The 57,671-nt window shown below is 71.1% G+C and carries 33 protein-coding genes and 2 pseudogenes (1 of these 35 running past the window's edge); 25 read left to right on the forward strand and 10 right to left on the reverse strand.

The window, feature by feature from the left end; genetic code table 11:
- Positions 1-382 precede the first annotated feature (382 nt).
- From C5N14_RS29325 to C5N14_RS29340, 4 genes are all read left to right on the forward strand, one after another.
- Positions 383-634 carry a transposase gene (locus C5N14_RS29325; RefSeq protein WP_165878281.1) on the forward strand — a complete coding sequence of 84 codons (252 nt, stop codon included), beginning with the start codon at positions 383-385 and terminating at the stop codon, positions 632-634.
- Complete coding sequence (locus C5N14_RS34355) at positions 601-1,008, forward strand: transposase (RefSeq protein ID WP_371685932.1); 408 nt, start codon at positions 601-603, stop codon at positions 1,006-1,008. Before C5N14_RS29325 ends, C5N14_RS34355 begins: the two co-directional genes overlap by 34 nt.
- Before the next feature lie 127 nt (positions 1,009-1,135).
- Positions 1,136-1,528, forward strand: a complete 393-nt coding sequence (locus C5N14_RS29335; protein ID WP_117672846.1) for a hypothetical protein — start codon at positions 1,136-1,138, stop codon at positions 1,526-1,528.
- A 221-nt stretch (positions 1,529-1,749) separates the two neighbouring features.
- A complete protein-coding gene (locus C5N14_RS29340; RefSeq protein WP_128763694.1) occupies positions 1,750-2,139 on the forward strand; it encodes a hypothetical protein in 390 nt (129 codons plus the stop codon).
- A gap of 167 nt (positions 2,140-2,306) precedes the next feature.
- On the opposite strand, the gene C5N14_RS29345 is transcribed toward C5N14_RS29340, so the two are convergent.
- Together C5N14_RS29345 and C5N14_RS29350 are read right to left on the reverse strand one after the other, a co-directional pair.
- Complete coding sequence (locus tag C5N14_RS29345; RefSeq protein ID WP_207892921.1) at positions 2,307-2,480, reverse strand: hypothetical protein; 174 nt, start codon at positions 2,478-2,480, stop codon at positions 2,307-2,309.
- A 168-nt stretch (positions 2,481-2,648) separates the two neighbouring features.
- The gene (locus tag C5N14_RS29350) at positions 2,649-4,418 is read right to left on the reverse strand and encodes a glycoside hydrolase family 15 protein (RefSeq protein WP_117672850.1); all 1,770 of its coding nucleotides are present in this window, start codon (positions 4,416-4,418) and stop codon (positions 2,649-2,651) included.
- Positions 4,419-4,640: 222 nt separating this feature from the next.
- On the opposite strand from C5N14_RS29350, the gene C5N14_RS29355 reads away from it, so the two are divergent.
- A complete protein-coding gene (locus C5N14_RS29355; RefSeq protein ID WP_117672852.1) occupies positions 4,641-5,684 on the forward strand; it encodes an SDR family oxidoreductase in 1,044 nt (347 codons plus the stop codon).
- Positions 5,685-6,664: 980 nt separating this feature from the next.
- Positions 6,665-7,876 (forward strand): low temperature requirement protein A, encoded by a 1,212-nt coding sequence (locus C5N14_RS29360; protein WP_165878283.1) that lies wholly within the window; start codon positions 6,665-6,667, stop codon positions 7,874-7,876.
- A 129-nt stretch (positions 7,877-8,005) separates the two neighbouring features.
- On the opposite strand, the gene C5N14_RS32490 is transcribed toward C5N14_RS29360, so the two are convergent.
- The 4 genes and pseudogenes from C5N14_RS32490 to C5N14_RS29375 all read right to left on the reverse strand — a co-directional run bounded on the left by C5N14_RS32490 (position 8,006) and on the right by C5N14_RS29375 (position 10,477).
- Positions 8,006-8,167, reverse strand: coding sequence for a hypothetical protein (locus C5N14_RS32490; protein ID WP_165878280.1), 162 nt, complete (start codon positions 8,165-8,167; stop codon positions 8,006-8,008).
- A gap of 152 nt (positions 8,168-8,319) precedes the next feature.
- On the reverse strand, positions 8,320-9,264 hold the full coding sequence (locus C5N14_RS29365; protein WP_117672856.1) for an acyltransferase domain-containing protein: 945 nt from the start codon (positions 9,262-9,264) through the stop codon (positions 8,320-8,322).
- Between the two features lie 13 nt (positions 9,265-9,277).
- A pseudogene (locus tag C5N14_RS33610) lies at positions 9,278-9,420 on the reverse strand (transposase); the annotation flags it as partial.
- Positions 9,421-9,571: 151 nt separating this feature from the next.
- The gene (locus C5N14_RS29375) at positions 9,572-10,477 is read right to left on the reverse strand and encodes a hypothetical protein (protein WP_207892922.1); all 906 of its coding nucleotides are present in this window, start codon (positions 10,475-10,477) and stop codon (positions 9,572-9,574) included.
- 359 nt (positions 10,478-10,836) lie between these two features.
- Between C5N14_RS29375 and C5N14_RS31875 the strand changes: the two genes are divergently transcribed.
- A complete protein-coding gene (locus C5N14_RS31875; protein WP_128763695.1) occupies positions 10,837-11,250 on the forward strand; it encodes a hypothetical protein in 414 nt (137 codons plus the stop codon).
- A 70-nt stretch (positions 11,251-11,320) separates the two neighbouring features.
- Here C5N14_RS31875 and C5N14_RS29385 read toward each other — a convergent pair whose 3' ends face one another.
- Both C5N14_RS29385 and C5N14_RS29390 read right to left on the reverse strand, forming a co-directional pair.
- Complete coding sequence (locus tag C5N14_RS29385; RefSeq protein WP_117672898.1) at positions 11,321-12,139, reverse strand: SAM-dependent methyltransferase; 819 nt, start codon at positions 12,137-12,139, stop codon at positions 11,321-11,323.
- Positions 12,140-12,258: 119 nt separating this feature from the next.
- Positions 12,259-14,484, reverse strand: coding sequence for an Hsp70 family protein (locus C5N14_RS29390; RefSeq protein ID WP_165878284.1), 2,226 nt, complete (start codon positions 14,482-14,484; stop codon positions 12,259-12,261).
- 140 nt (positions 14,485-14,624) lie between these two features.
- Between C5N14_RS29390 and C5N14_RS29395 the strand changes: the two genes are divergently transcribed.
- Together C5N14_RS29395 and C5N14_RS29400 are read left to right on the forward strand one after the other, a co-directional pair.
- The gene (locus C5N14_RS29395; protein WP_117672866.1) at positions 14,625-15,290 is read left to right on the forward strand and encodes a response regulator transcription factor; all 666 of its coding nucleotides are present in this window, start codon (positions 14,625-14,627) and stop codon (positions 15,288-15,290) included.
- 4 nt (positions 15,291-15,294) lie between these two features.
- The gene (locus C5N14_RS29400; RefSeq protein ID WP_117672867.1) at positions 15,295-17,655 is read left to right on the forward strand and encodes a hypothetical protein; all 2,361 of its coding nucleotides are present in this window, start codon (positions 15,295-15,297) and stop codon (positions 17,653-17,655) included.
- Between the two features lie 38 nt (positions 17,656-17,693).
- Here C5N14_RS29400 and C5N14_RS34030 read toward each other — a convergent pair whose 3' ends face one another.
- Positions 17,694-18,719 (reverse strand): sensor histidine kinase, encoded by a 1,026-nt coding sequence (locus tag C5N14_RS34030; protein ID WP_165878285.1) that lies wholly within the window; start codon positions 18,717-18,719, stop codon positions 17,694-17,696.
- Between the two features lie 155 nt (positions 18,720-18,874).
- On the reverse strand, positions 18,875-19,423 hold the full coding sequence (locus C5N14_RS29410) for a sigma-70 family RNA polymerase sigma factor (protein ID WP_243640202.1): 549 nt from the start codon (positions 19,421-19,423) through the stop codon (positions 18,875-18,877).
- Positions 19,424-19,739: 316 nt separating this feature from the next.
- Between C5N14_RS29410 and C5N14_RS29415 the strand changes: the two genes are divergently transcribed.
- The 16 genes and pseudogenes from C5N14_RS29415 to C5N14_RS29490 all read left to right on the forward strand — a co-directional run.
- Positions 19,740-21,155, forward strand: coding sequence for a glycosyltransferase family 2 protein (locus C5N14_RS29415; protein ID WP_128763696.1), 1,416 nt, complete (start codon positions 19,740-19,742; stop codon positions 21,153-21,155).
- Positions 21,156-21,239: 84 nt separating this feature from the next.
- Positions 21,240-22,499, forward strand: coding sequence for a hypothetical protein (locus tag C5N14_RS29420; RefSeq protein ID WP_117672873.1), 1,260 nt, complete (start codon positions 21,240-21,242; stop codon positions 22,497-22,499).
- Complete coding sequence (locus C5N14_RS29425; RefSeq protein WP_117672875.1) at positions 22,496-24,337, forward strand: hypothetical protein; 1,842 nt, start codon at positions 22,496-22,498, stop codon at positions 24,335-24,337. Before C5N14_RS29420 ends, C5N14_RS29425 begins: the two co-directional genes overlap by 4 nt.
- Before the next feature lie 110 nt (positions 24,338-24,447).
- On the forward strand, positions 24,448-27,912 hold the full coding sequence (locus C5N14_RS29430; RefSeq protein WP_117672877.1) for a right-handed parallel beta-helix repeat-containing protein: 3,465 nt from the start codon (positions 24,448-24,450) through the stop codon (positions 27,910-27,912).
- A 30-nt stretch (positions 27,913-27,942) separates the two neighbouring features.
- Positions 27,943-28,452: a hypothetical protein gene (locus C5N14_RS29435; protein ID WP_128763697.1), complete on the forward strand. Its 510-nt coding sequence runs from the start codon at positions 27,943-27,945 to the stop codon at positions 28,450-28,452.
- Between the two features lie 117 nt (positions 28,453-28,569).
- Complete coding sequence (eccCa, locus tag C5N14_RS29440) at positions 28,570-32,541, forward strand: type VII secretion protein EccCa (protein WP_117672881.1); 3,972 nt, start codon at positions 28,570-28,572, stop codon at positions 32,539-32,541.
- Positions 32,538-34,655 (forward strand): hypothetical protein, encoded by a 2,118-nt coding sequence (locus C5N14_RS29445; RefSeq protein ID WP_117672882.1) that lies wholly within the window; start codon positions 32,538-32,540, stop codon positions 34,653-34,655. Before eccCa ends, C5N14_RS29445 begins: the two co-directional genes overlap by 4 nt.
- Positions 34,652-36,031, forward strand: coding sequence for a type VII secretion integral membrane protein EccD (gene eccD / locus C5N14_RS29450; protein WP_117672884.1), 1,380 nt, complete (start codon positions 34,652-34,654; stop codon positions 36,029-36,031). The genes C5N14_RS29445 and eccD overlap by 4 nt, the downstream gene beginning before the upstream one ends.
- A 1-nt stretch (position 36,032) precedes the next feature.
- Positions 36,033-37,364, forward strand: a complete 1,332-nt coding sequence (eccB, locus tag C5N14_RS29455; RefSeq protein ID WP_117672886.1) for a type VII secretion protein EccB — start codon at positions 36,033-36,035, stop codon at positions 37,362-37,364.
- A gap of 117 nt (positions 37,365-37,481) precedes the next feature.
- The gene (locus C5N14_RS29460) at positions 37,482-37,799 is read left to right on the forward strand and encodes a WXG100 family type VII secretion target (RefSeq protein ID WP_117672888.1); all 318 of its coding nucleotides are present in this window, start codon (positions 37,482-37,484) and stop codon (positions 37,797-37,799) included.
- Between the two features lie 68 nt (positions 37,800-37,867).
- Positions 37,868-38,155, forward strand: coding sequence for a WXG100 family type VII secretion target (locus C5N14_RS29465; RefSeq protein ID WP_091644242.1), 288 nt, complete (start codon positions 37,868-37,870; stop codon positions 38,153-38,155).
- Positions 38,156-38,358: 203 nt separating this feature from the next.
- Positions 38,359-38,730 (forward strand): hypothetical protein, encoded by a 372-nt coding sequence (locus tag C5N14_RS29470; RefSeq protein ID WP_117672890.1) that lies wholly within the window; start codon positions 38,359-38,361, stop codon positions 38,728-38,730.
- A gap of 2 nt (positions 38,731-38,732) precedes the next feature.
- The gene (locus C5N14_RS29475) at positions 38,733-41,852 is read left to right on the forward strand and encodes a hypothetical protein (RefSeq protein WP_117672892.1); all 3,120 of its coding nucleotides are present in this window, start codon (positions 38,733-38,735) and stop codon (positions 41,850-41,852) included.
- Between the two features lie 67 nt (positions 41,853-41,919).
- Positions 41,920-42,342, forward strand: coding sequence for a YbaB/EbfC family nucleoid-associated protein (locus tag C5N14_RS29480; protein ID WP_117672894.1), 423 nt, complete (start codon positions 41,920-41,922; stop codon positions 42,340-42,342).
- Positions 42,339-42,680, forward strand: a complete 342-nt coding sequence (locus C5N14_RS29485) for a hypothetical protein (protein WP_117672896.1) — start codon at positions 42,339-42,341, stop codon at positions 42,678-42,680. The genes C5N14_RS29480 and C5N14_RS29485 overlap by 4 nt, the downstream gene beginning before the upstream one ends.
- A 100-nt stretch (positions 42,681-42,780) precedes the next feature.
- A pseudogene (locus tag C5N14_RS29490) lies at positions 42,781-57,671 on the forward strand (hypothetical protein); its annotated part runs 13,021 nt beyond the window's last position; the annotation flags it as partial.

The raw sequence follows: 57,671 nt of genomic DNA on the forward strand, positions 1-57,671 counted from the left end.
AAGTAAGATCGCGCTTCCCTGGTGCCCAACGCGTCGGATCACTCTCTGCACTTGTGGGCCTCCTTACTGTGGCATCAGTTCGGCCCGATGCTTCCAATGGGGAACCGGCAGACGGACCCAAAAGTCGCATCCATGACTGTGGATATATGAAGAGTTTCCAAATCTTTGCCCAACTCGCCTGGGGCGAACGGAATCACGCACCCATGGCGGGAGGGCGTGACGTCGCCGTCAACCCGCAAGATGAACATCGTTTGTGACTGGTGGTGCCGTGGTTACTTAGAGGGTGTCTCAGGTGGCGGTCTGCTGACCTTCGCGGTAGATCACTTCTACTGTGGACGAGCGTTTGATTCACCCCCGAACTCGCCGCACGACGGGGCAGTGGGTGCCTAACGAGTTGTGGGACCTGGCGGGTCCGTTGGTCCCGCCACCGCCTCGTCGTTGGCAGGGTGGGGGAACCCCACCGATCGATGCGCGGGCGGTGTTCGCGGCGATCGTGTACGTGTTGACCACCGGTTGCGCGTGGCGGCATCTGCCGCCCGGGTTCGGGGTGTCCAGGGCCACCGCGCACCGGCGGTTCCAGGTGTGGACGGCCGCCGGCCTGTGGCGGCGGTTGCACATCGCCGCGTTGGACTGACTCGGCTCCCAGGGGCTGATCGACTGGTCCCGCGCTACCGCCGACGCCGCCTACGTGCGGGCAAAAAGGGGGGCCCACTGACCGGTCCTAGCCCGGTCGACCGAGGTAAACCCGGAAGCGAGATCCACGCCCTGTCCGAACGCGGCGGCCTCCCACTGTCCGTGGGCGTGTCAGCGGCGAACACCCACGACAGCCGCTGCCTGGAATCCCTCGTCCAGGCCATCCCCGCCGTCAGCTCCCGACGCGGACCCCGCCGCCGCCGGCCCGACAAACTGCACGCGGACAAGGGCTACGACTACCCCCATCTTCGGCGGCACGCAGTCGGGCGGATCAAGTTCCGTGAGAACGGATCAGGTACGGATCAGATCCAGTGAGAACGGATCAACTCCGCTGAGAACCCACACCGGCTTCCCGTGCAGGGTTCCCACGCCCGGCATTCTTTGCCAGTATTCACATCTGGTGTGGAAGATTTCTACACGCTTCGACTGGGGAGGACGAATCATGCGTATCCGCAGCATGGTGAGTGCAGCCGTACTCGCTGGGGGCCTGGTCGCCGCAGCGACGCCCGCCGCCGCCGCGCCCGCCGCCGCGCCCCTACAGGGATCGGCGTGCTCGCTGACGGTCACCGACCTCTACTACTCCATCGGCATGCAGACCGCCTTCGCCAGGCTCTCGGGCGGGTGCAGCGGCCCGATCGACATCGCCCTGGAACGCGCGGACGCGCCCGCCGGCCCGTACCAGGAGGATCCGGAGGCGCTCTACTACCTGCAGCAGGCGCCTGACGGTACGGCCGCCACCGCCTACTTCACGGACCCCGCCGAACGGGGATACTGCCGCGCGAGGGCCAGCTTCGACACGCTCGTCGCGTACTCCCAGAACCCGGTCGGCTGCTAGGCCAGCGGACGGACGAAGACCAGCACGAAGGTGTCCGCGAGCGGGGCCGCCCGAGACGACGGCGGCCCCGACGGCCATGTCGACCATGACGGGCCAGGACCGGGCCCACCGCCGCGGCGGCCAGGGACGGGGCCGCCGGGTGGGGCGCGACCCGGCGCCGGGTCGCACGCGCTACCAGCGCTGTTGCGCTGACCACTTGACCCTGCCCGGATAATGCCAGGGTGACTGGCGACCGTGTGATGTCGGACGGCTCGCGGCCTTTCCAGGAACGCGTCCGGCACCTCCGCGATGCCTGGGCCCTTAACGGACGCGGTCGTGCTTTCCTGGTCAGCGGCACGTCGTTCTTCGCGGTGTACTGCTGGAGCCTGAACTACAGGATCGGCGACCCGACGGCTCCGGCGTACGATGCCGAGCTGGCCGAGTTCGTCGCCGCCTCGTACGAACTCAATGGCGGGTCCGCCGGCTGGAACGCCATGCTCAACGGCCGCGAGACCTGTTCCACCTGCCATGACTGGTACCGACTGGAGAACCTCGGGATCTGCACCGGTTGCCTGCGACACACCTGCTACGGCTGCGGCGATCATGAACGCTGCGCCGGCGAGCTGCTCTGATCGCGAGGCCGTCGGTCAAGCGACGCACTCTCACCGGCTACCTGGCAACCAGGGTGTCGGCCTTACGGTCGGGCAACACGGCGTCCGGGCAGCCGGCGACCATGTTTCGAAGTCCTTCCCCGTACGCCGGCTGAACGTGCTGTCCGCTCTGGAGCCGGTGATTCCTGTCAGCTCTCCGACGGCTTCCGGATCGCGTCGCGTACCCGGTCGATCACCGCCAGGACCGGGCCGGTGGCCAGGTTGCCCTCGGCGGTCTGGGCGTTGGGGTGTGGCCGGGTCGGCGCGGTGGCCTCCGCGGCGCGTACGGTGGCGGCGAGGCCGCGCAGCCGGCCGGCCGGCACGCGGGGTGCGCTTCTGCTCTACCCGAACCCTGGACGACGGACCACCTAAATGCGATCCTCTTGCCCAAGAACTACCAAACCGGCTGGAACCCACCGGAAGGTCGCCTAGATCCGTGCCGGCGACGGTGACTGGTGCCGCCGGCCGGGGCCGGCCACCGACGCGTGTGGTCATCCGCACGCGGTGGCATGACCCAGGGTCACCGCCGTCTCCAGCATGAGGGCGTGCACGAACGCCTGCGGGAGATTGCCGCGCAGTTGCCGCTGCGCAACGTCGTACTCCTCGGTGTAGAGACCCGGGCACCCACACGCCGCCCGGCTGCGTTCGAACCATTGGGTGGCCCCGACCAGGTCCCCGGCCTGCCAGCTGGACAGCGCAGCGGCGAAGCCGCAGAGCAGGAAGGCCCCCTCGGCGTCACCGAGAGGTCGCCGGTCGGCCCGGAACCGGTACAGGTAGCCGTCCGCCGCCAGGTCCGCGAGCACAGCCCGGCGGGTGCGCTCGGTACGCGGGTCCTGCGGGGGCAGCGCGCCGCGGATCGCGGGCAGCAGCAGCGCCGCATCGACCCGCCGGTCGTCGTACGCCCGCTGCCAGCGTCCCGCCCGATCGAGGCCGTGGGTGGCGGCGTCGGCGAGGATCCGGTCGGCCAGGGCCGACCACCTGCCGGCCACACCCGCCGGGACGATCCGCGCCGCGGCCCGAAGCCCGGCAACGCAGGTGAGCTTCGAGTGTGTCCACTGCCGTGGCGACAGCTCCCAGATGCCGGAATCCGGCTCGGACCACCGGTCCGCGATCGCCGACGCGGCAACCTCCATGGCGTGGTGGGCGTCGCTGTCCAGCCGGTCGAGCCGGCCGGCTGCGGCGAGCGCCAAGAGCACCTCACCGAACGCGTCCAGCTGGAACTGGCCGCCGACCCGGTTACCGGTGCCCGGGAGGGCCCCGGGATACCCGGGCAAGTGCGCCAACTGCCGAACCGGCGGTACCGGCTCGCCACCGATGGTGTACGCCGGCGCCAGACGGTCGCCGTCGGCCAGCACCCGACCGCTGAGGAAACTGACCGCGTCGTCCAGCAGACCGTAGTGGCCGGCCATGGCGGCGGCCTGCCCGGCGAACGCCTGGTCACGAATCCAGGCGTACCGGTAGTCGTAGTCGCGGCCCTGCATCGCCCGTTCGGGCAGCGCGGTGGTGGCGGCGGCGACCATACCCCCACCGGGCGGCGTCATCCCCCGCAGCACCGCGTAGGCCAGCCGCGCGTCCCGCTCGGCGGCGCCGGACATCTCAGGGAGCACCGCGTCCCAGTGGAACTCGGTGATCCGCCACAACTCGGCGGGCTCCTCACAGGGCTGCACCAGCGGGGTTGCGGACAGTTCCAGCACGAGGTCGTGCTGTCCGCCGGGCGGCACGGCAAGCTCACCGACGAGGAACCCGTCCGACGCCGGACGCAGTCCGGCTCCGCCGTGGAACCGCAGGTGCAACCCGCCGGTACGCGCCCGCCACAGCCCACGGTCGCAGGTCACCTCGCGCACCGGTGAGCGACCGAAGTCGGCGCGCGGGTCCAGCACCACCCGCACCCGCGCGGGCCGGTCCAGGGCGCGGACCTGGCGCAGCAGCACCAAGCGGTCCGCGTCGCCGGGAAACACCAGTGCCTCCCGTGACTCGATGATGCCGTCTCCGGTGACCCACCGACTGCGCCAGATCAACGAGGCCGCCTCGTAGTGGCCACCCCAGACGAAGCGGGTCGCCGCCGGGGTCACCAGATAGCGTCCCGGCCCACCGAGCAGGCTGCTGAACACGGCCGGGTCGGACCAGCGCGGCGCGCAGAGCCAGGCGATGTCGCCGTCCGGGCCGACCAAGGCGCCCCGGTGCCCGTCGGCGAGCAGCGCGTAGTCGCGCAGCACGGCCGGAAGCGCGTCCACGTGCCGGTCACTCGGAGCCGGTGGCATGCCGGGCGATCCGGATCAGTGTGGCCGCGCCGGAACGGTCCGCTGCCGGGCCGGATCGGCCCCGTGCTGCGGCTGGTCGGCGTGCATTCTGGCCGACTACCCGGCACCGGCCGCTTGACACACCGGGAACACCACGTACCGGTCCGCCGGTGCGGACCGGCGTAGTCGTCGCGTACGCGGGTAGACCGGCGGGCCTGAGGCGAGGTGATCCGGAGGTGCCAGATGGGTCGAGATCGGCGGGACGCGCAGGTGGCGGTGGTCACCGGTGCCAGCGCGGGAGTGGGACGGGCGACCGTGCGCCTGCTGGCCGAGCGGGGGATCGCCGTCGCGCTGCTGGCCAGAGGGCGGGTCGGGCTCGACGCCGCCGCGGCAGAGGTGCGGGCCTGCGGCGGCCGACCACTGCCGATCGAGGTCGACGTGGCCGACTACGCGCAGGTAGCCGCCGCCGGAGAACAGATCGAGGCGGAACTCGGCCCGATCGACCTGTGGATCAACGACGCCTTCAGCTCCGTCTTCGCCCCCTTCCAGCAGACCCGACCGGAGGAGTTTCGCCGCGCCACGGAGGTCACCTACCTGGGCTACGTCCACGGCACCCGGGTCGCCCTGTCCTACATGACGCCCCGCAACCGGGGCACGATCGTGCAGGTCTCCTCAGCTCTGGCCTACCGCGGTATTCCGCTGCAAGCAACCTACTGCGGCGCCAAGCACGCCATCGTCGGCTTCACCGAAGCGCTCCGCTGCGAGCTGATGCACGACCGCAGCGACGTCAAAGTAACCATGGTGCACCTACCGGCACTCAACACACCCCAGTTCGACTGGCTGCTGTCCCGGCTACCCCGCCACGCCGAACCGGTACCACCGATCTACGATCCCGTCGTCGCGGCCCGGGCCATCGCCGCCGCCGCCGAACGACCGCATCGCCGCGCGTACTGGGTCGGCATGCCCACAGCGTTGACCATCCTCGGCAACCGCATCGCGCCGGGGCTGCTCGACCACTACCTGGCCCGAACCGGCTACGGGTCACAGCAGACCGACCAGCCGGCCGACCCGAACCGCCCAGACAACCTCTGGCAGCCCCTCGACGGGCCCGGCGGGCGAGACTACGGCGCCCGGGGCAGCTTCACCGATCGTTCCCACGGACACAGCCCGCAGGCATGGCTGTCGCGTCACCGCGTACTCACCACAGCCGGAACGATCGCCGCAGCGCTGGGCCTCCTCGCCTGGCGGCGTCACCGGCCCGTGCCGGCACCCAACACCCGTTCGTGACCTGGTGCCCACCTCAGTTCCTTGGCCGCCCGGACCAGATCGGCGGGCCATACCCGGCGAACGCCGTGCCCGAGCGCGTCCTGGAGCCCGCGCTCGGGCACGGCGATGACCGAACACCTCGGCTAAGCCAAGCACGATTCGGCTCGTGTGGGGGTCGGGCGACATCCGTAACGGCAGTTGGCCACCGGGCGGCTGTCGTTACGGGGCCGGTCAACTATGCCCGATACCATCCTCGCCAGGTTCCCCCGTCACGCCAAGACCACCACCTGCCACTGTTGTTCACCCACACCTCGATGACCCGGTTTCCGTTCGAGGTGTAGCAGTCGTGTGTGTCATCGGCCCTGCCGTTGTTCGGCATCTCGTGCCAGCGGCCAGCCCAGGCCACGTGTGCCAGATCGTACGGTCGTCCGCAATGACCCATGCCTCGTCGAACGTGCCGTCGGCGCCGAAGTCGCAGGTGAGCTTTTCCGTGTTGCATTTTGCCCAGCCCGGATAGCCGAACGCTGTTACGCGGCAAGCGGCCAGGGCGCCTACCTCGTCACCGGGGGCGGGGGTGATCAGCGTCCTCTCCGCACCGCCCGGCGTCGCACGGATGCGAACGGAGCCGGGGTCACCGCTGCCGGTCCTGGGCAAGGCGTACCACGCCGCAGATGGTGTGACCTGCTCATCCGAGTCTGCTACGACCGCATCCGTAGTCGGGGTGCCGGTGGCACCCGCGAGCGCGGGAGCCGCCGGGACGCCGACGGCGGCCAGCAGCCTGGTAGCCCCTACCGCAGCCTGAATTGCAGCGTGTTGCCTCAGCGCGACGCCGACCAGCCAGCGAATCCAACCTCTGCTCGGTAACGCCTGGACGAACGCCGCCGCGTCTCCGGCGGCTCGGTGTGTCCGGGAGCGTCGCGCATGGGGTGTGCTGATGGAGATAGGGCTGGGTGGGGCGGAAGCTGTCAAGACGGGGCGCAGTGTGGGGTTGAATGGTGGGCATGGGCAGCGCCGGTCGCGCGGTGCGGCTGCTGCGTGGTGAGCGCAGTCAGCAGCAGGCTAGCTTCGTTGAGCTGTTCTTCGACTTGGTGGTGGTCTTCGCCCTCAACCAGGTCGTCGCCTCCACCGCCCCTGGTCTGGGAAGCGCGTCCGTGGTCGAGCAGTGGACGACCTTGCTGCAGGCCACGCTGCTGGTCCTGCCGCTGATCTGGGTGTGGACCCTCACGGCTTACGGGACGGCCCGTTTCGACCCCCGCGGCAACGCGGCTCAGGTTGTGGTGCTGGTGACGGCGTTCGGTGTGCTGCTGCTGGGTGTCATCGTGGCGGATGCGTTCGAGACGACCGTCCTGGCCTTCGCCGTGATCTACGTCGCTTTGCAGGTCGGCCGGGTGACGGTGCTCGCGCTGACGCTGCGCACGCATCCGCTTCGGCGGCTCTACCTGGCGGCGTCGTTCTGGTTCTGCGTATCCGCCGTGCCCTGGTTCCTTGGAGCCGTCATGGGCGGTACGGCCGGGATGCTGTGGTGGTTGCTCGCCATCACCATCGAATACGGGGCCGCCCGGGTCGGCTGGCCGACGCCCCGGCTGGGACGAGAACGGATTATGGCCTGGGCGTACGCACCCGAGCATCTCGCCGACCGTTACCGCCAGTTGCTGATGATTGCGCTCGGGGAGGCGATCCTATCAGTCGGCATCGCCTACACCGACCGGTCCGGGTTTCGTAGTCTCACCCAGACGCTCGGGTTGGTGATCGCGTTCCTCACCGCCGTGCTGCTCTGGCGGATCTACGCCTACAAGGCAGGAGACCTCTTCGGAGTGGCGGTCGAGCAGGCGGAAGACCCCGGCAGCCTGGGCCGCGTCGCCGCCGCCGCTCACCTCCTGATGATCATTGGCGTTGTATGCACCGCTGTCGGGCACGAACTCGTGCAGGCGCACCCTACCGGCCACACGTTCCTCTCCTGGCTAGCGGTCATCATCGGCGGACCCGCCCTGTACCTCGCCGGTCGTACGCTGCTGGAGTGGGTCGTGTTCAACCGTGTCTCCCCGCCCCGCCTCATCGGCATCGTCGCCCTGCTGTTGCTCACCCTGCCGTTGGCCTTCGCCCCACCGCTGGCGGCGGTCGCCACCGCGCCCGTTGTGCTACTCGCCATCGCCATCGCCGACGTGCGCCGCGCCGCTGGGCGGCCCTCTGAAGCACCCGCACCGCCCGGATAACCACGGGCCAGGCCATTCCTGCGAGGCCTCGGGCCAGCATCTTCCAACGGCCGGCAAAGCACGCTCCAGCCGCCGCTATTTGACAAGGGTTGACGGCTACGGGCGGTGCTACGGCGGTCGCCGGGGAACTCAGATGCGGTAGGTGCCGCCGCGGTCGGGGCTGTTGACGGTCTCGATGTAGCGCATGGCTCCGGCGGTGGACAGGCCGAACAGTTCGCAGAGGATGCGGAGGTCGCCGCTGGTGGCGTGGGCTTCGTCTACCCTCAGCCTGGGAACCGCCGGGGAGGCCACACGCGAACCCCATGGGCCCCCAGCAGCGAAAACAATCCCGCGACCGTACCGGACGAGGTGAACACGGGCGAACTGATTTCGGGCCGACCCTGCCCGGGCAGCCGGGCAGGGCCGTTGGCCATGCAGAAGGGAGGCTGACCTTGGGACACGATCTAGAACGCGAATCGGCCGCGGCGGACGTGCCAGTGGCGGCCGGCCTTCAGGTGGTCGACGATCGCGCGCTGGAGCACGGTGCGGCGCGGCAGCTGGTCGAGCGGCGTGGACAGGGTGCGGAACACGAACCGCAGCACCTCGACGTCGGCGTCCAACCCTTCCGGCTCCTCATAGGGCTCCAGCTCGAACCTCCGCTGGAACCGGACGATGTTGGAGTCCCCGGGCAGGTACTCCAGCAGCTGAGGGTCGAGCAGCCACGAGCCGCAGGAGAACGCCGTGTAGCGCTCGTCGGGAAAGTGGCGCGGGAAGAACGCGCGGGCCTCGTCGAGCGACGCCGCGACCGCCTCCGGGGTCATCGGCCCCGACTCGGGGATGTGCAGGTCGATGGCGGTGCCGCCGCGGTGGTGCTGCAGCCGGCCCAGCTCGTAGATGCCGCCGCGCGCGTGCAGCGTCAGCCAGCTCTGCATGACCGGCCAGCCCTCGCGGTGCATCCGCCGGTCGATCGCGAGGTTGCGGCCCAGGTCCGCGAGGGTCACCCACGACACGGCATCGGCGATGCCGTGGTCGCGGTGGTACCCCGTGACGACGTCGACCAGGGCCAGGTACGCGTACACGTAGAGATGACGCCAGGCGGGGCCCCGTTCGCGCGGCAGCGCCGGACCGGGCGGCAGCCAGCCGTGGCCCCCGAGATCGGCGCGGACCAGGGCGATCGAGCGGTCGAGCAGCCAGCGCAGCTCCGCAGTCCACAGTGGAGAACCCGGGTCGGGCCAGCCCGCCATGATCTCGGCGGCGTCGTCCGGCCGCACCGCGAGCCGGTCGAGGATCGCGGGCGCGTCGGCCTTGGCGGGCAGCGGAGCTGACGGCTGGTCGCCGGCGAGCCGGTGCATGCGGTCGACGTCCTCGACGGGTACCCCGAGCCGGGCGGCGGTGTCGTCCAGATCCACGCGGACGACCCTACCGGCCGGTCGGCGTCTTCCACGGCCCGTACCGCTCGGGCAAATCCCGCCACGGCGACCCGGTCCGCTTCACCCAACAGATCGCATCGATTTCCTGCCGGTGATCACGCCACCGACCGCCCGACGACCCAGCTTGGGCGGCAACGGCGCCGATACCGCCCACTCATGATGTCGCCGGTGAGCTGTGCCGCGAAATGTGCGCTCGCCGCCTCAAGATCTCATTCGCCCGCCGCAGCTCCGCGGAAGCTCAGAGCCGCCCTGACCGCTCAACGGCATGCCAACCCACAGAGGATTTCTAGACCGCGCGGGCCACGCAGATCCTGGCGTCGAGGCGGGGCCCGGCCTCGTAGAGCATGTATTCCACGCCGCCGTCGGTGCCGAACGTCGGCGCCGCCACCCGGCCGTTGTCCGACGCGATCGGCCGGTGAAACACTCCGAGGTGGACCTCGCGGTCGAAGTTGTTGCCGATCTCGGTCAGGTACATGTTGCCGCTGTTGCCGTGATACGCGAGGTACGCGGTGCCGTTGCGCTTCAACAGGTGCGGCGCGGAGATGTCGGTGAGCCCGTCGCCCGACGGTGACACCAGCGGGTCCGGGGCGAACTGCCAGCCGCTCCAGCCATTCGGCGACCAGCCCCAGAAGATCTTCCGGACACCCGGACGGATCGTGTGGAGGCCCATGAACACCATTACGTAGCGGTTCCCCTTGCCGGCCACCGAGTGCTCGAAGACCCGCGCGTACGAGGTCTCGGTCGTGTTGGGCACCAGCCTCGTCGACAGGATCGGCGTCTCGTCGGTGAAGTGGATGCCGTCAGTCGAGCGGGCGACCCGGGTCGTGTAGTTCTCGCCGTGGAAATACAGGTAGAACTGCCGGGTCGGCGCGTCCCATACAACGTGTGGAGACGACACGTGGCTCACCGTCGTGGTCGGCAGCACCCGGTCGATGATGGGGTTGTTGGCGTACTCGGTGTAGGGGCCCTCAAGCCGGTTGGCGTAGGCGAGGCAGATGCCGCCGGGCGCGTCGTGCGGCGCGTAGTAGAGGTAGTAACGGCCGAGATAGCCGCTGATCTTGTCGTAGACTCCGCGCACGCACGGGAAGATGAACTCGCCGGTCGGGTTGTAGCGCAACGGTCCGGCGAACGCGTCGCGTACGTATCGATAGTCGGGAAAGCCGGCCGGTCCGGCGAGCGCCGGCGTGGGCATCGCGGCAATACCAGCGGTGGTGGTCGCGACACCGGCGGCCGCCGCACCACGCAGCAGCGTGCGTCGGGAGAAAGAGCCTTCAGGGGTACGCGTCATCGCGTTCCCTCCGTTCGTGAGGCGGGCCTACGGGGGTGGGGGAGCAGGCCGGCCGTGACGAGTCAGCGGGTGTCATTCGACCTCGCTGAGCGGCCGTACGGTGTGGACGCTCGTCGCGGACGGTTTCGTTGGTTGACGAGTCTGCGCGCGCCGTCTCGGCGGCGTCAAGATGCTAATGCGAATTAGCAAGGCGGGTTCGGCGGGCTTCGGCCGGTGCTGCCGCCAGCATCATCGGCCTTTCGGCTGAGCCCGGTTCGCTCGCCGTGAACCGCTACCCGCTTCCCCACGTGCAGGGAGCGTGGCTCGATGACGACGCGCATGTGCGCACAAGGCGGGAGCTGAATGTGGTGTTCGCACGTTCTGGCCGGATCACCCAGCCTCCATCCCGATGGCAGATCTCGCGACGCGGCGCCGCGAGGGTGGCGGCAGTCGCGGTGGTCGCCGCGACCGGTGTCTTTGCGTTCTCGGCGGCGCTAGCTCGCCTGCTGGCCGCGTTCGATCCCGAGGGGAAGCGCGACTTTCCGCAACTGACTCCGGACACGCCGATGTGGTTGGCTGACGTGGTCCGCCTCGCGCTGGTCTGCGGCGACCGTACGACCGCCACCGCCGCGGCCCGGGCAAATGCCGCCCCCCAGGCGTCCACGGCCGCTGCACACCGACGCCCGACTTGCCCGTAGCCAGCTTCACCGCTGGCCATGCATCCCCGGTGAGGTCAGGCAGACCCCTCAGATCCGTGAACGATCGAAATTAGTCCACGGTCGGCTTTCGGCCGACGCCGCCGAGGATCCAGACCTCCTCCGGAGTGATGTCGGTTTCGATGTCGGGGCGCCATTCCGGAACGAACACCAGGCCGGGGTCGATGAGGGGTGCGCCGTCGAAGAAGCGTTCGATTTGGTCGCGCGTGCGGTGTGTGGCCGGATATTTGGTGTTCTTGTAGACCTCTGCGGCGCCACCAGCGTTCTCCGGCCTAGGGTCGGCGGTGGCGTGATTGATGACAAGGTAGCTACCCGGGGCCATCGAGTCGCGGAGGCTGGCGACGATCGCGTACGGGTCAGCTTCGTCGTCGATGAAGTGAAGGACGGCCACCAACAGGATGGCCATTGGCTGGTCGAAGTCGATCTGCGCCCGGGTCTCGGGGTGGTTGAGGATGACATCAGGATCGCGCAGGTCCGCCGTGATCACGCTCGTGTTCTTGGCTTCGGCGGTCTTCAAGGCGCGCGAGCGGGCCAGCACCTGCGGATCGTTGTCGACGTAGACCACGCGCGCGTCTGGCGCCTCAGCTTGGGCGATCTCGTGGACGCTGCCCTGGGTGGGCAGGCCACTGCCGATGTCGAGGAACTGGCGGATGCCCGCGTCGCGGGCCAGGAATCGCACCGCACGTTGGATGAACCCTCGGTTCTCCCGTGCCATGAGAATCACTTCGGGAGCCGCTGCGATCACCTTGTTCGCGGCTCGACGATCGGCTGCGAAATTGTTCCGGCCGCCCAGGTAGTAGTCGTACATGCCCGCAGCAGTGGGGACGGAGGGGTCGATGCCGTCCGACTGGACTGAGCTTTCCGTGGTCATCTGTTTCTGAGCCCTTCCCAAGAGCGTCCACATGGTTCGTCCAGATCCGATGTGACCTGGCAGCCCCGCGAAGCAGCCCGGTCCGGTAAGCGACGTTCAGTAACCTTGTGACGGAATCATCATCCGCGAGCGGTTACGAGCGTGATGTAGCCGGTGGAGTACACCGTTGTCGCCGCGTTCGGTCCGAGCGTGACGCGTCCCGCCGGCACCTTTTTGGCGAACACGACGAAGTGGCGCTGGTCCTTGTCGTTGGTCGGGATGATCATGTCAGTGCGTTTGAAGCCCTGCTGGTTCAGCCACGCCGGCCACCAGTTGTCCACCTCCGGTGCTCCGCGTCTGTCGAAGGCGGCGTACACGGTGGCGTCGCGTGCGACATCGAAGACCAGGTAGTCCGCCGGGGAGGTCAGTCGCTTGTCGTCGCTGGCGCCGGGGATCAGCACTGCTCCGGTGAGCGGGTCGGGAACGCTGGTGAAGACGGGCGGCCGGTCGACGAAATGCTTGGTACCTACTACCGCGGGGCGGACCGTAGTCAGCTTCGACGGTTTGTGTACCTGGACGTCCTCCAGTTTGAGCATTGGCCGTTTGCTCGGGGTGTTGGTCCCGGGCGTTGCGCTGGGTGTCTGCGGCCGGCCGCTCGGGGTGTTGGTCCCGGGCGTTGCGCTGGGTGTCTGCGGCCGGCCGCTCGGGGCGTTGGTCCCGGGCGTTGCGTTGGGCGTCTGCGGCCGACCGTCCGGGACGTCGGTCCCGGACGTTGCGTTGGACATCTGCGGCCGGTCGCTCGGGGCGCCGTTGCCGAACACGATCCCTATGCCCAGCAGGCCGAAGACCACGACCAGCGCGACGACGACGCGCGCGATCGCGAGCCGTGACCACCGCCGCCGCGCCGGGGGCGGCACGGCCGCCCGGGGGGTGCGCCCGGCCGGGCCGCTGACCGGGCGTACCGACGTGGCCGGCGGCTGCGCCCGGTGCTTCGCGCCGCGCCTCGTCTTGGGCGCCGGCGCGTCCACGGCTGTGCCCGCGCCCGCGTCCACGGCTGTGCCCGCGTCCACGGCTGTGCCCGCGTCCGCGTCCACGGCTGTGCCCGCGTCCACGGCCGCGGCTGTGTACGCGCCTGCGGCTGTGCCCGCGCCCGTGGCCGAGGGTGCGCCGCTGTCACCGTCGGCGGCCGTCAGCGGCGCGCCGGTCCGAGCCGCCGTGGTGGCCGGCGCGCCGGGCTTGAGCCGCCGGGGCGCCGGGATGCCGCGCTCCGCGCGGGCGTCGGCGCTGAGCATCGCGGCGCCCAGCGCGACCGCGTGCTTCGGATGGGTGTTGATCATGATCGGGCGCCGCAGTGTGTCCCGCAGCAACTGGGTAACCAGAGGGATCTGGGACGATCCGCCGACCAGAAGCACGGCGGTGAGGTCCTGCAGGGTGATCCCGGCGGCGGTCAGGGTCCGCCGGAACGTCTCGATGGTGGTTTCCACGGGCGGTGTGATCATCTGCTCGAACGTTTCCCGAGTCACGGTCACGTGCCGGACCGCGTCGGGCAGCGGCACCGTGATCTCCGCCTTCTCGCGGGTGGACAGCGCCTCCTTCGCGAGCATGCAGTCGCGATGCACGGTGGCCAGGATCGAAGCGGTACCGGGATCGGTCGGGTCCAGCGCGGTGATCGCACCGCCCAGTTGGCGGTCGACGTGGTCCACGATCGCCTGGTCGAAGTCGGCGCCGCCGAGCCATTCGATGCCCTCGGGCGTACCGATGATCTCCAGCCCGTCTCGGCCGTTGCGTACCACCGCGCTGTCGAATGTGCCCCCGCCCAGGTCGTAGACCGCCAGCAGGCCGTCCGGGGGCAGTGGCTGGGTGGAGCAGTAGTACGTGGCCGCAGCCACCGGCTCCGTGATGGTGACTACGGTCGGGCCGTCCGACCCGGCCACCGACCCCGGCTCGGCCTGCGGGCGGGGCAGGCCGGCCAGGTGCGGGATGGCGGCGAACTGCTCTCGCCGGTACGGGCCCCACACCGCCGGGTGGGTCAGCACGATCCGGTCGGGCGGGCCGCCCCGGGCCTCGCTGACGGTGTCCACCACGGAACGGAGCAGGGCGGCCATCAGGGCGGTGGGGGAGTACGGCGCCCCGTCCAGGATCACCGGGGTGGGATCACCGAGGCGGCGCTTGAACTCCCGCGCCGCCCGACTGGGGTCCTGCAGACCGAGGCGGTCGGCCGCCTCACCCGTCAGCAGCGCGCCCTTCTCGTCAAGGTAGGCGACCGACGGGTTGATGATCGCCTGCCCAGCCAACGGCACCATGTCCAGCGCCCAGGCGGAGGCGGTCGCTGCGGCGGTGAAGCTGGTGCCCAGGTCGATACCCACCCCGTACATTCGCAGAGTCCCCTCGACGCGCCTACCGCCGCTAACATGCAGAAACGTCATCGTTGGTTAACAGCGCCATCACGATACGCTGCCGTATACGGGGTCACAAGATCGTCAGTGTTGACATCGGGGGGCGAGCAGTGGACGTTGCGGTGGCCGACGACGGCGCGCTGTTCCGGGAGGGGCTGCAACTGCTGCTGTCCGCCGCGGGGCACGAGGTGGTCGGCTGCGTGGAGGACGGCGACCGGCTGCTGGAGTTACTGGCCCGTACCCCCGTCGACGTGGCCATCCTGGACATTCGGATGCCGCCAGGCGCGGACGGCGGACTCCAGACCGCCCAGCGCATACGGGAGAGACACCCCGACGTCGGGCTGCTCCTGCTGTCTCAGCACGCCGAGGCGCACTACCTGTTCCGGCTGCTGGAGATCGGCACCGAACGGATCGGTTACCGGCTCAAGGACCAGGTGGCCGGGGTGTCCGTGCTCGCCGACACGCTGGTGCGCATCGCCGCCGGTGAGATCGTGATCGAGCCGGCGCTGGCCGCCAACCTGGTGGACCGGCCGAGTCCCCCGGTACGCAGTGTGCTGGCCGATCTCACCGAGCAGGAACGCGCCGTGCTGCGACTCATGGCGGAAGGACGGTCGAACTCCGGGATCGCGACGGAGTTGTTCCTGTCGGTCAAAACGGTCGAGAAGCGTATCGCCAGCATTTTCACCAAGCTGAACCTGCCGGCTGAGTCGGCAGCGCACCACCGGCGGGTCCTGGCGGTACTCGCGTACCTGCGCTCGAACCAGATGGCGGGCTAGCACCGTGCCCCGGAACACGGACAGCGAGCCGGGGCACCCACCCCGCCCGACCGGGCCGTTCACCGCCCTGGCCCGGCTGGCGTCCTCGGGTGCGCTGCCCGCTCCGGCCGGGCCGCGGGACCCGCTGGGCGGATACCGGCCGATCCTGCGCACGCTGCTGCGCGAACTCGCCCGGGCCCACGCGGTGCGCTACGCGGCGCTGTGGCTGCCGGCAGAAACGCCACCCGGCACCGGTGCTTCATCATGGACAGCCGAGATCACGTGGCGGCCCCGGCGCTGGATGCTGGGTGCGCTGCCGGACCCGATAGCCGACCCGGACCTGCTGCTCGGCACGGCCGGTGTGGTCGCGACCGCGGACGTGACCGCAAGCGGCGCCCGGTACGGGGTGCTGGTGCTGGCATACCCGGAGAACCCCCGGTACCCGCTGGCCGCGGCGGCGCCGCTGGGCGAGACAGCGGTCTGCGTCGGCCTGCTGCTGCGCCAGGCGGGCCACCGCGCGACGTGCACCGCCGTGCGGGCCCGGGCCGACCGGGCGGTACAGCGGGTCAGCGCGATCCGGCTGGAGCTGCTTACGGTACAGGCGGTGGAGCGCGACCGGCTCGCCACCGCGGTCACCGCGACGCCCGGCCGGCAGCTGCGGGCGATCCTGGACCGCACCGCGGACCTGGAGCGGGCGCTGCGCGCCGGCTCACCGCAGGCCACGGCGATCGCCGGCGGCATCCGGGCCGGGCTGGGCGAGATGATCGAGCAGTTCCGGTCCGTTGTCCGCGGGGTGTACCCGCAGGTGCTGCGCAGTACCGGCGTGCGCGCGGCGCTGGAAGAGGTCACCGCGGCGCTGCCGGTACCGGTGGTCTTCCGCGGCGAACTGGGCCGGCGCCAGGGCTGGGAGGTCGAGTCCGGGCTGTACCAGGCCGGTGCTTCCGCGGCGGCCGCGTTGGGTGCCAGCGGCGGCGAGCAGCCGGTGCACCTGGAACTGGGCCGGTCCGACGGTGTGCTGACGATCCGCGCGCAGCGGGCCGGCACCGAGCCGGCCCGGGTCGCCGCGGCGCTGCGGGACGACTCCCGGCGGCTGGCCGCGTTGGGCGGCCGGCTGCGGGTGGAGCGGGACGGTCGGGGTGCGCCGACCGTGGTGGACATCCTGCTGCCGGAGCGGCTCGGCGGCGAATGGCCGGAGCCCGCGCGTACCGCCGCGCCGGAGCCGGCCGGCCCGCAGCCCGGCGGGGCCAACGCCGCCACACCCGAGCCGTTGGTCGGTGTTTCCGCGCGCCGCCTGCTGACCCTGCTCGTGACCGGCCGGGAGGCGCCCGCGGGCAGCCCGCCGTTACGGGTCGCGGTCGACCGGCAGGACGGTCAGGCCCGGGTGGTGGTGGTCGGGGCCTCGGCACCTGAGCTGGTGTCGGTGCTGTACGGGCCGGCCGGTACCGCCCGATGGGAGCCGTCGGTCGGGGTGGTCCCGCCGACCGGTTACCAGTACCAGCCGTACCCGCGGATCACGCTGGACCCGGCTCGCGGGGCGCCGCCGTGGCGGCCGGTCCGGCTGCCCGGCTGGTCCGGCGCCGCGTGGCCGGGCGCGGCGGCCGGGGTGGACCGGATCCTGGTCGAGGGACCCGTGGACGCGTTGCGCGGGCTGCGGCTGCTGCACCACCGCGATCGGGTCGACGCCGATCTCGCGGCCCGGCTGCGCCGCTGGTCGGGTACTGCCGACGGGCCCCCCGACGCGGTCGTGCTGGTGCTGTCCGGGCCGGCCAGCGCGGCGGAGTCGGAGTTCCTGACCGCCCTGCGGTCGCCGTACGGGGAGGGGTTCTCCCCGGTGGCGATCTGTGCGCTGGAGGAGGGTACCGCCGCGACGGCGGGATCACAGCAGAGGCTGCGGTCGATGTGCGAAACGATCGTGGACTGGCGTGCGGCCCCGGGCGGCGGTACCGCGGTCGAGGCGGCGCTGCACGCCGGGGTACGCGCCTGGGCGGGGGTACTGGCCGCCCGGTGGGCGCTGCGCGCACTGGCGGCCTGCCTGACCGCGGGGCAGCTGGACGACCAGTTCGCCCGGGCGGTGGAGGCGGCCGTCGCGGGCGCGTACGAGGTGGCCGAGCTGGACCTGTTGCAGGCGTTACAGGGCCGGCGGATCCGGCTGCCGCGCGGCCACGACGAGGCGCTGCGCCTGCTCGGCGCGCACGGTCCGGACTCGCGTTCCCGGCTCGGCCTGACCGGCGACGCCGGCTCGGGGGAGGTGACCCGGGCCGCGACCCGGGCGCTGGTGTTCTGGCGGACCCTGTCCATGGCGCCGGACTCGGGACCTGCCGGGCGCGGTGCGTGCGCGCTACTGGTACGGGCGTGCGAGCGGCTGCTCACCGCAGGCGCCGATTGATCGGCGCGAGGAGCAGGCGGGCGGCCCGGCGGGACGGCTCAGATCGCCACGAACCCGCTGACCCGGGTACCGGTGTTCGGGCTCGACCGTACCGTGAGCGTGCCGTCGACCGAGGCCAGACGGGCGGCGAGCTGGCGCAGCGGCATCCGCCCGTCGGTGTCGAAACCCGGCCCGGTGTCGGCCACCTCGAAGCTCAGGCCCCCGGGGGAGGTACGTAGCGTCAGCGTGACCGCGGCGCCCGGGGCGTGCTTGTGCGCGTTGCTGACCGCCTCCAGGCAGGCCAGGTAGACGGCGGCCTCCACCTCGGGCGGGTACCGGTGGCCGGTCAGGCCCGGGTCGATGTCCAGGGTGACCGTGTCGAGCGTGTCCAGCCGGGCCGCCAACGCGGTCACCAGACCGTGGTCGGCCAACGGTGCCAGCAGGCCGGTCGCGGTGGTGTGCAGCACCTCCTCGGTGCTGGCCAGCAGCTCACGCAGCCGGTCGAGGTGCTTGCCCGCCTCGGCGGCGTTGCCGGCGTCCAGCTGGTGCTCCACCATGGCCAGTGACATCTGCAACGCGACCATGTGGTGCTGGGCGCCGTCGTGCAGGTCGCGCTCCAGTTGGTACCACTGGCGCTCCATCTCGCCCGCGGCCCGCAGCCGGGTGTCGGCCAGCAGCAGGGCGCTCTGACCGATCAGCCGCTCGGCGCCGCCGGTGATGAGCTGGGCCTGGATGTCGCTGACCAGCAGGCGGGTCACCGCGTGTAGCTCGGGCCACCGGCGCAGCCGCTCGGCCGCCGCCGGCGGCTCGATCACGAGGTCGGCCAGGACCTGCTCGCCGTCGCACAGCCGGACCGGCGCCGCCTCGGTCACGGGTACCGCCGCCTCGGTGCCGGTGGCGGTCCACCGGTACTCCTGCACGGTGTGTTCGACCGGCGCGTCGGCGTCGTGGCCCGCCGGCAGGGGCAGCCACAGCGCGATGGTGACCGTGGCGGCCTCCAGGCACCCGCCCAGCGCCCGGGCCAGGGCTTCGGCCTGCACTCCCGGCAGCGGCCGACCCGGCAGTCCGTGCACCGCGTCGACCACCCGGGTCACCTTGTCCGATGGGCCCGGCACCGGGAATGACCCGCCAGGTCGCTGCGTCGAGCGGCGCATGCCCTCACTGTAGGCGACTCCGGTCGGGCCGGGCTGGCCCGGATCGTGGGCCGCGACGGCCTTCCGCCACGGTCGCGTCCAGGGGCTCATGCGGCGCAGAGCAGGTGGCTCTCCGTTGCCTTGCGAGCCGCCCGCAGCGCGTAGTGCAACCGGCTCTTGACCGTGCCGACCGGCACCCCGAGCGTCGCGCTGACCTCAACCGCGGTCCGGCCGTTCAGGTACGTCTCCACCAGCGCGGCCCGGTGCTCCGGCCACAGCCCGCCCAACACCTGCTCGACCAGCAGGGAGTCCACCACGCCGGCCATCGGGTCCGCCGTGGCGACCTCGGCGGCGTTCTCGATGTCCACCTCGGTCGGCCGGGCCTTCTTCATGCGGTACCCATCCATCACCAGGTTGTGCACCACCCGGCGCAGCCAGCCCAGCACCGATCCGCGGTCGGCGGTGAGCTGGTCCAGGTGCCGCCACGCCCGCAGGAACGCCTCCTGCACCACATCCTCGGCGCGCCCGGTGTCGCCGTCGGTCAGCCGCTGCGCGTACCTCAGCAGCGGCTGCTGGTAGGTGTCCATCAGTTCGCGTAGGCGGGAATCGCTCTCCAGCGCGCTGCTGTGTCGCTTGCTCTGCACCTGTTCGGCCATGCCCATGACAGTGCCGCCGCGGGCCGGCCGCCCGACATGGTGCGGCCCCTGCTCCCGCGGGTGCCAACCCGCGAGTTGGAGAGGGTTATCCCTACGCCCCGCGCTGGCACCTGCGGCCCACGCCGCGCCGCCGCTGGTTCCCGTGTCGAGCGGTGAACCCGACGATGCCGCGATGCCGTGACCCACGTGGACGACCTCGCACCCGGCGGCGGTACGGGCAAGGCGGTCGTCCGGACCGCCGCGCCGGCCGGTACCGCGGCCGGGTGGTGGCGGCCCCGAGTGACGGCGCCGTGGCGCCCCGACCGAAGAGGTGGGCATGCAGGAGACGGACCTCCCGACGGTGGGCATCGGGATCACGACGCACAACCGGGGCGTCGTGCTCCGTACCGCGTTGGAGGCGATCCGCAAGTACGCGCCCAGCGGCGCCGCGATCGTCGTGGTCGACGACGCCAGCGACGAGCCGGTGGAGGAGGCGACGTTCCGCTTCGACAGCAACGTCGGTATCGCCCGGGCCAAGAACAAGTGCCTGGAACTGCTGGTCGAGTTGGGCTGTACGCACCTGTTCCTGTTCGACGACGACTGCTGGCCGGTCGTGGACGGCTGGGAGCGGCCGTACATCGACAGTCCCGAGCCGCATCTGATGTACATCTTCACCGACACCCCGAGTGGCCGGCTGACCGACTCGATGGAGATCTACCGGGACGGGCAGCTTCGGGCGTACACCCATCCCCGCGGTTGCCTGCTCTACTTCGAGCGGCGGGTGCTGGACCGGGTGGGCGGGTACGACACCCGGTACGGCCGGTGGGGGTACGAGCACCTGGACCTCTCCAACCGGATCTACAACGCCGGCCTGACCTCGTTCCGGTTCGCCGACGTGGTCGGCAGCGGAGACCTCATCTTCAGTTGCGACGAACGCACCAAGGTCGGCTCCAGCGTGTCCGACATCGAGCGCTTCCACCTGGTGCGCAACCTCAAGACCCGGTCGGAGGCCAGCTACACCTCGGCCGAGTACCGCGAGTTCCGCACCGTCCCGGTCGGCGCGGCGGCGGCGCAGAACGTGGTGCTGACCACGTACCTCACCGCGCAGCCCGACCCGCAGCGCGGCGTCACCTGGACACCGAACTACGCCGACCTGGCCGAGTTGCGCCGCTCCGTCGAGCGGCACGGGCAGCGGTTGGTGGTGCTGCACGACTGCCTCGACGAGCCGGACACCGACCTGGTCACGCACGTGCGGGTGGTGCCGGGCGGGGCCGGCGGTTCGCCGTACTTCCACCGCTGGCTGTGCTGGTGGCGGTACCTGCGCGAGCACCCCGAGATCGACCAGGTGTGGTGCGTCGACGGTACCGACGTGGAGATGCTGCGCGATCCGTTCCCGGAGATGGACGACCGGCTGTACGTGGGCGACGAGCCGGCCCCGCTGTGCATCCCGTGGATGGTGTACCAGCACGGCGGCAGCGCCAAGCTGTTGCAGTTCCTGTCCGACAACCGGGGTGCCCCGCTGCTCAACTGCGGGCTCACCGGCGGCCGGCGGGAGACGGTGCTGGAGTTCTGCCGGGACCTGTTCGACTTCTGCGTCACCAACGCCCGGGAGGCCGGCCCGGTCGACATGGGGCCGTTCAACTACGTGGCCCGCACCTGGTACGCGGGAATGATCGTGCACGGCCGCCAGGTCAGCACGGAGTTCCGTAAGGGCGACCGGGCCAGCACCGAGTCGTGGTGGCGACACAAGTAGGCGCATTCGGACCGTGGCAGGAGTGAACCCTGCTGGCGCACCGGGCGTGCCACAGATGAACCCTGGACGCGGTGAAGGAGGGCGGTGACCGTGGACGTGGACACGGACCTGGACGTGGCACCGGAGGTGACACGGGACGACGAACGTGACGAGTCGATGCACGCGTTGCTGCTCCGGCTGGCCGGCTCGCTGCCGGACCGGGTGCTGACCGACGCGCGGGACGCGCTGGCCGCCGGCCGGCGGCTGGACGTCGTACAGGCGGTCGCCTTCGAGGCGGTCTCCCAGCCGCTGCAACTGGACGCCGACGAGATCGCGGCGATGCGTGAGGAACTGGCCCTCAGCGGCGGGGACATCGACCTCGGCCTGGCGCTGGAGGAGCTGCGCGGGGAACGCCCGCCGACACCGTGGCAGTTCCTGTCCGACCTGCCGACCAAACAGGAGGACCTGGCGTCGATGGTGCTCCCGCAGGACCGCACCGCCGACCCGGCCGACGTCCTCGAGCCGGCGGACCAGGCGCTGGTGGCCGCGGCGTCGGCGATCCCGACGGTACGCGCGGTGTGGCGGGCGTGGCGGATGCCGTCCACCGCCCGCCCCTGGCAGGACCCGGTACGGGTGGTCGTGGTCAGCGTGGACGGCACCTCGGACTCCCTTCCCGCCACCAGCGCCCAGCTACGACAGGTCATGGTCGAGGCCGGGGACGACGAGGCCCAGGTCGAGGTCTGCTGGGCCGGGGTGGAGGCGCCGTACTATCAGACCCTGGCCCGCTCGTCCGGCTCCCTGCTGTGGGCGGCGCGGCCGGGCGCGCCGGTGGTCACCGCCCGGCTCTTCGACGGCGTCGATCCGGTGCGCGGCCCGTGGTTCGCCACCAACCGGCCGGTGGTCTCCGATCCCACGGAACGCGACGACCTGCTCGACGCACTGCGCGGGGGGGTGGTCATCGCGTGGAGCAGCGCCGAGATGCCCGACATCCTGGCCCCGGACCGGGGCGACGTGGTGCCGATGCACCTGCGTACCGACGGGACCTGGCTGTGGAGCGAGGCGGTCGGTTACTACCTGGAACACTACGGCCTGGCGCCGGACCCGCAACTGGTCGCGCACCTGACCGGGGACGAGCCCGTCGAGCCCATGGACGAGATCTCCGTGCACCGTGCCCTGGTGCACCTGTGCCGACCGGACGCCGAGGCGGTCGTCTGGTCGCCGTCCGGTGCCGACGACGCCCCGGTCGACGCCCCCTCGTCCGACATCCCGTCGCCCGACGGCCTGGCGCCGGCCCACCCGGAGCTGCCGGACGTGACACCCGAGGCAAGGCCGGACGCCGGTACGCTCCGGCCGGTGTCGCCGTGACCGAAATGCTCGCCCTGCGGCAGCGGGCACCCCTGCCGTCGTCCTGGAAGGTGTCGCAGCCGGCCCAGGGCGAACCGGTCGGGAAGCACGTGGCGCGGTACCTGCGACAGGCGTCGCAGGCGGTGGGCGCCGCCGTGGCGCGCATCCTGCCGGACGCCGGTGCGCGGGTGCCGGTGCTCGGTCCGGGGCCGTGGGAGGCACCGGGATCGGTCACCCCCGGCCCGGCGGGTTGGTTCGCGCTCGCGGTCGAGGCCGGCCGGTCCGGCTTCCGGCTGGACGGCCGGCCGGTGGCCGCCGCCGACCTGGCCCGGGCGATCTGGCACTGCCCCCGCTGGCGGGGCCGGCCGGTGCTGCTGGTCACCCAGCCCTCCGCGTCGGCCGACGGGGTCGGACCGGTGCTGCACCAGCTCGCGGCCGACCTGGGGGCACCGGTCTACGCCTCGGACTCCGGGATCCGCTTCACCTTCGGGCGCGCCTCCGCGAACGGGCTGTTCTGGTGCTGGCGTCCGGGCGGCGGGGACGAACCGGAGCCGGCGGGCAACGTGCTGCCCCCGCTGGGACCGGTACGCGTCCGTCCCACCCCGACCGGCCGGGTGCCCGGCCGCAACCACCAGCCGCCGTCCCCGGTGCCGTCCCCCGCGACCCCCGATCCGGGAACCGCCCCGTCGCCCGCCGACCCGGCAGAGGCCACGTCACCCGCTGCGGCACTGGAATCCGGACCCGAGCTGCCTTCGCCGGTGGAAGCGGCGTTCGAGGTGCACAGCCTGGCGCTTCCGGTGATCGAGCTGCCCCGGCCCGACCTCAGCGTCCAGCGCATGGTGCTGACGGAATTCGACGTGCCCGGGCTGGAGCTGGACACCTGCCGGCCGCTGATCGCCGACCCGGATGCCGCCAGCCCGACCGTGTCCGTCCCGGCTGCGGCCACCCTGACGGCATCCGGGCCGGCTGCGGCCACCCTGACTGCGGTCACGGCGGAAGCCACGGACGCTCCGACGACCGGCCCGGGAAGCACCGATGCCCCGGCGAACGGCGCGGGCGGCGATCCGCCGCCGGTGTCACCCGCCAACCGGGGCGCGGCGTGGTTCGGGGTACGGGCCCGCACCGACGAGGCGGACCGGGAGCGGCTGCGTACCGTGCTGGGCTGGAAGTTCCAGGCCCACTGCCGGACGGTGGCCCGGGCGCTGTCGATGCACCCGGGGCTGCGCAGTGCGGTCGGCGCGCACGACGTGATGGCCGGGCTGGTCACGGTGCTGGCTCTGCTCGACGGGGTGGGCGAGCGGGTCAACGACGCGTTGCGCGGTGGAGGCACGCCCGACGAGGACGTCCAATTGCTGGCCCGGTGCGCCCGCGCCGGTCTGGAGCAACTGCCGGCCGTCGGGGGACCCGTCTTCGCCACGGTGCCCGCCGGACTGGACGTCGGCCGGTACCGGGCCGGGGACCTGGTGGTGGAGCCGGCGTTCACCACGGTGTCTTGTCACGGCGGCACCGAGGGCGACGCGGGCCGGTACGCGATCTGGTCGGCCACCGCGCGGCGGCTGGACCAACTGGGTATCGCCGACGGTCCTGGTGTCCGCGCCGGGCGGGCCATGTTCGCCGCCGGTTCCCGCTTCGCGGTGCTCGGCGTCGACGAGGGGCCGGACGGCGCGCCGTACGTACTGCTGCGGGAGGTCGTCTCCGGGCACCGCGACGGCGCACTCGACGAGCGGGTGGCCGGCAAGCTGCGCGGCGCGCTCGCCGCCCAGCCGCAACGCGCGGCGCCCGCGCCGCTGCCGTGGCCGCTCGGCTTCGCGGCCGGCGACCGCCCGTTCGCGCTCGAACCCGGACCGGGCGGCGCGTGATGTACGAGGAGACGATCCCCGGCTTCCTCCGGTCCGACCCCGGCGGCCCGGCCCGGCCCGCCCCACGCCGGCAACACCCCCGGCGGCGACAGTCAGCAAGGAGCGAATCCGTGACCACCAGTGTGCTGTCGGTGTCGGCCAGGGACACCGGATGCCTCACCGACATCTCCCGGGCACTGGAGTCGGCGGCGCCCGGCGACACCGTCGCGGTACGCCCCGGCGTGTACCGCGAGGCGCCGCTGTTCCGCCGGAACGTCGTCCTGGTCGCCGAGGACGGCCCGGGCACCGTCACCATCGAGGTGCCCCCGGGCGGGGCCATCCTGGCCGCCGGGGGCGAGGTCCTGATCCAGGACATCGCCATCCGTGGCGGCGACGAGCGGATGCCGCTGCTCCAGGTGGCGGCCGGCCGGGTTCGCCTGGAGGCGTGCACCGTCGACGCCACGGCGGCGGCCGCGATCCACGTGCGCGGGGGCACCGTGGAGATGCGCGGCGGCGCGATCAGCAACTCCGGCGGGGCCGGCGTGGTCCACGAGGCCGGCGCGGGCGAGTACACCCGCGTACGGATGAGCGGCATCGCCAAGTGCGCGATCATGACGGCCGGGTCGAGCGCCCCGGTGTTCCGGGACTGCACGTTCACCGGGGTCGCGGAGGCGGCGCTCCTGGCCGTGGGCGCCAGTGCTCCGCGCCTGGAGGACTGCCGCATCGACGAGGTCGGCCAGTACGCCGTCGTCGCGCAGCAGGCCGCCCGGCCGTACCTGACCGGGACCACGGTGTCCGGCGGCGAGGTCGGGCTGCTCGTCAGCGACCGGGCGACCCCGGTGCTGGAGCGCTGCGAGATCCGGGACGCCCGGGTGCACGCCGTGGTGACCATGGGGCAGGCGGCGCCCGCGCTCTCCGACACGCGCGTCACCCGGGCCCGGGGCCACGGCCTCGACTGCCGGGACACCTCCGCGCCGCAGCTGACCAACTGCGAGGTGCGTGACTGCGGCGCGGCCGGGGTGGTGGTCAACGGCACGGCGACGCCGCACCTCACCGGGGGTACCGTGGCGGACTGCGCCGACGCTGGGGTGTTCCTGACCGGCCGGTCGAAGGCGCGGCTGGAAGGGGTCGGGGTCCGCGACGTCCCCATCGGCGTGGCGATCGAGCAGGAAGCCGACCCGCACCTGCACGGCCTGACCATCGAGGGCGTCCGCTACGGCCTGCACGCGACCGGCGGAGCCGGCCGGTTCTCCAACGGCCAGGTCACCGGGGCGCGGACCGCCGGGGCGAAGCTCGCCGACAGCGCGACCACCGTGCTGTCCAACTCCCGGATCACCGGCTGCCGGGTCGGCGTGGAGGTGGCCGGGAACGCCCGGCCCACCCTGTCCTCGATGGCCGTGGAGGAGTCGGGTGGGGCGGGCGTGCGGACCGGCGGCCCCAGCGCGGCCACCCTGTCCCGCAGCCGGATCAGCGGCAGTCGCGGCCCGGGGATCCGGGCCGGCGCCGGCAGCACCGTCACCGCCACGGACTGCGAGATCGTCGGCAACCAGGGGCCGGGTGTCGTGGTGGAGACCGACGCACCGGTGCGGCTCCACGGCGGGGTGGTGCGTGGCAACGGCGGCGTCGCCGTGGACGCGCCGAGCCCGACCGCTGCAGTCGAGTTGTCAGGAGTGGGCACCGGCCACAACGGACGCCCGATCTCCCTCCCGCCGCCCGGGGCCGGGCGGCCGGACGCACCGGGGGCCGACGCCCCGAAGTCCGCTCCCGCCTTGACCGGAGGCACCGGGTCGGACGTCACCCCGCCCGGGAAGCTGACCGGTGCCCGCCCGTCGGGCCCGCCGTCCGACGTCGGGTCATCCGCTCCGGCGGTGCCCGCCGGCGGCGGTCCCGGTCCCGGTGACGGGCCGCCGAGTGGCGGCGCGACGGGTGGCGGTGGGGAACCGGACGGGCCGGTGGCCGCGCTGCTGCGCGAACTGGACGGACTGGTCGGCCTGGCCGGCGTCAAGCACGAGGTGGCCACCCTGGTCGGGCTCAACCAGATCGCCAAGCGTCGCCGGGAGGCCGGGCTGCACGTACCGCCCATGTCCCGGCACCTGGTCTTCGCCGGGCCGCCCGGCACCGGTAAGACCACCGTGGCCCGCATCTTCGCCCGGATCCTGGCCACCCTCGGGGTGCTCTCCAGCGGGCAACTGGTCGAGGTGTCCCGCAGCGACCTGGTCGCCGAGCACGTCGGCGGCACCGCGGTGAAGACCACGGCCCGGTTCGAGGAGGCCCTGGGCGGGGTGCTGTTCATCGACGAGGCGTACACGCTCTCGACCGGCGGGGGCGGCGGCCACGACTTCGGCCGGGAGGCCATCGACACCCTGGTCAAGCTGATGGAGGACCACCGGGACGAGGTGGTCGTGGTGGTCGCCGGCTACACCCCGAACATGCGTACCTTCCTGGCCGCCAACCCGGGTCTGGAGTCCCGTTTCGCCCGTACCATCCAGTTCGACAGCTACTCCGACGACGAACTGGCCGAGATCGTCGAGCGGCTCTGCCGCGCCCACCACTACGCGCTGGAGTACGAGACGCGGCAGGCCCTGGTGCGTCACTTCAGCGAGATGCCCCGCAACGAGACCTTCGGCAACGCCCGGGTGGGGCGGCAGGTCTTCGAGGACATGCTGGGGCGTCAGGCGTACCGGCTGTCGAACAACCCGCAGGCCCCGGACCTCGAACTGGCCCGGCTGCTGCCGGAGGACCTGGGCGACCAGGCGGCTGCGCCGTCGGCGGCGGCCGGCGTGGCGCAGGCCGTCCAGGACCTGCTCGGCAAGCTGAACGCGATGGTCGGCCTGGACGCGGTCAAGCGCGAGGTGACCGACGTCATCGACCTGATCGCCTCCACCGAGGCCCGGACCCGGGCCGGCCTGCCCGCTCCGACGATCTCCCGGCACCTGGTCTTCGCCGGGGCGCCCGGCACCGGCAAGACCAGCGTGGCCCGACTGTACGGGCAGCTGCTCAACGCGATGGGTGTGCTGCGCACCGGGCAGCTCGTCGAGGTCTCCCGGGCCGACCTGGTCGGCGAGTACGTCGGACACACCGCCGTCAAGACCACCGACGTGGTCAACCGGGCGCGCGGCGGCGTGCTGTTCATCGACGAGGCGTACGCGCTGGCCGGCCAGGGCAACGACTTCGGTCGGGAAGCCATCGACACGCTGGTGAAGCTGATGGAGGACCATCGGGACGACATCGTGGTGATCGCGGCCGGGTACACCGGGGACATGCGCCGGTTCCTGGCCAACAACGTCGGGCTGGCCTCCCGGTTCAGCCGGCAGGTCCCGTTCGAGTCTTACACCGCCTCGGAACTGGTGTCCATCGTGCAGACGCTGGCCCGCGACAGCGGCTTCGACTTCAGCAACGACTGCCTCCCGGTGCTGTCGGAGCACTTCGACAGCCTGACCCGGGACGAGACCTTCGGCAACGGCCGGTACGCCCGCCAGTTGCTCGAACGCACCATCACCAAGCAGGCCAACCGGCTGCGCCGCTCGGCCGCACCGACGGTCGACGACATGCGCCAGCTGTACGCGGCCGACGTACGGGCAGCCCTGGCCGCCTGACCCAGTAGCGACGAGAGAAGGTGCCCGGAGATGCCGGTAGTGAGTTTGAGCGGTACGTGGCGGATCATGGTGGTGGGCAAGGAGTCCCTCTACGCGCAGCGGCTGGTGTTCTCCGGCGACGTCCAGAAGATCCTCGAACTGGAGGTCGGGACGTCGGCGTCCGCGAGTGGGCGGCGCTGGAGGCTGCGGTTCGAACACCACCGCGGGGACGGCGTCTGGCGGCCGAACGTCTCGGTGGAGGCGGGTGCCATCGTCCGGTGCGGCAACGAATTCCAGCGGCTGATCGCGACGAAGGACGTGTACTGGACCGGTGACCGCGGACACGACGACCTGAAGCTGCTGCTCACCCGGCCGGCGTCGGCGGGTGCCCCGGAGGAGGGAGTGGGCGGGGAGCCTTTCGCCGTCGACGTCAACCTGCACGGGCTGCCGGACATGCCGGTGCTCCCGTCGATGGACGGCGCGGATGTGACGCCGGAGAGGCTGCGGTCGTACAGCGAGCCGGGGTCGGCGGGAACTCCCCTGCGGAGACGGTCCTTCTGATCGCCGCGGGCCCCGGCTCGCCCCGCCCGGCCGACGGCGTTTCCGGAATCGCGCGGTGCGAACAGTATCGATCCCGGTACCGGTCAACCCTTTCCGGCTCGCAGCCGTGTAGTGGATGTGAGCACCAGACCTTTCCGGCGGCCGGCCCGCCGCAACGGACCCGAGCTGCCGCACGGCGAGATCACCCTGCAGGAGCCGCCGGTCGTCCCGGAGGTTCAGCCCGCCGGATTCCGCTCGCTCGGGATGGTCCTGCCGAGCCTGCTGATGACCGGCGGGTTCATGTTCATGATGATGAGCAACTCGCTCAGAGGCCCGATGGGCATGGTCATGCTGGTCATGATGGGCGGCGGCATGCTGGCCATGGCCGTGTTCCAGATGACGATGACCGGCGGCAACCGCAAGCAGCAGATCAACGGCGACCGGCGTGACTACTTCCGCTACCTGTCCCAGACCAGGGCGCAGGTCCGCCAGTACGCGGCGGAACAGCGGGACGCGCTGGCCTGGCGGCACCCCGACCCGGAGTCGCTGTGGTCGCTGGCGATGACCAGCCGGCTGTGGGAGCGCCGACCGACGCATCCGGACTTCGGCGAGATCCGGGTCGGCACCGGCGCCCAGCGGCTCGCGGTGCGTATCACCCCGTTGGACACCAAGCCGGTGGAGGACCTGGAACCGGTGTGCGCCAAGGCGTTGCGCCGGTTCATCAAGGCCTACACGACCGTGCCCGACCAGCCCGTCGCGCTGTGCCTGCCCGGCTTCGCGCACGTGCGGATCAGTGGCGACCGGGACGTGGCGCGGGGCATGGTGCGCGCCATGCTCGCCCAGTTGGCCACCTTCCACGCCCCGGACGAGCTGCGGCTGGCCCTCTGCGTCGGCGCCGAGCAGGCCGAGCAGTGGGAGTGGGCCAAGTGGCTGCCGCACGCCAAGCACGCCACCGACGTCGACGTGGCCGGGCCGGTACGGCTGTTCGGCACCACCCTGGAGGAGGTGGAGCGGCTGCTGGGCGCGGAGTTCGCGGGCCGCTCCCGGTACGACGACGACGCCCAGCCCTCCCGCGAGGAACCGTTCGTCGTGGTGGTCTGCGACGGCGGCGTCATCCCGCCGGGCGCCCGGCTGACCGTCGCCGGGTACCGCAACGCCGTCCTCGTCGACTTCGACGGCCGTGGCCTCGCCGACGGGGACAACGTGCTCAACCTGGAGGTGTCCGCCACCGACGTGGAAATGATCGAGAAGGATCACGTGGGCCGGGAGGTGCGCACCCGGCTCGCCGCACCCGACCACCTGGACCTGCCCCGGCTGCGGACGCTGGCCCGGATTATGGCCCGGCACGCCACCAAGGTCACCGGCGAGCAGCCGGCCAGCGGGCTCAGCGCCGTCCTCGACCTGCCGGACCTGCTGGACATCCCCGACCTGGACACCTTCGACCCGCGTGCCCGGTGGGAGTCCTGCTCGCCCGCCGGCCGGCTGCGGGTGCCCATCGGGGTGGCCGCCGACGGCTCCCCGATCGAGCTGGACATCAAGGAGTCCGCCGAGGGCGGGATGGGGCCGCACGGCATGCTCATCGGCGCCACCGGGTCGGGCAAGAGCGAACTGCTGCGCACCCTGGTCCTGGCCCTGGCGGCCACGCACTCCTCGGAGACCCTCAACTTCGTGCTGGTGGACTTCAAGGGCGGCGCCACCTTCGTCGGGCTGGACCGGCTGCCGCACGTCTCCGCGCTCATCACCAACCTGGCCGACGAGGCCGCGCTGGTCGACCGGATGCAGACCACCCTCCAGGGGGAACTGGTACGCCGGCAGGAACTGCTGCGCAGCGCCGGCAACTTCACCTCGGCGCGCGACTACGAGAAGGCCCGCGCCCAGGGTGCCGAACTCGACCCGCTGCCCACCCTGTTCGTGGTGGTGGACGAGTTCAGCGAGCTGATCGCGGCCAACCCCGAGTTCATCCAGCTGTTCGTGATGATCGGTCGGCTCGGCCGCTCGCTCGCGGTGCACCTGCTGCTGGCCTCGCAGCGCCTGGAGGACGGGCGCATCCACCAGTTGGAGGGCCACCTGTCGTACCGCATCGGGCTGCGTACCTTCTCCGCGATGGAGTCGCGGGCCGTCATCGGCGTACCCGACGCGTACGAGCTGCCGGGCGATCCGGGCAACGGATACCTGCGCTCCAGTGTCACCAGCATCACCCGGTTCAGGGCCGCGTACGTGTCCGGCCCGCACCGGGTACGCAGCACCGGGCTGCACCGCGAGGTGATCGCCAGCCAGGTGGTCGCGTTCACCGCCGGGGCCGCCGCGCCCGCCGTCCCGGCGCCGCGCCCGCCCTCGGACCCGACACCGGACGAGCCGACCGACACCGGCACCACCGTGCTGCACGCGCTGGTGGACCGGCTGGTCGACCAGGGTCCGCCAGCACACCAGGTGTGGATGTCGCCACTGGAGGACGCGCCGACCCTGGACGACGTGCTGCCGCCGCTGTTGCCCGACCCCGAGCACGGGCTGCGTCCGATCGACACCGGCCAGCAGGGGTACCTGCAGGTGCCGGTCGGTCTCATCGACAAGCCGTTCGAGCAGATGCGCGACCTGCTCGTGGTGGACCTGGCCGGGGTCGGCGGGCACGTGGGTGTGGCCGGCGGACCGCAGAGCGGCAAGAGCACCCTGCTGCGGTCGCTGGTGTGCGGGCTGGCCCTGACCCACTCGCCGCGACAGGTGCAGTTCTACTGCCTCGACTTCGGCGGCGGTTCGCTGGCCGGGCTGACCGGCCTGCCCCACATCGGCGGGGTCGCCGGTCGGCACGAACCGGAGCGGGTGGGCCGCACGGTGGCCGAGGTCCGCTCGATCCTCGTCGAGCGGGAACGGCGCTGCGCTGATCTGGGCATCCACGGCCGGGACGCCTACCGGCAGGCGCAGGCCGACGGTCGCATCCCGGAGGACCGGTTCGGCGACGTGTTCCTGGTCGTGGACGGGTGGTTCGTGCTGCGCCAGGAGTTCGAGCCGGCCGAGGAGATGGCCCGGGACATCGCGGCCCGTGGCCTGAACTACGGGATCCACGTGATGATCACCATGGGCCGCTGGTCGGAGCTGCACATGTCGATGCGGGACAAGATCGGGACCCGTCTCGAACTGCGCCTGGGCGACCCGGTGGAGTCCGGGATCGACCTGCGTGCGGCGGCCCAGGTGCCCCGTCGGCCGGGGCACGGGCTGACCGATGCGAAGCTGCACTTCCTCGGCGCGCTGCCGCGCATCGACGGCGTCCAGTCGGCCGACGGGCTCGCCGCGGCCACCGAGCACCTGGTGTCCGCAGTGGCGGACAACTGGGCCGGGGAACGTGCCGCCGCGGTACGCACCCTGCCGGCCTCGCTGCCGATGGCCGAGCTGCCGGCGCCGCAGGACGCCCGCATCGCGCTCGGCGTGGACGAGGACCAGCTCGCGCCGGTGTGGCACGACTTCCGGGCGATGCCGCACCTGACCGTGCTGGGGGACACCGAGAGCGGCAAGACAAACCTGCTGCGTCTCATCGTCCACGCGATCGTCGCCAGCCACACCCCGGCCCAGGCGCGCATCATGGCCGTCGACTACCGGCGGCAGCTCTTCGATGACGTGCCGGCCGCGTACCGGCTCGGCTACTCGGTCTCGGCGGACAGCACCCGGGACACCGCCGCCGAGGCGCTGGCCGGGCTCCGGCCGCGGGTTCCCGGCCCCGACATCACCCCGGAGCAGCTACGCGCCCGCGACTGGTGGTCCGGCCCCGCGCTGTACGTCCTGGTCGACGACTACGAACTGCTCGCCGGGCCCGACAACCCGTTGGCCCACCTGACCCCGTTGCTGCCCCAGGGCGGCGACATCGGGCTGCACGTGGTCGTCGCGCGGGCCGCGGCCGGGGCGATGCGGCTGTCGATGGACCCGCTGCTGCGGCGCATCCAGGAACTGAACACCCCGGACGTGGCGCTGTCCTGCCCGCCGACGGAAGGCCCGCTGCTGGGTAACACCAGGCCGCGTCCGCTGCCCCCGGGTCGGGCGCTGCTGTGCACCCGGCGTGGCAGCCGGCTGATCCAGACGGCACTGGTACCCGCGCCCGTGCCCACCGGGGCCAGCCGATGACCCGCACCGCCACCCGCCCGCGCCGTACGCCCACCCCACCGGCCCAGCCCGCCGAGCCCGCTGCGCCGGCCGAGCCTGCCGCGCCGGCCGATCCCGTTGCGACGGCCGAGCCCGCCGCGCCGGCCGATCGCGCCGCGGCGTACGCGGCGGCCGAGGAACTGGCCCGGCGGCTGCGGGCCCTGGCCTGCCTGCCCGGACCGTCCGCCGCGCCGACCGCCTGGCCCTGCGACACGGGGCTGCTGGACTGGCTGCGCCGGATGACCTACCCCGCCCTGTACACCTGGGCAGCCGAGGAGAACCTGTCGCGCCGCTGGATCGGCGGCGACATCTTCGGCTCCCGCCGGCTGTCGCGGGCACCGGAGTTCCTCGCCGGCACCGACCTACGCCGTCTCGCCCCGCACCTGGTCGCGCCGCTGTTGCGGCGGGTGAGCATGACGCGTCCGGCGCCGAGCGCCGCCGAGCTGACGCCTGCGGCCCTGGCCGCCGACGCCGGCCGGGTCAGCACGTTCCGGCGCGACGGCGCCGCCCGGCTCTGGGGCCAACCGGAGCACACGCCGCCGCTGCCCGACACCACCACCATCCCGCACGTCGTGCACGGCATCTGGCTCGGCCGGCCGCTGCCCGAGTCGAACGGCTTCTGGACCAACTACGGCGCGGCGGCCGACAGCTACGCCGGCCAGGTCGACTTCGTGCTGTGGACGGACATCCCGCGGGCCCGCTTCGACGCGGCCCGCGCCACCCCGCCCGCCCCGGCCGGCCAACCCGATCCGCTGGCCCCGGTACGCGCCCTGCTGACCTGGGCGAACACCCACGGCATCCACCTGGTGAGCGTGGCCGAACTGTTCCACGCGAACGCGCCGATGACCCTGCACAGCCCGTACGCCCTGGAGCTGAACCGGGGGCTGCCGCAGGGCTTCGCGGCGGCCAGCGACCACCTCCGGGTCGAGGTGGTGCACCGGTTCGGCGGCCTGTACGCCGACGGTGACCTGCACTTCCTCCCGGACGTCGCGCTCCCGCCGGACGAGCGGGCCGACAGCCCGGAGGGTCAGGGTGCCGAAAGCCCGCCGGGCGGTGGGTACCGGCTGTTCCGTGGCCGGTGGCACGGGCCGCCGGAGGCCGACGGGCCGGCCCGGTTGCCGGAGCTGTTCGACCGGGTCGCCGCGTCGACGCACGGGTTCACGCTGCACGCGCTCACCGACGAGATCGTCCTCAACGACGTCATCCTGGCCCCGGCGGGGCATCCCGCGCTGGCGTTGTGGCTGGAGGGCGCGCGGTACAACTACCTGCGCGACCCGCGCGACCTGTACGCCGCCGACACCCCCCAGCCGGCCGGGTCGGACGCGCCGGCCGGGTCAGGTCCGCCGCCCCCGCCGGATCCGACGCCCCCGCCGCCCACATCGGACCCGCCGGCCGGGTCCGACCCGCCGGTCGCCGGGGCGTCGGAATGGCGGGGGGAGCCGGCCTCCTGGACCTGGGCGGTCACCGCGGTGCGTACCGGGCGGGTGCACCACTGGCTGCTGGCCCGGCTGGGCATCGGCGCGGCCGATCTGGTCAAGCCGGCGCCGGCGGTACGCGGGCACAGCGAGCTGAGCTGGCTGCCGCCGGTCGACGGCCAGCCGCCGGTCGCCTGCCCCGACCCGGACCCGCTGCCGACTCTGGTCGCCTGCGTGGACCTGCTGCGCTGGCAGCACCTGTCGCGCTCCGGGGACCTGTGCCTCACCGCGGTCGCTCCGCTGGTACGCGGGCTGCCCGAGCCGGACACCGCGTGGACCGCGCTGCTGCTCGCGTTCGGGCACCTCTCCACCGACCTCGGCCCGGTCACGTCGGTCACCGACCGGCGACGCAACCAGGACCAGACCCTCGACAACGTGATACTGCCGCCCGAGGCGGAGGCACTGCTGGACCGCACCACGACACCGGCCACCTGGTTCGGTTCCGCCCGCTTCGGCGACGCTGGCGAAGCCGGACCGGAGGCCACCGCCGGCCGGGAGTACTGGTTCCTGAGCGAGCGCACGGCCCCGGCCCGGCTGCTGCCCGCCGCCCCGCAGGCAGCACCCGGGGCGGACGAAAAACTTGTGAACTCCGGTCACCGTGCACACGTGTTCGGGATATGAGCGCCGAGCGCGGGGAACTCTGCCGACTGCTGGTCGTCGGACCGACCAGCCAGGTCGACGTGAGTCTGCCCACCCACATCCCGTTGGCCGACATGATGCCGGCCCTGCTGAGCGCGCTGGGACCGGACCTCGCCGATCGTGGGCTGGAGCACAGCGGCTGGATCGTGCAGCGGTTGGGTGGACCGGCCTTCGACGAGTCGCGCACCGTAGGCGATCTCGACCTGCTCGACGGCGAGGTCGTGCACGTACGCCCGCGTACCGACCAGATCCCGCCGCTGGCCTACGACGACCTGGTCGACGGCGTCTCGGCCGGCATCCGCAAGCGGTCCGGGCTGTGGCGTCCGCAGACCACGCGGGTCACCGCCCTGCTGCTGTTGGCCGCCTGGCTGGCCGCCTGGCTGGCCGCCGCGCGGATGTGGCCGGCCGAGTCCCGGAACCCGGTGCTGCTCGCGGCGATGGCGGCGATGTGCTTCGTCGCGGGCTTCGCGGTGGTACGCAAGCTGGCCGACCGGGCCACGGCCGGCATCCTGGGGGCCGCCTGTGTGGTCGGTACGGTGGTCGCCGCGCTGGAGGCGGTCGCCGGTGCCTCCGTACCCTGGTTGATCTTCCTGGGTGCCAGCGCCGGCACCGTCGCCGCGTCGCTGGTGGCCGCGTTCGTCTTCCCGCGCACCGGCTGGCGGCAGGTCACCGTCGGCCTGCTGGCGGAATGGCTGCTGGTCGTCGCCGCGCTCTGGCTGCACACCAGGGCCACGCTGGACTGGACCACGATCGCCGCGATCACGGTCGTCGTCACCACGGCGCTGCGCCCGGCGGTACCGGCGGCCGCCTTCAAGCTCGCCGGGTTCGCCCTGCCGGAGATGCCCGTCGAACCGGCGGACCTGCAGAAGGACATCGACCCGGAACCGGCCGCCGGGGTGCTCGCCCGGGCCGCCGCCGCCGACCAGTTTATGACCGCCCTGTACGCGGCACTCGGGCTGGTCTCCGGGGCCGCGATGGTGTGGCTGGCGATGGCACCCGGCTGGGCCGCACCGCTGGCCGCCTGGCTGGCCGCCGCCGCCCAGATCCTGGTCACCCGCCCGATGACGAGCATCTGGCACCGGGTGGCGCTGGCCGGTCCGGCGTTGGTCGCCATGGCGACCTGGTGCCTGACCGCGCCCACGGACCGGAGTCCGCTCGCCGCCCAACTGGCCATCGGCTGCTGCGTGCTCCTGGCGGTGGCGTGCGGGTTGGCCGCGAGGATCCCGGTCGGCCGGCGGTTCAACCCGATCTGGGGCCGGATGGGCGACCTGGCGCACACCGCGATGGTGGCCGCCCTCGGGCCGACCGTCGTGGTCATCACCGGCCTGATCGACGTGATCCGGGCGCGGGTGGGTTGACATGTCGTCGCGTCGTGACCAGGTGGACGCCCAGCGGTACATGATGACCCGGGTGACCGGCGCGCTGGTGCGGGCCGAGCCGGAGACCGCCGAGTCACCGACCCGCCGGGACCGCACCGGCACGGCCGTCGGTCTCGTGCTCGGGATCCTGCTGCTGGCAGGGGTCGCGATCTGGGCGCTGATGCCGGGATCGGGCTCGACCAGTTGGCAGCAGCCACGGATGCTGGTGGTGGACGCCTCGACCGGGGCGCGGTACGTGCTGGTCGACGGCCACCTGCGCCTGGTCAACGACGTGGCGACGGCCACCCTGCTGGCCGGCGGTCGACTCACCCCGGTCACCGTCTCCTCGTCCAAACTCGCCAAGGTGCCGCAGGGCCCGCCGGTGGGTACCCCGACCGGGCCGCAGGTGCTGCCGGCGGCCAACCGGGTCAACCAGGGCGTGTGGCGGGCCTGTAGCCGGGACACCGGCCGGATCGTGCTCGACGTCGACGTGCCGGCGGCCCCCGATCCGCTCGGCGACGGGCAGGCGCTGCCGGTCACCGCGGGTGGTAAGACCTACCTGCTGTGGGGCGGGCGACGACTGCTCCTTCCCCAGCCGTGGATGGCCGACGTGCTGGGGCTGGGGCTGCTCGCTCCCGTACCGGTGGCGACCGCCTGGCTGGAGTCGATCCCGCTGGGCGGCACGGTCGGCCCGCCGAAGGTGGCCCGGGCCGGCGGCGCCGGGCCGAGGGTGGCCGGCCGGCCGACGTCGATCGGCCAGATGTTCGGCGTGGACCTGGGCAACGGCACGGTCAACCACTACCTGATGACCACCGACGGGCTGGCCCCGCTGACCGAGACCGAGTACCGGTTGCAGCGGGCCACGCCGGGCGCGGCCAGGGAGACCGCCGTCACCGCTGCCGATCTGGTCGCCGCCGGCCAGCGCAGCCCGGTGCGGCCGCTGACCACGCTGCCGGCCACCCCGCCCGCACCACCGTCCATGCCCGAGGACGCCGTGGTCTGCGTGGAGTACGCCGGGCAGGCCGACGAGAAACCCACGGTCGTCCTGGCCGGCGGGACCGGCATGCCGACCGGCGGCAGCGGCGGGAAGACCACCGTGACGGTGCGGGTGCCCTCGGGCGGGGGAGCGCTGCTGATGCCCCCGGCCGACGCCGACACCGACCGGTGGCGGCAGCAGGGCCTGCTCATCAACGAGCGGGGGATCGCCTACCCGATCATGGGCGGCGACGTCACCACCCTGGGCTACTCACTCGACCAGGCGGTGGTCATGCCCACCCCACTGGTCGCCATGCTGCCCCCCGGGCCGGCACTGGTCCGGCCGGAAGGGAGGTGAGGCCGCGGGATACCCGAACGTCCCGCCGCCGTGGCCCGCCCCTCCGGACGGCACGGCAGGCGCGAGCACATGTCCCACCGATCGCAACAACACGACCGATAGAAGACGAGGAGAGTCATGCCAGTCAACCAGCAGGGGATCGTCGCCGATGAGGCGACCATCAAGGGCATGGTCATGGCGTTCGGCCAGGCGCAGGCCGAGGCCAAGAACAGCCAGCAGGCCGTCACGGCCGCCAGCAGCAACCTGTCCGCCCAGTGGCAGAGCGACTCGGCCGCGCCGCGGTTCCTCCAGGCCGTCCAGCAGTGGCTGAACGGCTTCCAGAAGGTCCAGGCGGGCCTGGACATGCTCAACCAGAACATGCAGCAGTACGCGCAACTGACCACCACGACCGAAGACGACAGCGCCATGCGGGCCGGCGGCTGGGCCGTCGGCTGACCGCCGAGCCCTCACCTGTGAAAGCCGGGCCGACGAACCCGGACCGACGAACGACAAGGAGGCCGAGAATGGCCAACTACAGCATTAACCCCGCTGCGGTTCAGGCGGTCGCCGACGAAATGGCCAGGGAGACCCGCGAACTCGACCAGTCGCTGGCGAACCTCCAGACCTCGGTGGCGAGGTTCACCGCAGCCAACAACGGTCAGGCGCCGGAAGCCTACAAGGCCGCCCAGGCGCTGTGGAACCAGGGGCAGCAGGAGATGAGGGCGGCCCTGGCCCTGGGGCAGCAGCGCCTTCAGGAGATCAACGTGAACTACCAGCACGGCGACAACCGGGGCGCGGCCATCTTCAGTTAGCAGCCCGCCGAACCGACGTCGCGCGAGGTCGGGACGGCAGTTCCGCCGAGCCGCTTCCGGGTCAGACGCGCTGGTCCACCGCACCGCCGGGTGGACCAGCGCGTCTGACCCACCGCTGTCCACGGACTCGCCCGGACTCCGGCTTCCGTCGGTTGAGGACAGCCGAGTCCCGCTGACCCGTCTCCATTCGAGAGGAACACACGATGAAGAACATCGTCATCAACGAGAGCTACCTGCGGAAGCTGCACGGCACCTACACCAAGCAGGTCGACGAGATCGATCTGATGTACGGCAAGAACTACCCGTACGGCTCCCTGCCGGATTCGACTGTCGACATCACCAAGCAGTTCAAGCTGCGCCTCGGCGGTAAGGGCTTCACCGAGGCGGAGGACCTGACGGGGGCGATCGACGTCGTCCGGGCCGGCCTGGCCAACCGGCTCAAGGGCGCGCGGGGCGAGCTCAACAACCTGGAGCACGGCATCAAGTTCCTGCTCGCCGACTCCGACGCCGTCGAGCAGACGAGCACGCTGAGCGCCGAGCAGTTCGAGTACTTCATGCCCAAAGCCGGGGGTTAGTCATGGCGAACACCGCGACGTTCGAGGATGCCCTGGCGAGCATTCTGGGGCTGGTGCTCGGCGGTGGAGAGGGCGGGGAAAAGGCTTCCATCAACGACAACTTCCGACCGCGGAGCATCAAGGGGCCCGGTTACTGGCTGATCACCCAGACGAGCACGCTCAAGCACACCGGCAGTTGGATGCCGGAGTACAACAAGGACGCGGTCACCTTCTACCGGTGGAAGCAGAAGGGGGCTACCAAGCACATCACCCGGGTGACGGTGTGGGTGGGCGTGACCAGCAAGGACGACACCCAGGGGCAGAAGGGCAACTCCACCGACCCGGGGAACTCGACCAACGCCGACGGCAACCCGGTCGTCGCGCTCGGCAACGCGTGGGAGCGGATGATCGCCGACCTGCCCAAGGTGGCCGGGCCGAACAAGACGTTCGACCCGGACTCGATCGGGTCGGTCCGGGAGATCCTGGGCAACCTGACCACCCACGCGCTGGGGATCTCGAGCGAGCTGACCGATCAGGTCAAGTCGGTGAACGTGAAGAGCCCCGACTTCAAGGGCTCCGCCGAATCGGCCTGGCGCCACCGGGTGCAGGAGGCGAACAAGTACCTCGCCGACATTTTGCCCCAGTTCAAGCAGTGGGACACCTCGCTGGCCCAGGTCGAGCAGGCCATGAGGGACTTCATCACGGCGGTGGCCGACACCTTCGAGAAGTGGTCCTCGATCCACCCGGCCGGCATCTGGCAGCACCCGTACCGGGTCATCGCCACCATGTTCAACGAGAGCACCCTCCAGTACGGCGACCTGCACGACGGCCAGTCGAACGCCTGGGACCTGGGTCAGCAGTACGCCGACACCGGGGACAAAGAAGGAACCGAATACCGTGGCACCAAGTTCGGTGGATCGGACGCGGGTACCGTCATGTGGACGCCGCCCGCGTGGGTGAAGTACCACTCGTTCGACGCCTTCAGCATCCCCGAGTGGAACAAGCTGGACCAGCATCTGCGCCAGATGTGGGCCGACAACGCCCTCAAGACCTTCGAGCCGGCGGTGCTCGCGGCGAAGAAGTTGGTGTCGGTGTTCGCCGAGGCGCGCAACCCGATGAGCATCACCGACCCGAAGCCGGTGCCACCGAATCCGATGCCCAACGACGTGGGGATGCCCAACGGCGGCTTCCCCAACAACCCGTTCGGGAACATGGGTAACCCCTTCGCCAACTGGGGCGACCCGTTCGCGAACATGGGCAACCCCTTCGCGAACATGGGTAACCCGTTCGCGAACGTGGGCAATCCTTTCGCAAACGTGGGTAACCCCTTCGCGAACATGGGCAACCCGTTCGCGAACGTGGGTAATCCCTTCGCGAACGTGGGAGCGAACTTCGGCAACCCGTTCCCCAACGGCGGCGGCCTGGGTAACCCGTTCGCCAACGGCACCGGTGGCGGTGCCTTCTTCCCCACCAGCCTGGTGCCCAACTCGGGTGCCGGTGGTGGTGCGGGTAATCCGTTCGCCAATGGCTTGGGTGGTTCCTTTGCTGCCGGTGGCGCGGAGAATCCGTTCGGTGGTGGCGCCGGCGGCGGCCTTCCCACCAGCCTGATGCCCAATTCGGGCGATGCGTTTGGTGGTGGTGCGGGTAATCCGTTCGCCAATGGCTTGGGTGGTTCCTCTGCTGGCGGTGGCCTGGAGAATCCGTTCGGTGGTGGCGCCGGCGGCGGCCTACCCGCCGACCTGAAGGTCAAGTCGGGCATGCCGTCCGAGGGTGGTGGTGCGGGTAATCCGTTCGCCAATGGCGGCTTGGATGCTGTGGTTGGCGGCGGTGGCGCGGGCGATCCGTTTGGCGGCGGTGGCGCGAACGGTCTTCCTCCCGTTCCGACCCCCGAACCGGTCGTACCGTCTGCCGGCGGTGGCCTGGAGAATCCGTTCACCGGCGGTGGCGGGGGCAGTTCCCTGCCGACCAACAACTTCGGGATCTCCCGCAAGCCGTCCGGGCCGCAGTCGTTGGGTGACCTGACGCCGTCCCAGTTGGAGCAACTGGACAAGGCCGGGCTGCTGGACGATGTGCCGCTGACGGCTGAGCAGGCTGACTACCTGCGGAAGAACGGTCTGTCGCCGGGGGGTGCGACCAACCTCGGTCAGCTCAGTCCGGATCAGCTCGACGCGTTGGAGCGCGGCGGGCTGCTGGACGAGACCCCCCTCACCAACGACCAGCGGGCGAAGCTCGGCCTGAACGGGCCGCAGTCGTTGGGTGACCTGACGCCGTCCCAGTTGCGGCAACTGGACGGGGCGGGGCTGCTGGACGATGTGCCGCTGACGGCTGAGCAGGCTGACTACCTGCGGAAGAACGGTCTGTCGCCGGGGGGTGCGACCAACCTCGGTCAGCTCAGTCCGGATCAGCTCGACGCGCTGCAACGCGGCGGACTGCTGGACGAACTCCCACTGTCGCCCGCCGAGCGGGCGAAACTCGGGCTGCCGCCCAACCCGTCGGGGAGTTCCGGCGGGGCCGGATCAGTGCCGGGTCTGAACACGGGCAGGTTGCCGTGGCCCGACCCCGGGCCGACGGCGCCGGTGGACCGGAATCCGTTCCCGACCACGGTCGACGGCAAGAATGTGTCGCCCAAGCCGGGTATGACCGGGAGCATCACCGCCCCTCCGGCATTCGGCGACGTCACGAGACCCGGTTCGGCCAGCTTCCCGCAGGTTCCCGGGGTGCAGGTCGGCACCGGGGGTCTGTCGGCGGTGCCGGGTGTATCCGGCTCGCCCGGGGCGCTGAACCCGGACAAGCTGGGGGTGCCCGTCGGAGGCCCGGTCGGGACCAACCTGAATTCAGGTCCGGGTGCCGGTCCTGGTCTCCCGCAGCCCGGCGGGGGCGGTATGCCGGGCGGTGGGATGCCGTTCATGCCCCCGATGATGCCGGGCATGGGTGGCGCACCCCAGCCCGGAAAGGACCGTGACCGCCAGCGCAGCACCTGGCTGAAGGAGGACGAGAAGGTCTGGGGCACCGACCCCGACTGTGCGCCCGCGGTGATCGGCCGGCGCGGTCGGGACACCCGGGTCGAGGACGACGAGTTCGGCATGCCGGTCGACGAGCGCCCCGGCAGCCAGGACGAACGCCGCCGGTACCGGGGCCGGTGAACACTGTTTCACCGAAGTGAACCCGGTGCCGCAGGTCAGCCGTGGGATAGCAGAGGAGGTAATCGGGATGAGCATGTTGGGCGACGAGGAACTGTTGGCTGAGATGCGTGCGGCCCTGAAGGACGTCGAGGAGGCGACCGACCGGGTACGCCGGCGTGTGGCTCGGGCGCAGACCACCGTGGAGGACAAGAAGAAGCTGTTGTCGGTGACCGTGGGTGGGCACGGCGAGCTGACCCGGATCACCTTCAACGGGGACGCCTACCGGCGACTCGCGCCAGCCGAACTGGCCGACCTGATCGTGACGACGGCGCGCACCGCTCGCGAGAAGGCCCAGCGTAAGACGATGGCCGGCACCGCCGAGCTGACGCGTCACCTCAGCGGCCTCGACGACGCCGCGCAGTCGGCCGAGAGCATCGAGGAACTCGTCGAGGGCATCGCCAGCATGGTTTCCCGCGGTGCCGAGCGGCGGACCGGGTCGGCGGCGTCATGAGCGGATCACGGATCGAGTTCAACGGGGACGCCCTGGCCCAGCAGGTGCCGTTGGTGGGCCAGTTCAAGGAGCACCTGATCGGCACGGTGGACCCGGTGCGCCAGATCGCCGAGTGCCGGTGGGCGGCCGGCGTCCCCGCAAACGACGAACTGAGCCTGCTGGCCCGCGCGGCCGTGCAGCAGGTGCTCGCGGGCATCGTGCTCGCGGCGTACGCCAAGTTGGCAGAGGCGGCCGGATTCCAGGGCGAGAAGTTGGACCTGGTTCGCCGTGTCGGGGAGAACACCGAGGCCACCGGCACCGAACTGGTCCCGGACATGAGCGGTGGCACGCGGGGCTGATCCGCGCAGACGAGACAGCCGAGGGCTGGGGCGGTGTCTGCGCCGCCGAGTGATTCGCACTGAGTGCCCCTGATCGGGGGCGGGGAAGGGACGTTACGCGATGGGTGAGGCCCCCGTTCCTTCCGTTGGGCTCAGTGAGTCGTGGAAGCAGGCCCTGGAGGCGTTCACCGCAATGCGGTTGCACCGGTCGAATCTGCCGGTGTTGGCGTACGACCTGAACGCGCTGGAGACGCTGGCGGATCGGGTGCGGACCCTGTTGGTTCCCGAGCTCACCCAGGCGATCAAGGCGGTTCGGGCGGCGGGGGAGGGCGAGATCTACGACCGGTTCGTGGCGCAGACCGCTCCGTTCGTGGAAATGCTGGACCGGGTTGCCGGCCTGAAGGTCAACCTCGCCCAGGCGATGCGGGGCTTCCTCAACCAGATGGAGCTCACGGATCGCCAGGCACTGGTCATGTTCATCTTCATGATGACCGAGTTGGCGGTCGCGTTCGCGATGGCGTTCTTCCTGCCGGTGGAGGCGGCGGCGCACATCGTGAAGGTTCGGACGATCATCCAGACGATCCTGCGGTCGTCGATGGTGCGGGCGGCGGCGAGTAGCACGGCGATCCAGATGTTGTTCATGCCGGGGTCGTCGCTGTTGGCGCAGATCAGCATGTTGGCTGACGGTCTGGTGCCCGAGATCGACTGGGGGCAGGTCGGCAAGCAGGCGTTGTACGGGCTGGCGGTGGCGGGTGTCACCACGGCGGCCGCGCCGGCGTTGGGCCGGTTCGCCGGTGCCGTCGGTGGTGGCTTGTCGCACCTCGGGGTCTCGGGTTCCACGCGTGACCTGTTGACCAGGCTGTGGATGGTGCCGGTGTCGGAGGTCGGCATGGAGGTGGTCGGCGGTATCGGTGCCAGCTACATCGTTGACGGGCACTACGACACGGGCAGTCTCGGGCCGGACGCGCTCTCCGGGGCGCTGTCGGGGTCGGGTGAGCTGGGCGCGGCCGGGGCCGGGATGGGCGCGCGTCGCGGCGCGGTGAACCTGGGGTTCAACCCGACCCGGCCCCGGTGGCGGATGCCCGCCGGTACCGGCTTCACCGCCGACGGCAAGCCGGTCGCGCCGGTGCCGCCGCCCACCCCGGTCGCTCCGGACCCGTCCATGTACCAGCCGGAGGTCGGCGATCCTGCGGGTGCGGGGCCCGGGGGGCAGGCCCCGGTGCCCGTCCCGCCGGTGCCGGCACCGGCGCTGTCGGCACCGGCACCAGCGGCACCTGAACCGGTGCCGCCGGTACCGGCGTGGTCGGCACCGACCCTGTCCACGCCGTCGTGGTCGACGCCGGACCTGCCGGTGCCGTCGTGGTCCGTGCCGAACTTCTCGGTGCCGACGGTGCCGGTGGTGCCCGTGCCGGAGTGGGTAGCGGTCGCCGGTGCGCCGGTGGTGGAGCAGTGGCAGCGGTTCCAGCAGGAACTGGTAAACCACTACGGTGGGCTGCTCGCCGGGACGGGGCAGGCGCGGCAGTTCCTGGCCGCGCTTCCCGTGTCGGTCGAGCAGGTCTTCACCGAGTGGGCCGACGCCCGGCAGAACGACCCGACCGTCCCCGCCTTCCTGTCCCAGATCGGCCTGCCCGCCACCGCGCTCACCGAGGGGTACCTGTTCGGTGTCCGGGACCAGGCCGTCGCCCGGATCACCGAAGCCGTCGCGGCGCAGATTCCGGCGGGCGGGCAGATCCCGGCGGCGGTCCGTCCGGAGCTGGTCGTCGCCGCGCTGCCGGCGGAGTTCGACCGGCAGGCGTTGCGTTCGGCCGTGCATCTGGCCGCCCAGCACCACATCGACCAGTACCTCACCACCGGCACACCGACGCCCGTCACCCTGCAAGGCGGACTGGTCCTGCCAGGGGCCGTTCAGGTGCCGGAGGCGGGTGGCGTGCCGGGCGGTGCTGCCGTGCCGGCGGTCGTCGGTACGCCGGGGACCGCTGGTGTGCCGGGTGGCGCGGGCGTGCCGGGGGCCGCCGGGGCGGCGGCGGTGCCGTCGGACGCCGTGCGTGCGGAGGTCGTGCGTCACGTGGACCGGAGCCTCGACGCGATCCTCGGTACCAACCCGCTACCCACCACCGCACCACTCACCAAGCCGTCCACCATGCCGTCGGCCGTGCCGTCGGCTGCGGTGGCCGGTCCGGACGCCGCGCAGGTCAACGCCGTGGCGGACGTGGTCCGACAGGTGGTCACCGACCTGCCCGCCCGCTTCACGGCCGCGGTCATCCCCGACACCACCGCACCGGAGGCCACCCCAGCCGGCACGGACACCCCGGCACACGGGCGCACCGACGTGCCGACGGTGCCGGTGACCCCGGAGCAGCACACCGCAGCAGCGGCCAGCCTGGCGGAAACCCAGTTCACCGCCCTGGCCAGGAAGCACGGCGTCGAGCCGACCAGTCACGACACCCTCGCCGAATCCTTCCGACAGGACTGGGTCGACAGATACCACCAGGTACTCGCCCAGGCCACCGCCGCCCCCGGCACGGCGGGTATGCCCAGCGCGCCGGCCACGTCCAGCACGCCCGGCGTGCCGGCCACGCCCAGCACGCCCAGCACGCCCGGCGCGCCGGGTGCGCCGGGCACGCCGGATGCGGGCGGCGTCCGCAGTACGGTGCCGGCCGGCGCGGCCCCCCGCACCGACGGCACGCCGAACCACCACGACGCCAGCGACCGGATGTCGGTCAGTGAACTCTCCGTCCCCAGCGACGACATCTTCAGCCGCGACAGCAGCTTCAACGACACCAGGACGGTCAGTGACCTCTCCTCGCAGGACGAGCTGACCAGCCGCGACGACGCCATGACGGTCAGCGACCTCTCCTCGCTGGACGAGCCGATCAGCCGCGACCCGGTCAAACGCGACGTCATCGACGGGGATTCGGTCAGTGGCGTCTCGTCCCTCGACGAGTCGGACAATGGTGAAGCGGCCAGGCGCGAATTCAGGGACACGGATCCGTTCAGGGACGCCTCCTCGCGGGACGGGTTGATCAGCGGCGACCCGGTCACGCGCGATTTCGGCGGCAGGGATTCGTTCAGCAACGTGTCCTCGCTGGACGAGCCGGTCGGTGGGGACCCGGGCGGACGCCGCGAGCCGGCCATCACGGCACCGGAGCCGGCGGTCGCGGCAACCGGGCAGCCCGTCGCGGCGACTGGGCAGCCCGTCTCGGCGGCCGAGGCCGCGCGGCGGGTCGCCGACTGGGTCGATCAGACGCCGGTGGGCTCCGACAACAGCCACGACCCGTGGTGGTGGTGCGTGCAGGCCACCCTCGACGCCTACACCACCGCCTACGGACGGCCGGGCAAACGGGCGGTACTCGACGACCGAATCATCGGACCCGACGGCCGACCCGCACCCACGCGGAGCTGGCCGCAACTCCTGGACATCCTCGGCGCGACAGACGAGAGCGTCGCCCACCCCGGCGGAGTCACCCCGGAGGACGTACTCGCCGCCCTGCGAGCGGCACCGGGCTCGATGGTCGTGGTCAGGATCGCACCACCCAACGAACCACAACACGTGTTCGCCCTCCACAGCCAGCCACAACCATCCGGACCACCGACTATCAAGGTGCGCGACGGCCTGGTGCCCGGCGCCGAGGACCGACCCGAACCGACCGACCCGGTACGCGATCCGTGGCTCCGGCACCTGTTCGCCTCGAGCACCCGACTCGCCGCGTTCGACAGCACCGGGCGACCCACCACGATCGCCGACCTCCTTCCCGACCGCACCACCGCGCACCCGCAGCCGACCACCACGACCAGCATCGATCCCAGCGCCATCCTGCTCGCCTCCACCACCCCGCCACGCGGCCCGTCCCAGGCGATGCAGGCGGACGGCACCTCTCCCGAACCGGCCGGCTTCCCCGGGCAGCCGTCCGACCCGGCGGAGATGGACGACGCGCCTGGCACCGGCCCGGCGTTTGTCGAGCAGGGATTCCATGAACTGGACCCGGATCTGAGCGGGCTGAATCTGAACACACCACCGGCGGAACTCCCCTCGGACTGGGAGCCGCCGTGGGATGTCGAACCGGTCGAGTCGGACCTGTCGTCAGGAGGGGAATCACCGGCGTCCGACATGGACGGGGGAACGCCGAGGGGCGCCGAGCCGGTCGACCCCTCGGATCCGCTGGCGGGCGTGGATTCGCCGGCATCGGAGTCCGGCGCCGATTGGCTGGCGGATGCCGACCTGAACAACCCCTGGGAGCCGCTGGAAGGGCTGTCTGGCGTCGATTGGCGGGCGGAGTCCGGCCAGGTCGACTATTGGGATCCGCTGGCGTTGGTCGATTCGCCGGCACCGGTGCCCGACGTCGATCGGCTGGCTGAACCCGAACAGGTCGAGTCGGACCTGCCGGCAGGGGTCGATTCACCGACGTCCGAGGACGGGGAGCCGCCGGCGGGTACCGGCCCGGTCGACTCCGGGAATCCGTGGGCGGAGATTCGTATGCCGGCATCGGTGGCTGACACCCCTTGGCTGGCGGATGCCGACCCGGGCGAAGCCGTGCGGCTGCTGGCAGCGTGGGACCAGCGGGTCTCGGCGCGTGGTTTCGGGATCCTGCCGGAGAATCCCGCACCAATCGGGCCGGACCCGGGGTCGAGTGGGGCACCGGCGGTCGGTGGGGCCGGGGGTGTCCCGCAGGACTGGAAGCGGACTGTGGCTTCGGCGATCGCGCAGTTGTCGGCCGTGGGAACCCGTGGTGGGGCGGGTAGAGTCCCCGATGTCGCGGCGGAGTTCGTGCAGTGGACGCGCGACGTGCTCGGGGTCGATCTCTTGGCTGACCTTCCGAAGCCGGATGACTTCTACCGCGCTGTGTTGCGTCGCTTCGAGGAGAAGTTGAAGGCTGCGGGGGTCGAGCCCAGCGCTTCTGGACTCCGCGCGTGGGTGGCCCGCGAGTTGGCCGCTGACCTTCGCCGGGGTGGCGAGTCGGAGTTCAGCAGGTTGCTTCCGTATCCGGAGGTCATGTCCGAGCAGCGACGGGAGGACCTGCACCGGCAATGGCTCAACAAGATCGCGCGCGACCAGACCGGCGATTTCGACGTTGCGCATGTGGTTCCGCACGTCATCGCTTCGCGGTTGTCCCTGTCGATGCGGATCCACCATTCGTTCGGTGCTCCGCATGACATCGGCCCGGAGCCCCGTGCTGGCATCCGGTATCCGGTCGTGTTCCACAAGGGCGCTTACTACCTCGGCCAGCTACCTGACCCGGCCGATGCCGAACGCGCTCGCCGCATCGCTGAGGGCTTCCCTCGGACAGAGATATCCGACGACGAGCAGCAGCGACTCGATCGGCTGTTCGTCCACGCACGCGACCTGCTGCTGGCGACGATCGCGGAGGCGGAGAACAACCCCCATCCGACCAACTCCGACCAGTGGCCCATCCTGCGGGAAACCTTCCACCGCCAACTCGCGGTCATCCGTCAACACCCTGACTCTCCCCACAACAAGAAGGCTCGGGAACTCGCTGACCACGTCCATTACCTTCGGAGACTCCTCACTGCCGGCAGATGGGAGTCCGGGAACCGGCAGGACCTGGAAAACCAGTTCACCATCCACCTGCCCGTCTCCGTCGGCGCAAGGGGCGCGGGGTACCGGTATTTGCGCGTATGGTTGCGCAACAGCCAGTCGACCGCCGTTGATGTCGATCGGATGGCTGTCCCGGGCGATTCGGTCGCTGTCCATTTCGGCAAGGTCGGTGGAGTGGGCACCGGCTTTGCCGAAGTCTCGTACACCGCGGCTGACGGCACCGAAGTCCACTCTCGCCGAGAAATCGGCCGCAGTCTGAACGACTCGGAGCTGGCCAGGCTGAGGAGCAGGGCGGTCGGCAAGGTGTGGGACCTTGACCGTCCGCCACTGGTGCGCGATTTCTACACGACGACGTCCGTGCAACACAACGGGGAATTGAGCGTGGGGCTCGGCCAAGCTGACCTCGGCCAGAATGTCCTGAAGCCGAGGATCCCGCCGGCCCCGGTGGTCGGCGGACTCCCGCCCGTTCTCACCAGGGAGCTGAAGGAGGCCCGGCTTCTGCTCGGGTATGCCCGGGACGACGGCCGACCCACTGCCGTCGTGGAAGCACCGGCCGGGAAGAACGTCAAAGGGCTTCCCCTGTATCTGGAATTGTCCAAACCTGCCACCACTCGATACGACGTCGAGCGGCTGCGTAAGAGAGCATTGTGGGAACCGGATGATCGGTGGGCTCTTTCCCAGCAGATGTCCTTCGATGTCGTGTTGCAGCCGGGGGCGTGGAGCCGACAGGGGCCTCTGTCGAATCGCGCTGTGTCGGGTCCACTGTCCATCGAGGTCAGCGGTAGTGGTCGGGCCAGGACCTTGGCTGGGGCGGAGGTGGATCTCTCCCCGGGGACGTCGGTCACTCTGTCGGTGGGGAAGTGGCCGGGGCAGGGGGAGGACGGGGCGGATGTCGCCGGCACCATTCCTGTCGTGGTCCGTGCGCCGTTGGTCGACGGGTCCGGACACGTCTACCGGCTCTTCGACACCGGTGTGGACAACGAGCGCTTCGACGACCTGACAAGAGAGATCAGCACGGCCCCGGCGGAAGTGCGGGAGGTTCCGGGGTCGAGTGGGGCACCGGCGGTCGGTGGGTCCGGCGGTGTCCCGCAGGGCTGGAAGCAGGCCGTGGCTTCGGCGATCGCGCAGTTGTCGGCCGTGGGAACCCGTGGTGAGGCGGGTGGAGTCCGCGATGTCGCGGCGGAGTTCGCGCAGTGGACGCGCGACGTGCTCAGGATCGATCTCTTGGCTGACGTTCCGAAGCCGAACGACTTCCACGACGCTGTGGTGCGTCGCTTCGAGGAGAAGTTGAAGGCTGCGGGGGTCGAGCCCAGCATTTCTGGACTCCGCGCGTGGGTGGCCCGCGAGTTGGCCGCTGACCTTCGCCGGGTTGGCGAGTCGGAGTTCAGCAGGTTGCTTCCGTATCCGGAGGTCATGTCCGAGCAGCGACGGGAGGATCTGCACCGGCAATGGCTCAACAAGATCGCGTACCACAGGACCGGCGATGACGACGTTGCGCATGTGGTTCCGCGCGTCATCGCTTCGCGGTTGTCCCTGTCGATGCGGGTCCACCATTCGTTCGGTGCTCCGCATGACATCGGCCCGGAGCCCGGTGCTGGTGTCCGGTATCCGGTCGTGTTCCACAAGGGCGCTTACTACCTCGGCCAGCTACCTGACCCGGCCGATGCCGAACGCGCTCGCCGCATCGCTGAGGGCTTCCCTCGGACAGAGATATCCGACGACGAGCAGCAGCGACTCGATCGACTGTTCGTCCACGCACGCGACCTGCTGCTGGCGGCGATCGCGGAGGCGGAGAACAACCCCCATCCGACCAACTCCAAGCACTGGCCCGTCCTGCGGGAAACGCTTCAGCGTGAGCTCGCGGTCATCCGTGAACACCCCGACTCTCCGCACCACAGGAAAGCCCGGGAACTCGCCGCATACCGCCGATACTTCGACGACCTCCGTGCGGATCCCCGATGGGAGGAAGAAACGACGGACTTCCGTTACCACTTTACGCTCGACGTCGGCGTCAAGCGATTTAAGAATGGTAAGTCCATGGAGCTGAGCGTGCCGCTGGACGGCGGGGCCGTACCTCTGAGTATCGGCCGACTGGCCATACGGGGCGACCGGCTTCCTGTTCATTTCGGGGCGATAGGCGAAGAGGGCATCGCTTTTGCGGAATTCCGGTATACCGACGCGACCGACGGCACCGACAGGATCCTCTACCGAAAATTCGAACACAATCTCAGCGACGGTGACCTGCTCGAGTTGAGGGGGAAGGCAGCCGGCCGCGTGTGGGACCTTCACCACCGGCCGCTGTCGAGCGACCACTATCAGGTGGCAGTGCCTCTATCGGGACGCGGGTATTTGGCCGGTTACTACGGCGACCCGGCGGCCCGGAGGAACGACAGACAGATCACGGTCCCACACGTCCCGGTGGTCGGCGGGCTTCCGCCTGTTCTCTTCGCCGAGCTGAACGGCCGTCTCATCCTCGGGTACGCCGAGGACGGTCGACCCACTGCGGTCTTGGTAGCGCCGGCCGAAAAGAACGTCACAGGACTGCCCCTATACCTGGAAGTGGGCAAGCCCGCCCTCGTCGTCGACGACATCAAGCGGCTGCGCAAGGACGCGCTGTGGGAACCGGAGGATCGGTGGGCTCTCTCCGAGCAGATGTCTTTTGAAGTCGTATTGGAGCAGGGGAAATGGACGCCCGGTCCGCTGCCCATCGCGGTCGGCGGTCCTGACCCGGCCAGGACGTTGGCCGGGGCGGAAGTGGACCTCTCTCCGGGGACATCGGTCACCCTGTCGGTGGGGCAGTGGCAGGGGCGGGTCGGGGCGGATGTCGCCGGCACCATTCCTGTCGTGGTCCGTGCGCCGTTGGTCGACGGGTCCGGACACGTCTACCGGCTCCTTGACACGGGTGTGGACAACGAGCGCTTCGACGACCTGAAACGCGACATCACCGAGGCGCTGACAAACCCGGGGTCGGCTGCGGCGATGCTGGCGGGGAGGTCCGGCGATGCGGCGCAGGGCTTGCCGCAGGAGAACCTTGAAACGTCGGGCTCGTTGCCGGCGGTGGTTGCCACGGCGATCGAACAGTTGTCAGCCGTGGGCAACCTCGACGAGCAGAACTTCGTGCGGTGGACGGGCGAGGTGTTCGGAATCGATCTCACGCGAGCGAAACCGGGCAACTTCTACGACTCGGTTTTCCGCACCTTCAAAAAGCAGTTTGCGGACTTGGGGATCAACCGTCAAAGACTGCACGAGTGGACGGCCAGCAGCCTGGCCGCCGATCTCCGTCTGGGTGACGCGTCGGAGTTTCGGCGTTTGCTTCCGTATCCGGAGGGCGTGTCCGAGCAGCGACGAGAGGACCTGCACCGGCAGTGGATCGGCAAAATCGCGTACGGCTACAACAGCGATCACGACGTCGCGCATGTGGCTGTCCATGTCCTGGCCCGGTTCATACCCCAGTCGGTGCGCATCTACCAACCGTTCGACGCCCCGCACGACATCGGTTCGGGGTCCGATTCCACCAAGCTGCCAGTTGTCTTCTACAAGGGCGCCTACTACCTCGTCCGGCCTGCTGATCCAAACGATGCTGACCTCGCCGCCAGAATCGCCAGGGGTCCCGAGCGGACGCCAATACCGGACGGTGAGAAGCGGCGACTGGATGGACTGTTCGACCAGGCGCTCGGTATGCTGCTGGCGCGAATCGGTGCGGTGGAAGAGAACCTCCGAACGGCCGGCAGCCACTGGCCCGTCCAGCGGGAACACCTTCAGCGTAGGCTCGCGGTCATCCGTCAAGGGGTCGGCGGGGTAGATCTCGCCGAGCGGCAACGCCCCGAATCGCCCCGGCAGCAGGCCGACATCCTGGCGGAATACCGCCGGTACCTCCACAGCATGTTTCAATCCAGCCCCTGGAGAGGAGAGGACCCAAGGCCTCAGGGAGGTCGGGTCACCCTCCACCTCAACGTCGCCTCCCAAGGTGATTCGATGGCAGTGGCGTTTGCCCAAGTGGGTGACAAGCGCCTGCGTATCCGCCATCTGAATGCTGTCGCCATCCCGGGTGACCGGATCGCCGTCGATTTCGGGATGGACGGTGAAAAGGTCTTCGCTGTTGCCAGAATCCCCTACACGGCGCCCGACGGAACCGAGAGATTCATCTACCGGGACTATGATACGGACTTTACTGCGGAAGATCTGAATGCCCTGAATGAGCGGGCAGTGGAGGCCCGGTGGCGGAAAGTGCACTCGGCGATCGACCAGTTGACGGCCAGGAAAACCCACAAAGGGTCGGCATTCAAGCGTTGGGCGTATGAGGTTTTCCGCATCGGTCGCGCGGAGGGCGGCGCGCGGCCGCTCGACGCCTTCTACGGGACGGTGTTGAGCACCCATCAGGACCGGTTGGCGCAGGCGGGCGTCACCACCGTGGCTGAACTGGGCGCGCTGGTGGCCCGCCACCTGGACGGCGACCTCCGCCGGGGTGAGCAGTCGATGTTCAGAGCACTTCTCCCCTATCCGGAGAACATGTCCGAACAGCGACGGGAGACCCTGCACCAGCACCTGCTCAACAAACTCGTACACCGCCAGCCCGGCTATCCCGACGTCGTGCACGTGGTTCCCCACATCGTGGCCTGGGGGTTGGGTCTGCCGATGGCGATCCACCACCCGTACGGTGCCCCGTACGTCATCGGTCCGCCAACCGAAGACGGTGAAGTCCCGCAACCAGTCGTCTGGTTGGACGGCGCCTACTACCTCGGCCAGCCTCGTGACCCACACGATGCCCGCATCGTCGAGGGTTTCCCGTCACCCGCAGCCCTCACCGAACTGCGCCGACTGGACGCTGTGTTCGACGAGGCGCTCGAGGTGCTGAACACCGAAGTCGAAACGGCGGAACAGAACACGGCGATCGGCCACTGGCCGCTCCTGCGGGACACCTTCCACCGGAACCTCGCGGCTATCAGTCAACGCCCCAACTCCCCCCAGGGGCACGTCGACGTACTCGAAGAACACCGCCGATACGTCGACGCCCTCCGCGAGGAGAGCACGTGGGAAAGCGAGAACCGTTGGAACCTGCAAGACCCGTTCACCATCCCCGTCCTCGTCGAGGACACCGCAGGTCGTCCAACTCTTGGGCTCCGGCTTGACGGGGACGACACGATCCTCGGATATGCCGATCGAGTCGCCGTCCCGGGCGACAGGGTCGCTGTCGATTTCGGAAAGGTTGACGGCGAGGGTGTCGGTATCGCCAGAATCCCGTACACCGCGCCCGGCGGCACCGAGAGTTTCGCCTACAAGGAGATCGCCCGCAGGTTCACCGACAGCGAGCTGGCCGAACTGTGGAGCACGGCAGCCGGCCCGGTGTGGGAGACCGTCGACCGGTGGACTTTCGGCAACTTCTACCACATCACGGCGCCGGTGAGCGAAAGCGGAACATTTGACATCACCTTCGGCGGCCAGCGAGTCACGCTCCCACCGGTCGAGGTGGCCGACGGACTTCCGCCGGTCATCGCCGCCGAACTGAGGGAGGGGCGTTTCCGGCTCGGGTACGGCATGGATAGTCGACCCCTGGCGGTCCTGGAAGCACCGGCCGGAAGGAACGGCACCGGAGCGCCCCTGTACCTGGAGCTGTCCTCGCCGGCCCCCACCGCCTACGACATCGAGCGGCTGCGTTCGATGGCGCTGTGGGAATCGGCCGAGCCAGCGGCGCTCCTCGACGAAGTATCCATCGATCTCGTCATGCAGGAGGACAGGCGCACGCCCCACCCGCTGCCGCTCACGCTCGGCGATGACAACTCGGGCAGGACGCTGGACGGGCAGGAGGTGGATCTCTCTCCTGGGACGGAAGTCGCCCTGCGGGTCGGCCGATTTCTCCGGCTGGAGGAGTCGAACGTCGTCACGAGCATCGTCGCCGTGGTCAAGGCACCGTTGGCCGACCAGTCCGGATACGTCCACCGGCTCATCGACACGAACCTGTCGAGTGAGTGGTTCGACGAGTTCGAGGCGCAGTGGGAGACGACCGACAGCGGCAAACGCCCAGCCGTGCCGGAATGGCCGGCGGGCCCACTCGAGAAGCGTCCGCGCACCGGGGGCGGGCTGCCTGGCAGCCCGGCCGCGTTCGAGTGGGGTCCTGGGAAGGGCTCGTTCTCGGCTGGTGTGGGCGTGGAGACCCTGTCGTCTTCCGGATGGGCGGCTGGGGTGGAGCCGTCGGTGGAGCAGGTTGACGGTGGTTGGCGTGTGTCGTATCGCAGCATGGAAGGTTTGCCCCGCTGGGACGAGATGACGCGGGTGCATTCCGATCGGTTCACGTTCAAGAGCGCGGAGCCGCTGCGGTTTGTGGAGACGCCGGGGGCGGAGCGTCCGTTCCGGGTGGAGACGGCGGGGCAGGACGCGGGGGTACGGGTCCACGTCGATCATTGGGTGCATCGTGAGTCGGGGACGGTGGTGTTCCGTCTTCGGTTGGAGCCCGACGCGGACGTGGCCTCGGAGTCCATTCTGCGCACGCTGGGTGCTGTCGAGCAGTGGGTGGTGCAGACCAACGAGCGGTTGCGGCTGGAGGGTGGGCCGCCGGCGGTGGGGGTGGTGTTCGATCCGACCGCGGAGACGGAGGTTCGGCTCAGCCCTTACGGCAGTGACCTGAAGAACAGTAAGGATGTCTGGGTCAGCGAGGACGGTTCGGCGGGTCGGATCAACCAGTTGCACTGGCTTGCGGATCTTCCGTCCCGCGCTTACGGGCATGAGTTGAAGCATTTCGCCGGGGTGCCGCACGATGGTTCGCCGGATGATCTGCTCAGGACGTCCAGGACCGTCGGTGACGATCATCTCCACGAGCCGGGGTTCACCAAGTGGGAACTCGACCAGATCCGCGATACGGCTGCCTCGTACGTGGCTCCCACAGTCGAGCCCCGGCCGGCTCTGGTCCCGCTCGGCGTGCCCCGCGACGGTCGCGACCTGTTGTCCGCGTTCGTCGCCTCCGAACCGGCCCTGGTCCGCACCGCGCTGGACGCGCGGCTGCCGGCGGACCTGCGGGAGTTCCTCTCCGATCCGGCCGGGGTGCGGGCCGCTGTCGCCGAATCGGTTCGTACCGGAGTAACGCAGGGGTCCGAGCTCGGTCGGGTCACCGAGTTGTTGCGGGACCACGTGTCGGACTATCTGGCGGAGAACGCGGGGCGGTTGCCGGCGGACGTGACCGCGCAGCGGTTCGCCTTCCAGTCGCAACACGCGCGGGACGTGGCGGCGCTGAGCCCCGACCAGGCGCTGCGGCGCGTCGGTGAGCTCGTGGACGCCGGTCGCCTGGACCCGGACACCGCGCGGGCACGTCTCGACGAGACGCGGGCCAATCCGGCGGACGCCGGCCGTCACCTGCTCGAGGTGTTGACCGACCCCGATCGCCAGCTCGACTCCGGGGAACTGGCCGCGGTGAAGGCGGCCGTGAACGACTGGGCGAACCTGTCGGGCAGCCCGGCCGGCCAGTTCCTGGCACCGTTGCTGGCGCACGCGACCGATGCCCGGATGCAGGTTTCCCAGGTCGCCCCGGGCGGGGTGCGGCCGGTGGGCGGGTACGGCCCGGCCGGGGGCACCCCGGTCAACCTGGCCCAATCGGCCGCCGACCCGGAACGACCGGGCGTCCACTTCGACGCGCTCGTGCCGGAAGCCCCTGCGGCGGTCGAGCCGTCGGCCGTACCCCCGCAGCAGCTCGCGCCGACCCCGCAACCGCCGGCCCCGGCCGCCGACGACGGTCAACAGCAGGTCGTTCCGCTGGCCGCGTCCCCGGACGCGCCGCTGGTCGTGATGGCTGAAGGGCTGCCGGAGAACCTGCGGCTCCAGCGCGCGGTGGGCGGTGTGCTGCTGCACGACAGGGACGCCGCACCCGGCCCGATCAGCTCGCGGGTGTTGCCCCCGACCGGCCCCGGCCCGGCCATCCTGCTGCACTCCTCGGTGCTCGACCCGGACCGTCTCGGCACCGCGCTGGCCGGGATGCGGACGCAGGACGCCACCATGGCCGTCCTGCACTGGCCGCAGGACCAGCCGGTCACCGTGGCTCGGGCGCTGGAGGTCACCGCGCAGGCACTGGGACCGCAGTCCCTGGCCATGCTGTCGGTGCCCCGGTCGGCGCTGCGGGACCGGCCGACGCCCAGCCCGCAGATCGTGCCGCTGGACGCCAACGGTGAGGTGACCTTCTTCAGCGGGCGGCCCGAGCGGTACCTCTTCCTGCCCGAGGTCACCGGCGCACCGCGCCGGCCCGCCCCGTACGGCCTGCCCGAGCAGTCGCCCGGCGTGTACGGGCTCGGCGACGGCTGGGTGGTCTGGGACGGCGGTAGCCACCTGTGGATCGGGCCGGCGACCGAGCTGGACGGGGCGCGGCGGTTGCTGCCGGACACCGGTGGTTGGCTGGCCGAGCCGGCGGTGTTCCTGGACTGGCGGGCGACCCCGCTGCCCGAGCGGGTACGCCACCGGGTCGGTCGGATCTTCGGGGGCATGCCGGCCGCGGCGCCGACGCACCTGATCACCTCCGGGATGGGGCTGGACCGACGCACTCTCGTCCCGTCGGAGGTGTCCGGCCTGCCGGCCGGCGTCCAGTTGAGCCACGTTCCGGGTGGGGTGCTCGCCCACGCCGGCCCACGGCCGCCGGCCGGCGCCACGACCCTGAACTGGTCCGACCTGACCAGCCCGGACCGGCCCCGGCTGGTGGTGGACGAGTCGGTCGGCGACCCGGTCGCCGTCGTGGAGGCCGTCCATCGAGGGCTTCCTTCGGGTGCCGGCCCGCTCCAGGTGTTCGTCGCGCCGCTGGCCGCCGGCACCCCGGGCACGCCGTCCGGTGCGGTGGACGCTGCCCGGGTGGCGGAGCTGTTGCGGGAGCGGTTCGGCGGGCGGCTGGAACTGGTGCTGCCGGTCTCCGTGGTGGGCCGGCAGCCGGCCGGTGCCGACGAGCTGATCCCGGTCGACGCCCGGGGGCAGGAGACCTTCCCGGCCGCCGCGCACGCCTGGCGGGTGCCGCTGCGTCCGGCACCGCCCCGGCAGCCGGGGCCGCTGGACCTGCGACCGGCTGCCACCGGTGGGTTCGAGGTGTACCGGGGTTGGACGGTCCGGGAGCACACCGGGGTCGTCCTGTTCGCGCAGAACGGCACCAGCCCGAACACGCTGTCCCCCGACGCCCTGGCGGCCCCCGCGAGCGGGGTGGCCGTGGTGATCCAGTCCCGGGGTGGTCCCATCCCGCGCGAGGTGGCCGACGCGGCCGCCCGGCTGCTCTCCGGTGTTCCGGAGGCCGACCGGGATGTCCGGGTCTTCGGTAACGCGGCCAGCGCCGGACCGGCCGCACCCGATCCCGGCGGGTCGTCCGCGTCGGCTCCGGCGCGGCCGGCCACCCCGGACCGGCGGGCGCTGGCGCTCGGCGATCCCAAGGCCAACCTGCCGGACGTCGACCGTATCGAGCAGGGGCTGCGCGCGGAGGTGGCCCGTCGGGGCGTGACCGTGCG

Origin of the sequence: Micromonospora sp. MW-13 (genome assembly GCF_003434305.1) — a bacterium.
In the GTDB taxonomy this organism is placed as follows: domain Bacteria; phylum Actinomycetota; class Actinomycetes; order Mycobacteriales; family Micromonosporaceae; genus Micromonospora.

Coding starts and splice junctions, on each gene's coding strand:
- C5N14_RS29485 (WP_117672896.1), top strand. CDS start 42,339: ATGAGCGGATCACGGATCGAGTTCAACGGGGACGCCCTGGCCCAGCAG.
- C5N14_RS29355 (WP_117672852.1), top strand. CDS start 4,641: ATGGGTCGAGATCGGCGGGACGCGCAGGTGGCGGTGGTCACCGGTGCC.
- C5N14_RS29445 (WP_117672882.1), top strand. CDS start 32,538: ATGACCCGCACCGCCACCCGCCCGCGCCGTACGCCCACCCCACCGGCC.
- C5N14_RS29435 (WP_128763697.1), top strand. CDS start 27,943: ATGCCGGTAGTGAGTTTGAGCGGTACGTGGCGGATCATGGTGGTGGGC.
- eccB (WP_117672886.1), top strand. CDS start 36,033: ATGTCGTCGCGTCGTGACCAGGTGGACGCCCAGCGGTACATGATGACC.
- C5N14_RS29360 (WP_165878283.1), top strand. CDS start 6,665: ATGGGCAGCGCCGGTCGCGCGGTGCGGCTGCTGCGTGGTGAGCGCAGT.
- C5N14_RS29475 (WP_117672892.1), top strand. CDS start 38,733: ATGGCGAACACCGCGACGTTCGAGGATGCCCTGGCGAGCATTCTGGGG.
- C5N14_RS29415 (WP_128763696.1), top strand. CDS start 19,740: ATGCAGGAGACGGACCTCCCGACGGTGGGCATCGGGATCACGACGCAC.
- eccD (WP_117672884.1), top strand. CDS start 34,652: ATGAGCGCCGAGCGCGGGGAACTCTGCCGACTGCTGGTCGTCGGACCG.
- C5N14_RS29385 (WP_117672898.1), bottom strand. CDS start 12,139: ATGACCACGGAAAGCTCAGTCCAGTCGGACGGCATCGACCCCTCCGTC.
- C5N14_RS29480 (WP_117672894.1), top strand. CDS start 41,920: ATGAGCATGTTGGGCGACGAGGAACTGTTGGCTGAGATGCGTGCGGCC.
- C5N14_RS29465 (WP_091644242.1), top strand. CDS start 37,868: ATGGCCAACTACAGCATTAACCCCGCTGCGGTTCAGGCGGTCGCCGAC.
- C5N14_RS29410 (WP_243640202.1), bottom strand. CDS start 19,423: ATGGCCGAACAGGTGCAGAGCAAGCGACACAGCAGCGCGCTGGAGAGC.
- C5N14_RS29460 (WP_117672888.1), top strand. CDS start 37,482: ATGCCAGTCAACCAGCAGGGGATCGTCGCCGATGAGGCGACCATCAAG.
- C5N14_RS29335 (WP_117672846.1), top strand. CDS start 1,136: ATGCGTATCCGCAGCATGGTGAGTGCAGCCGTACTCGCTGGGGGCCTG.
- C5N14_RS29470 (WP_117672890.1), top strand. CDS start 38,359: ATGAAGAACATCGTCATCAACGAGAGCTACCTGCGGAAGCTGCACGGC.
- C5N14_RS29375 (WP_207892922.1), bottom strand. CDS start 10,477: ATGCCCACGCCGGCGCTCGCCGGACCGGCCGGCTTTCCCGACTATCGA.
- C5N14_RS29350 (WP_117672850.1), bottom strand. CDS start 4,418: ATGCCACCGGCTCCGAGTGACCGGCACGTGGACGCGCTTCCGGCCGTG.